Below are 56,909 nucleotides of genomic sequence, written 5' to 3'. Positions count from 1 at the left end.
GGACAGCCAGATCACCGACGCCTACCAGCGCCTGGCCACCACCCGGCGGGCGCAGGCGGGTGACGCCCTGTTCGTCCGGAACAGCATTCTCGGCCCGCTCAAGGACCGGCGGAAAGCGCTCATCGACCGGATCCAGCTGGAGATCAACCGGGCCGGCGGCAGGGCCGACGACACCCTGGACGAGCTGGCCGGATGCCAGGGCCGCCCCGCGGACCAGCAGCAGGACGGCGGCGGCCAGAACGGCGACGGCGGTCATAACGGCGACGGCCAGGACCAGGACGACAACGGCAACGGTGTCGCCGGTCCGGTCGCCGACGACTTCATCGACATCAACGACGTCCGGCCGAACTCCCGCGACAGCCGCAACGGCCTGGCCGCCGACGGCGACGGCGGTTCCACCGGCACCTTCACCACGGACTGCGGCGTCAACGAGAACAACCTGTTCAACAGCGACAACCTGATCGCCGCCCCGGGTGTCGACAACGGCGCGCACCACACGCACGACTACGTCGGCAACCAGGACAACGACGCCTTCTCCAGCGACGAGGACCTCGCCACCGCGGACACCTCGTGCCGGAACCAGGGCGACAGGTCCACGTACTACTGGCCGGTGCTGCGCCTGCAGGACGGTACGCGGGAGTTCGACGCGAACGACCAGGGCGGTGGCGCCGAGGGCAACATCGGCAGGATCCTCAAGCCGGCCCGGGCCGAGCTGAGGTTCGTCGGCAGCCGGCGGGGCGACGTGGTCGCGATGCCGAAGTTCCTGCGGGTCATCACCGGTGACGCCAAGTCCTTCACCAACGGCGACGCCAACGCCAACACCTCGTGGAGCTGCTCGGGCTTCGAGGACCGCCAGGTGACGGACAAGTACCCGCTGTGCCCCGAGGGCAGCCAGGTGCTGCGGACGACCAACTTCCAGAGCTGCTGGGACGGCCGGAACATCGACAGCGCCAACCACCGGGACCACATGGCGTTCGTCCAGGAGGACGGCGGCTGCCCGAACGGCTTCCAGGCCGTCCCCCAGCTCCAGGTCCGTCTCACGTACGACATCCCCACCCCGACCGTCGAGAACGGCCAGGTGCGGAACCCGTACGCCGTGGACAGCTTCCCGGAGCAGTTGCACAAGCCGATCACCGATCACAACGACTTCGTCAACGTCATGGACGAGGACCTGATGAACGAGGTGGTCGACTGCGTCAACCGCGGCGAGGACTGCCAGTAGCGGTGCCGGCCCGGCAACCGGGCAGAGGGCCGGTGGCGGACTTCCGCCACCGGCCCGCTGCGCGCGTGGGCGCCCGGTCAGCCGCCGTGCCCGGCGTGCTCGCCGTGCCCGGTCGCGTGCCCGCCGCCGCTGCCCCCGTGCCGGACACCCTGTTCCAGGGTGCCGCCGAGCCGGGCGCGCAGGTCCGCCACCACGTCCTCGTGGCCGACGGCGACCCACTTGCGGCCCACGAGGTAGTAACCGCCGTAGTCCTTGGCGGTGTTGATCCACTCGCGCTGGCCGCGGTCGGTGGAGAAGGTGACGAGGACGTACTTCCCCTCGCCCTTCCCGCAGAGGGCCTGGCGGATGGTGTCGGCGTCGGTCTGCAGGTCCGGGGTGCACTCGGCCTCGGCGGCCAGGTGTTCCAGGCTGCCGGTCGCCGTCGCGGGGACGGCGGCCCCGCCGTCCCCGTCGGCGCCGCAGCCGGTCAGCGCCAGGGCCGCCGCCAGGGCGGCCGGCGCGAGCATCGGTCGGGTCGGCCTCATGTGTTCCTCCGGTCCGCTGTGGCGACATGCCGCACGGAGCCCCCGGGGGGCTCTCGCCATCGGTACGGGCGCGGGGCGCGAAGTACTCAGAGGCACGGGTGCCGTGGTGCGCACGGCGTGCGAGAGTGGCTCCGTGGACCAGGACTGGGAAGAGCGCGTGAGGGCCGCCTGGGCGGCGTTCGACGAGTACGCCGAGGAGGATGCCGCCGACTTCCGGGCGGTCGTCGACGCCCTCGCCGACGAGTTGCCCCCCGACAGCCCCCTCGGCCTGTTCGAGCGGGCCTGCGCCTGGGACTCGACGGGCCACTCCGACCGGGCCGTGCCGCTGTACCGCGAGGCACTGGAGCGCGGTCTCGGCGAGGCCAGTCCGTACAAGGGGCGCCGGGCGAAGATCCAGCTCTCCAGCTCGCTGCGCAACACCGGGCACCCGGAGGAGGGCGTGAAGCTGCTCTCACAGGAACTGGTCGCCCCGTCGGACGAGTTGGACGACGCGGTGCGGGCCACGCTCGCGCTCTGCCTGTCCAGCATGGGCCGCGACCGCGAGGGCCTGGCCCTGGTGCTCGGCGCGCTCGCGCCCCATCTGCCGCGCTACCAGCGCTCGATGGCCAACTACGCGCGGCTGCTGGTGGAACCGGAGGCGTAGCGCGCCTCCTGCCAAACCGGCCCCACGGTGACCATCGTCCGGTTCGCTCGTTCTGCTGAACGTGCAGCCACAGGATGTCGCCCCGAGCCCCGCACCGTCCTCCGCCTCCTCGGCCGACCCGGTCGTCGACGTCGAGCAGGCCGAGGCCGCGCTCGTCGAGCACTATCCGCGCCTGGCCCGGCTGGCCTACCTGGTGCTGCCGCCGGGGCTGGGCCGGGGCCGCCGCGTCCTGACCGCGCACGCCCTCGCCCAGCGCGCCCTGCCCCGCAACCGGACGACGACCCCGGTGGTCCCGGCCCAGGCGACCGGCCGCGAGGTCGACCCCGGGTACGCGCTGGTCCGGCTGCGGGTGGTGCGTACGGCGCTGGAGGCGGGGCTCCCGCTGCGGCGGCCGGCGTGGCCCCGCCGGTCCCAGCTGCCGCCGCTGCTGCCGCACGTGCGGGGCCTCAAGCTCTTCCCGCGTTCGGGCGGCGCGGACGAACTCGCCCTGGACCAGCGGCTGTCCGCGCTCTCCGGCCCGGGCCGGGCGGCCTACGTGCTGCGCGGTCTGGAGCGGCTCCCCGACGACGGGGTGCGGCAGGTGCTGCGTGCCGCCGGGGTCGCCGACGTGGACGCCGCGCTGCGGGAGGCCGACGGGGTGCCGGGGCAGTACGGGCTGCTCGGCTCCCCCGAGTTCGACCCCTGCTCCTTGCAGGCCCGGCCGACCGATCTGCTGCGCCGGCGGCAGCACATGAAGGCCGCGCTGGTCGCCGGGGCGGCGCTGGTGGTGTGCGGGGCCCTCCTCGGGCTGCCCGGGGACGGCTGGGGCCCGGACGGCGCCGCCGCCCCGCCGTACGCGCGCAACCCGGCGGCCGAGGCGGCGCTCGACCCGGGCCGGCTGACCAAGGCCGCGCCCGCCGCGTGGGAGACCTCCGCGCGCACGGACTTCTCGGTGTGGCCGGCGCGCGGCGACCTCACCGGCGACGCGGAACTGCTGCGCCGCGCCCTGGCCGTGTGGGCCCGGCCCGGCGAGAGCGTGGGGGTGTCCGCGACACCGGGGACCCAGACCGGCGGTCCGGCCGGTCCGCCGCAGCTGCTGTACGCCGGGGACGTCGACAACGCGCGGGTGGTGATCCTGCACGACGGTCTGCGCCTGGTCCGGTACGCCGAGCCGAAGGACGGTTCCGCCGGTGCCGCGCTGGACTTCGCGCGGACCGACGGGGCCGACCGGGCGGCGGCGACCGCGGTGGTGCTGGGCCGTGCCGACGGCAACGTCCGCTATCTGACGGCGCCCTGGGTGACGAAGGCGGCCGGCCGCGATCTCGTCGCCCCGGATTCCGGTGCCAGGGAGCTGACGCTCACCGACGGCGTGACCTCGCCGCTGGCCACCCCGGTGCAGCAGCAGTCCGGGGCGTGTACGTCGTGGAAGGTGCTGGAGCTGTCCGACGGCTCGGACACCCGGGTGGTGACCGACCTGGGCGAGCTGGTCCCGGCCCGGCTCACCACCGGGCGGCCCGGTTTGGCGAAGGACGCCTCGGGTGCGAAGGCGCTGGGCGCCTGGGCGCCGTACGCGTGCTCGCTGGGCGCGGTGCGCGGGCAGGGGGTGCGGTCGGTGAACGCCTGGCAGTTCGCGACGCAGCCGCTGCCCGACGGGACGGGGGCGGGCGCGTGGGTGTGCACCCGCGCCGAGACCTGGCGCGGCGACGGGGCCCGGGTGCTGGCGCAGTTCCGGACGCCGGGCGGGGTGCAGGGCGCGGTGGCGGCGAGGGCGCAGGACGTGCCGGCCTGCGGGGAGCGTGACCCGCAGGTGCTGGCCGGGGTGCTGTGGAAGTCGGAGGGCGGGCACTGGTACCTGCTCGCGGCGGGCGGCCCGGACACCGAGTCGATCGAGGCGACGGGCGGCATCAGCGGCGCCGCCGACGGCAATCTGCTGACGGCCAGGGCCGAGCAGGGCGCACGGGCCGAGCTGAGGGGCACGCTGGGCGGCGGGCGGACGATCGGGGGCCTGCGCTAGCCGGCGGCGGCGCGGGGCCGGGGGCCGGGGGCCCGGCTAGTTGACACTGGCGTCAACAAGTTCCGACCGGAGGGTTCCACCGGACCGTACTCGTCAGTACATTGACGCCATGTCCGACAAGCCTGTCCCCCTCATGGCACGGCTGCGGAGGCCGACGACCCTGCTCCTCGCGGCCGGTACCGCGCTCGTCGTCCGCCGGGCGCTGCGGCGCCGAGTCCAGGGCCCGTCGAAGCGGCCGCTGCCCGCGTCCGCCCCCGCGGACTCCGGGCGGCCCCGCTCCCGCGCGCTGACGCTGCTGGTGACCGCGCACGAGCGGGTGGCCGACGGGGTGGTGCGGCTGCGCCTGGAGGGGACCGACCTGCCGCGCTGGGAGCCGGGCGCGCACCTGGACCTGGTGCTGCCCTCGGGTCTGGTCCGGCAGTACTCGCTGTGCGGCGACCCGGAGGACACCTCGTCCTACACCGTGGCCGCGCGGCTGGTCGAGGACGGGCGGGGCGGCTCGCGCGAGGTGCACGAGCAGGTGCAGGAGGGCATGGAGCTGGAGGTGCGCGGACCGCGCAACCGCTTCCCGCTGGTCGAGGCGCCCGCCTACGCGTTCGTCGCCGGGGGCATCGGCATCACGCCCGTGCTGCCGATGCTGCGGGCGCTGCCGGAGGGCACCGGGTGGCGGCTGCTGTACGGCGGGCGGACGCGGGCGTCGATGCCGTTCCTGGAGGAGATCGGGAAGCTTGACCCGGAGGGCGGGCTGGTCACCGTCGTCGCCGAGGACGAGGACGGGCGGCCCGATGTCGACGCCTTCCTGGCGGACCTCCCCGAGGGCGCGGCCGTGTACTGCTGCGGCCCGGAGGGCCTGATGGCGGCCGTCGCCGAACGCCTCCCGGCGGGCGTCGCACCGCACCTGGAGCGGTTCGCGCCGGGTACGGCGGCCGACGGGGGCGCGGAGTTCGAGGTGGAGCTGCGCCGCAGCGGGCGCACGCTGACCGTGCCCGGCGACTCCTCGGTGCTGGCCGCGGTGCGCGCCGAGCTGCCGAACACTCCGTACTCCTGCGAACAGGGCTGGTGCGGGACCTGCCAGCAGAAGGTGCTGGAGGGGGAGATCGATCACCGGGACGAGTTGCTGACCGACTCGGAGCGGGGTGACTCGATGCTCATCTGTGTGTCCCGGTGCCGCGGTGCACGGCTGGTGCTCGACATGTGAACACAGATGCCCGGTCCGGCCCGTTCGGGGCCGGATTCGATCGGTAAGGTGTTCGTATGACTACCGGGGTGCGCCGCAGAATGGGCGTCGAGGAACGGCGGCAGCAGTTGATCGGCGTCGCGCTCGATCTGTTCAGCCGCCGCTCGCCCGACGAGGTCTCCATCGACGAGATAGCCTCGGCGGCGGGCATCTCGCGCCCGCTGGTCTACCACTACTTCCCCGGCAAACTCAGCCTGTACGAGGCCGCGTTGCAGCGCGCCTCGGACGAGCTGGCGGGCCGGTTCGCGGAACCGCGCCAGGGCCCGCTGGGTGCGCGGCTGCTGCGGGTGATGGGCCGCTACTTCGACTTCGTCGACGAGCACGGCCCCGGTTTCTCGGCCCTGATGCGCGGCGGCCCGGCCGTCGGCTCCTCCACCACCAACGCGCTGGTGGACTCCGTACGCCAGGCCGCGTATGTCCAGATCCTTTCGCACCTGGACGTCACCGAGCCGGCCGCGCGGCTGGAACTCGTCGTGCGCTCCTGGATCTCGCTCGCCGAGTCGACGGCGCTGCTCTGGCTGGACGGGCGGCGCATCCCGCGCGCCGAGCTGGAGGCGCAGCTGGTGCACGACTTCGCCGCGCTGCTGGCGGTGAGCGCCGCCTACGACGAGGAGATGGGCGCCCTGCTGCGCCGCGTCATCGCCGACGAGCCGGCCGACGGGCCCTTCGGGGACCTGGTCGGCCGGCTGATCGCACTGGCCGGTTAGCTCTCGAACTTCCGGTACGACGGGTCCAGGTCGCGGACCTCGGCGGAGGCGTGCAGGGCGAGGCCGTCGCCCGGCTTGGCGTACTGCCGCAGCAGTTCCAGGACGGCCTCGGTCAGCCGCACCTTGGTCTCCTCGGTGCGGCCGGCGAGCAGCCCGAGCGTGACGTGCACGACGGCGTGCCCCTCGGTGTCGGGGCCGACCACGGTGTCCTCGGTGCGGCGGAACTGCGTCTTGCACGCCGGCGGCTTCGCGGCCGCGATCTCGACGACGGCCTCGTGCAGGGCCCGTGCGAAGGCGGGCCGGTCGAAGTCGCCGGCGAGCCGGTCGGAGTAGTCGACGGTGATCTGCGGCATGAGCCCTCCCGTTGCGTGAACAGCAGGGCTCACCCTAACCGCAGACCCCCTGCCGTCAGCCGGCCCGCTGGAAGACGGCGACCGTGCGGGCCGGCACGGTGAAGGTGCCGGTCTTCGCCGCGTACGCCGACTCCTTCACCACCGTGTCCGCGCCCGCCGCCTGCACCGGGTGCAGCCGGTAGCCGGTCCCGGCCGCCGCGTCGAGGCGCTGCTCCTGCCGCTCGGGCGTGGCGTTGAGGACGACGACGAGGTCACCGAGGCGCATGGTGATCACGCCGGGCGTCTCGTCCTCGCCGGAGAGCGGGAAGGAGAGCCGGGACTGGACCTGCCCGGCCGTGGCGAGGGAGAAGTCCTTCTCGCCGCTGCGGATCCTCAGCAGGTCCCGGTACGCCGCCGAGGCGCCGGTGATCTGCGGGCAGCCGACCCGCACCGAGCCCAGCAGGGGCTTGGCGTAGGGCCACTTGTCCTGGTTGTCGGCGGCCGGTGGCAGGCCCCGGCCGAAGCCGTTGCCGTCGGCGCAGTTCCAGTGCAGGGCGTTGAACCAGTCGCCGCTGTCGTAGGAGTTGCGGTCCAGCGACTTGGAGCGCAGCAGGTCGGCGCCCGCCTGGGAGAGCGCCGGGCCCTGCGAGAGGGTGGCGGTGGCCAGGGCGAGGACCTGCATGCGGGCCCGGTCGTCGGCGGAGGTGTCCTCGGGCAGCTTGAAGGCGAGCGCGTCGAAGAGGGACTCGTTGTCGTGGGCGTCGGCGTAGGCGAGGGCGTCGCCGGGTGCCGCCGCGTAACCGGCGGGGGCGCCGTTGTAGTCGACCTCGGAGCCCTTGACCTGCTTGCCGGTGGTGTCGGTGAAGGTGTAGTCGGCGAGGTTGCCGGTCAGCCCGACCTTGATCAGGTCCTGGTAGTGCAGCAGGCGGGCCCTCTGCTCGGCCTCGGTGCCGTTGGCCTTCGAGGAGTTCGGGTCGGTGTAGAGACCGGAGGCGAAGCCCTGGACGCGGGGGTCCTCGTCGAAGGGGCCGCCGCCGCGCACGGCGTCGCGGGCCCGGTCGGAGAAGGTGGCGATGCCGGTGCCGGCCATGTTCTTCTGGGTGGCCTGCACGAAGCGGGCGTCGTCGGCGACCTCGCCGAAGTTCCAGCCCTCGCCGTACAGGATGACCTTCTTGCCGTCGACGCCGTCCTTCTCCACCGTGAGCGCGTCCAGCGCCTTCCTGACCGCGAGGATGTTGGCCTTGGGGTGGTGGCCCATGAGGTCGAAGCGGAAGCCGTCGACCTTGTACTCCTTGGCCCAGGTGACGACCGAGTCGACGACGAGCTTGCCCATCATGGCGTTCTCGGTGGCGGTGTTCGAGCAGCAGGTGCTGTTGGCCACCGAGCCGTCGGCGAGCAGGCGCTGGTAGTAGCCGGGCACGATCCGGTCGAGGACACTGGTCCTGGCCTGGCCGCTCGCGGCCGTGTGGTTGTAGACGACGTCCATGACGACGCGCAGGCCGTCGTCGTTGAGGGCCTTGACCATCCTCCGGAACTCGACGGTGCGCCCGGTGCCGTCCGGGTCGGTGGCGTAGGAGCCCTCGGGGACCGTGTAGTGGTACGGGTCGTAGCCCCAGTTGAAGGCGTCCTTGGCGGCGGCCTTCGTCACGCACTCCTGCTGCCGGTCGGAGTCGGCCGGGTAGGAGGCGAGGTCGCAGTCGGGCGCCGTCTGCTCGGACTTCCTCTCGGGGATGGTGGCGATGTCGAAGGCGGGCAGCAGGTGCACGTAGGACGTGCCGGCCCCGGCCAGCTCGCGCAGGTGCTTCGAGCCGTCGCTCCTGTGGTCGGTGAAGGCCAGGTAGGTGCCCCGGTGGTCCGCGTCCGCCGTCGGGTCGGCGACGGAGAAGTCGCGGATGTGCAGCTCCTGGATCTGGGCGTCCCTGAGCGGCACCGCCTTCGGCTTGTCGTAGTCGTTCCAGCCGCGCGGGGCGAGGGAGCGGTCGTCCAGGTCGACGACGAGGCTGCGCTCGGAGTCGGTGGTCAGGGCCAGGGAGTACGGGTCGGTGACCTTGTTGGTGACGACCTCGCCCGCGGTGGGCGCCCAGACCTTGACTGCGTACCGGTACTCCTTGCCCTTCCAGGACTTCGGGCCGGTGACGGACCAGACGCCGGTGGCGTCGTCGCGGCGCATCCGCACGGTGCGGTCGCCGATCTCCAGCTGCACGTCCTGCGCGGTCGGCGCCCATACGGAGAGGGTGGGCCGCCCGTGCCGGAAGACCGGGCCGAGGTCGGCGCCGGTCGCCCGGTCCGCGTACAGGTCGTCCAGGACGCCCGCGGTCTGTACGCCCGTCGCGGCGAGCAGGGCGCCGGTGGCGGTGCGCTGGGCGGCGACGACCTGGCCGCGCAGGGCCTCGCGGACCCGGTCGCGGTCGCGCGGGTCGACCGACCAGGCGGCGTACTCCCTCAGGTGCGGGAACCTTGCCTTCTGGGCGTCGGTGAGGGCGCTCTTCGTGAGGCGCAGCCACCGCTGGTCGTCGCCGGTGAGCCGGCCGTCCGCAGCGGTGATGGAGCCGGTGCGGGAGGCGAGCAGCTGGGTGGAGGCGGCGCCCTCGGAGCCGTTCCAGGCGACGGTGTTCCGGTCGATCCAGACGGCCTTGGAGGTGGTGAGGTCGACGGCCGCCGCGGAGCCCGCGGGCTGCGGCAGCAGGTGGTCCTTCTGGCCGCTCAGCAGCCACACCTCGTGGCCGTCGGCCTTGAGGTCCAGGTCCTGGTCGGTGGGCAGGTCCTTCTCGTCGCCCTTGTGCACGATGTAGCTGAGGCTGCTCGCGCCCCCGGTCAGGGGCACCTCGAAGACCGCGCCGTAGGGGTCGGTCCCGACCGGCTGGAGCGGCTTGGCCCAGTCGGTGGGGGTCGCGGCGTCGCCCCAGACGTGCAGGCCCCAGCCGTCGTAGTCCCCGTCGGCGCGGTGGTAGTGCAGGACGGCCTTGGTGGTGTCCTGGGCGGGGTACTCGGGCCGCTCGGTGGCGACCTGCTCCTCGCCCTGCTCGATCCACACCTCGCCGGTTTCGGTGACGTCGATGGTGCGGTCGGCGGCGACGTCCTTGGTGCCGTCCTTGTCGATGACGAGGAAGCCGACGTTGGACGCGCCCGGCTTGAGCTTGACGTAGGCGAAGGCGCCGTAGGCGTCCCGGCCGGTGAAGGGGTGGGTCTCGGGCCAGGTGGTCGTCTCGCCGTCGGCGAGGTCGCCCCAGGCGTACAGGCCCCAGTCGTCGTAGTTGCCGTCCGCGCGCCGGTAGTGCACGACCGCGTAGTCGCGGGAGGCGGCGGTGGGGACCTCCTCGGCGGGCGGGGTGCCGGTGGTGGAGGCCGCGGTGGCGCTCGCGGTGCGGCCCGCCGAGTCCACGACGACCGCCTTGTAGCGCAGGGCGGTTCCGGCCGGGGTGTCCCGGTCGACGGTGTGGGTGACCTTGTAGGGCGCGTGGTCGGCGGTGCCGAGGGTGCGCCAGGTGCCGTCGCCGGTCTGGGCGGCGAAGACGACGCGGTTGAGCTGCCCGCCCGCGACGTCGGCGCTCAGCTCGACGGTGCCGGTGGCGCCGGGGTCCGGGGCGTGCAGGGTGATCGTCGGCTCGGCGGCGGGCTGGGCGAGCCGGCCCGCGGCCTTGAGGACGACGGCCGATCCGGCCGGGACGGTGACCGTGACCTTCCTGTCGGCGCCCGACTTCACGGTGGCGTCGGTGCCGTACAGACCGCGGAAGGTCATGTGCGCCGAGCCGGTGGCGAAGGTGGCGCTCTTGGCGGTGTCGGCGTTGTTGAAGGCGACGACGTACTCGGTGCCGGTCTTCGCGTCGGTGCGGGAGACGGCGTAGATCCCGGGGCCGTCGGCGGCGTACCGCTCGCTCTGGACGCCGTCGGCGAGGGCCGGGTTGGCCTTGCGCAGTTCGGCGAGGGCGCTGATCTGCCGGTAGAGCGGGGCGTCCGTGTCGTAGGCGGCCTCGGCGTGCGTGCGGTCGGTGCCGAGCTGGTCGTCGTCGAGGTAGTCGGCGGTGCGGGAGGCGAACATCGGCTGGCGGGCGTCCTTGTCGCCGCCGGCGCCGGTGAAGCCCTGCTCGTCGCCGTAGTAGACGACCGGGTTGCCGCGGCTGAGGAACATCAGCTCGTTGGCGAGCCGGTCCTTCCTCAGCAGCTCGGCGTCGGTGGCCTTCGGATTGTCCTGCTTGAGGAAGGTCCCGACGCGGCCCATGTCGTGGTTGCCGAGGAAGGTGACCTGCTCGTAGGCGTTGGCCTTGTCGGTCGTGTACTTGTAGTCGTCGCCGAAGACCGAGGCGAGCCCGAGGGCGCTGCCGCCCTGGGAGGCGTAGGCGCGGGCCGCGTCCTGGAAGGGGAAGTCCAGGGTGGAGTCCAGTCGGCCCTCGGTGACGTAGGGGGCGGTGACGGAGGTGTCGGCGGAGTAGACCTCGCCGAACATGAAGAAGTCGTCCCGGCCCCTCTTGGCGGCGTAGGCGTCCAGCGCGGTCGCCCACTGGGTCCAGAACTCCGTGTTGACGTGCTTCACGGTGTCGATCCGGAAGCCGTCGACGGCGAAGTCCTTGACCCACCGCTGGTAGATCTTCTCCATGCCCTCGACGACCTCGGGCCGTTCGGTCCACAGGTCGTCGAGGCCGTTGAAGTCGCCGTAGGTGGCCGACTCGCCGGCCCAGGTGGAGTCGCCCCGGTTGTGGTACATCGCCGGGTCGTTGAGCCAGGACGGCACCTTGAGGTTCTTCTTGGCGGCCGGGACGACGGGGGTGCGCGGGAAGGAGCCGGCGTCCACGCGGGGGAAGCGGCGCCCGCCGTCCGCGTAGTCGGCGTCGTCGAAGGGCTGCCCGTCCTTGGTCAGGTACGGGAAGGCGCCCTTGGAGAGGTAGTCGTAGGACTTCTCCTCGTGGTCGACGACGTCGGCGGTGTGGTTGGTGATGACGTCGAAAAAGACCTTCATGCCCTTGGCGTGGGCCTTGGAGATGAGGTTCTTGAGGTCCTGGTTGGTGCCGAAGTGCGGGTCGACCTGGGTGAAGTCGGTGATCCAGTAGCCGTGGTAGCCAGCCGAGGCGTCCTTGCCGGTGCCCTGGACGGGCTGGTTCTTGAAGAGGGGCGCCATCCAGAGGGAGGTGGTGCCCAGGCCCTTGATGTAGTCGAGCCTCTCGGTCAGGCCCTTGAGGTCGCCGCCCTGGTAGAAGCCCTTGTCGGTGGGGTCGTAGCCGGTGGTGAGCCGGGTGCCGGTCAGGCCGCCGCGGTCGTTGTCGGCGTCCCCGTTGGCGAAACGGTCCGGCAGGACGAAGTAGAACTGTTCACGCGTCAGGTCGTGGCGTGCGGCGGTCTTCGCCAGCTTCGCGTCGGACGGGGGCGCGGGCGGGGCGTCGGCACGCGCCGCCAGCGGGGGGAGCAGGGCGGCGGCGAGCGCGGTCACGGTGACGGCCGCGACCCGTCTCACTCGTGCGGTGCGGCGCGTGGCGGGCACCGGCCATCTCGGTATCACAGGCGTGAGCTCCTTGCGAGTACGGCTCGTTCGGGTCCGACCCCGGCGAGACCGTAACGCTGTCGCAAGTCTTGCGGCAAGACTTGCGAAAGTAACGGAAAGGATTTTCACAGGACTTGCCCGGGTCACCGGGACAGGCCGGGCGGACGCGCGAGGGCCCGCTGCTCCCCCGGGGAAGCAGCGGGCCCTTCAACGGTCCGCAGGGAGCGTCAGGCGCGGGTCCACCACACCGTGGTGTCCGCCGGTACCTTCGCCTCGCCGGCCGCCTCGGTGATCTCCCCGCTGGCCAGCAGGACGCGCCCGTGTGCGGGCACCGCGACCGACTCGCCGGTGGTGTTGGCGACGCACACGAAGTCGCCGCGCCGGAAGGCGAGGACGCCCTCGGGGGCGCGCAGCCACTCGACCGCGTCGCCCGCGCCGAGGTCGGCGGTGGAGCGGCGGACGGCCAGGGCCTCGCGGTACAGCTCCAGGGTCGAACCGGGCTCGCCGGTCTGCGCCTCGACGCTCAGCTCGCCCCAGCCCGCTGGCTGCGGCAGCCAGCTGCCGCCGTCGCCGAAGCCGTACGAGGAGCCCTCGCGGGTCCACGGGATCGGCACCCGGCAGCCGTCGCGGAAGCCGTCCTGGCCCGCGCCGCGGAAGTACGCCGGGTCCTGGCGCACCTCGTCGGGCAGGTCGACGACGTCCGGGAGGCCCAGTTCCTCGCCCTGGTAGACGTAGGCGGAGCCGGGCAGGGCCAGCATCAGCAGGGTCGCGGCGCGGGCCCTGCGCAGGCCCAGCTCGCGGTCGCCGGCCAGGCGGATCTGGGTGCCGAGGCCCGCCGGGTTGGCGAAGCGGGTGGCGTGCCGGGTGACGTCGTGGTTGGACAGGACCCAGGTGGCGGGGGCGCCGACGGGACGCATGGCGTCCAGCGTCCGGTCGATGACCGTGCGCAGCTCCTCGGCGTCCCAGTGGGTGCCCAGGTACTGGAAGTTGAACGCCTGGTGCAGCTCGTCGGGGCGGACGTAGTGGGCGGTGCGCTCGACGGTCGGGGTCCATGCCTCGGCGACGAAAATGCGCTCGCCGGAGTACTCGTCGAGGATGCGGCGCCACTGCCGGTAGATGACGTGCACGCCGTCCTGGTCGAAGAACGGCATGACATCGTTGCCCAGCAGCTTCAGCTGCTCGTGGGATCCAAGGTCGGGCAGCCCCTCGGCCTTCACCATGCCGTGGGCGACATCGATACGGAAGCCGTCCACGCCCATGTCCAGCCAGAACCGCAGGATGGAGCGGAACTCGTCGCCGACGGCCGGGTGCTCCCAGTTGAAGTCGGGCTGCTCGGGGGCGAACAGGTGCAGGTACCACTCCCCCGGGGTGCCGTCGGGCTCGGTGACCCGGGTCCAGGCGGGGCCGCCGAAGATGGACTCCCAGTCGTTGGGCGGCAGTTCGCCGTTCTTCCCCTTGCCGGGGCGGAAGTGGTAGCGCTCCCGCAGCGGGGAGCCGGGGCCCTCGGCGAGGGCGCGCTTGAACCACTCGTACTGGTCGGAGGAGTGGTTCGGCACCAGGTCGACGATGATGCGCAGGCCCAGCGCGTGGGCGTCGCGGATCAGCGCGTCGGCGTCCAGGAGGGTGCCGAACATGGGGTCGACGGCCCGGTAGTCGGCGACGTCGTAACCGGCGTCGGCCTGCGGGGAGGCGTAGAAAGGGCTGAGCCACACGGCGTCCACGCCCAGATCGCGCAGGTACGGCAGGCGGGTGCGGACACCCTCCAGGTCGCCCATGCCGTCGCCGTTGCTGTCGGCGAAGCTGCGCGGGTACACCTGGTAGATGACCGCGTCCCGCCACCAGTCGTGGCGCTCGGAGACGGTGGCGACGGCGGAGGTGGGGGCCGGTGCGGCGGAAGGCTGCTGGCTCATGTCGTCCTTGGTACGTAGCGAAACGAAGCTGAACGGAGTGGAGTGGAAGCGTCGGTGGCGGAAGGGCGGCCGGCCGCGGTGCAGCGGGGTCGGATGGGCACCGCGGCCGGACGTTTCCGGGCGGGGCGGCGATCAGCCCTTCGTGCCGCCCGCGGTGAGGCCGGTCACCAGGTTCTTCTGCACGAGGTAGAAGAACGCGGAGACGGGTATCGCGACGAGCACGGCGGTGGCCGCCATCAGGTTGCGCTGCGCGTCGTGCTCGCTGATGAAGCTCTGCAGTCCGACGGCGAAGGTGTACTTCGTGTCGCTCAGCATGAACGTCGAGGCGAAGGCGACCTCGCCGAACGCGGTGATGAAGCTGTAGAAGCCGGCGACCGCGAGGCCCGGCCGCGCCAGCGGCAGGATCAGCCGGAAGAAGGTGCCGAACGGCGTCAGCCCGTCCACCCGCCCGGCCTCGTCGATCTCGAACGGGATGGTGTCGAAGTAGCCCTTGAGCAGCCAGGCGCAGTACGGCACCGCGGTGGAGCAGTAGACGAGGATCAGGCCGAAGTAGTTGTCGATGAGCTGGAGCTTCGACAGGATCTGGTACATCGGCACGATCAGGACCGCGATGGGGAACATCTGGGTGACCAGCAGGACCCACATGAGCTTCTTGTAGCCCGGGAAGCGCATCCGCGAGACCGCGTAGCCGGTCGTCGCGGCGACCAGTACGCCGATGACGGTGGTGCCCAGCGAGACGATCAGCGAGCTCTTCAGCCAGTCGAAGAAGTTGGTGTCCTGGAGCACGAACGCGTAGTTGTCGAAGGTCATCTTCGACCAGATGCGTCCGGGGTGCAGGTAGTCGTTCTTGTCCGGGCCGAGGGACAGGTAGACCAGCCAGGCGACCGGGAAGAGCGCGACGAGGCTCGCCAGGGTCAGCACGCCGTGGGAGGCGAGGGACGCGGCGCGGCTGCGCTCGCCGCGGCCGCGGACCTTGCGCGGCGGCGCGGTGGACGCGGCGATCTGCTCGGCGGGGGCCTTGGTGGGCGCGGTGCTTGTACTCATGGCGGCTCCTGCCTCAGTTCGCGAGCTGCTGCTCATTGCGGTTCAGCCAGCGGCGGTAGAAGGAGGTGAAGACGATCAGGATGGCCAGCAGCAGGATGCCGTAGGCCGCGGACTGCGCGAAGTCGCGCGGCTGCTGCCCGAAGCCGAGCTGGTACGCCCAGGTGACGAGGATCTGCGCGTCGGGGGCGGTGTTGCCGAACAGCAGGAAGATCACGGCGAACTGGTTGAAGGTCCAGATGATGCCGAGCAGGACGACGGTGGAGCTGACCGAGCGCAGACCGGGCAGGGTGACGTAGCGGAAGCGCTGCCAGGCGTTGGCGCCGTCCATCTCGGACGCCTCGTAGAGGCTGTTGTCGATCGACTGGAGGCCGCCGAGGAGCGAGACCATCATGAACGGCACACCGCACCAGGTGTTGACCATGATCGCGGAGAAGCGCTGCCAGAAGGTGTCTTCCAGCCACGCCGGCGTCGGCAGGTGCAGCCAGTCCAGGGCGGAGTTGATGATGCCCTGGTCGGCGAGCATGAAGCGCCAGCCGAAGACGGTGACGAAGGTGGGTACGGCCCAGGGCAGGACCAGGATCAGCCGGTAGAAGGTGCGGCCGCGCAGCTTCTGGTTGAGCAGCAGCGCCAGCCCGAGGCCGATGAAGAAGTGCAGGCCGACGCAGACCGCCGTCCACACGACGGTCCAGATGAAGTGCGACCAGAAGCGGTCGTAGGCCGTCGGGCCCCACAGGATGTCGGCGTAGTTGTCCAGGCCGACGAACTTGTAGGTGGCCTCGATCTCGTTGACGCCGATGGTGCGCGCGCTGTTGAGGCTGTTGGCGTCGGTGAGGGTGAGGTAGAGGCCGTAGCCCAGCGGGTACAGCACGAGGACGCCGATCACGACGGCCACCGGCGCGATCATGGCGTAGGCGTACCAGTGCTTCTGGTAGCCGTCTTTCAGACGCCGGCCGAGGCCGGGCCGCGGGCTGCGGTCACCGCGGCGTTTGCCGGTCGCGCGGTCGATGGCGACTGTCATGGTTCGACACCTTCGGGAGCATCGGGAAGGTCAGGGTGGAGCGGTCGGGGTGCGGCGCACGGCCGGTGACCGCCGGGCCCCTCCCCCCGTGGGGGCCCGGCGGTCGGGTGCTGCTACTTGCTGAAGTCCGGCACCAGCTTGGCGATCGCGGTCTCGGCGTCGCCCAGCCCCTCGTCCAGGGACTTCTTGCCGCCGGCGATCTGGGGCAGCTCGTCGTCCAGCGGCGTCCACAGGGAGCTGTACTCGGGCAGCGCCGGGCGCGGCTGGGCGGCGGGCAGGACCGTCTGGAAGCCGGCGATGCCCGGGTCGGCCTTGACCTTCGCGGTGTAGGCGTCGTCGCGGGTCGGCAGCGTGGAGTTCTTCAGGGCCACGGTCTCCTGGGACTTCGCCGAGGTCATGAAGTTCACGAACTTCAGCGCCGCCTCCTGGTGGGCCTTGTCCGAACCGGCGTAGACCGACAGGTTGTGGCCGCCGGTCGGGGCGCCCGCCTTGCCGGTGGAGCCGGCCGGGACGGTGGCGATGCCGAGGTTGTTCTTGTCCTTGAAGGCCGAGCCCTTGTAGAAGTTGGTGATCTCCCACGGGCCCTGGATGATCGAGGCGACCTTGCCGCTGACGAACGCCTCCTGGATGTGGGCGTAGGCGTCCGCGGTGGTGTCGGCCTTGTGCAGGCCCTTGCCGTTGAAGAGGCTCAGCCAGGTGCCGTAGGCCTTCTTCGCCGCGGCGGAGTCGACGGTGACCTTCTTGGCGTCGGCGTCGACCGTGTCGGTGCCCTCGCCATACAGGAACGGCTGCGCGTAGTAGCCGGCCGTGGAGGCCCAGTAGCCGTCGGTGCCGGTCTTGTCCTTGATGGTGGCGGCGGCCTTCTTCAGGTCCTCCCAGGTCTTGGGAGCCTCGACGCCGGCCTTCTCGAACAGTTCCTTGTTGTAGACGAAGGCGAGGGTGTCGGTGACCAGCGGCACGCCGTAGGTCTTGCCCTCGTACTTGGCCTGCTCGATCAGGTTGGGCTGGAACTTGTCCTGCTCGGCGAGGGCCTCGGTGCCGTCCAGGGGCAGGAAGAAGCCCTTCTTGGCGAAGGCGGGCGTCCAGCCGACCTCGGAGCGCAGCACGTCCGGGGCGCCCTTGGAGCCGGCGGCGGTGTCGAACTTGTTCTGCGCCTGGTCGAACGGCACGTTGACGAAGTTGACCTTGACGCCCTTGTTGGCGGCCTCGAACTCCTTGACCAGGGCCTTGTAGGTCGGCGCCTCGTTGGTCGCGTTGGAGGTGTCCCAGTAAGTGATGGTGACCGGTCCGCCCGACTCGCTGTCGCCGCCGTCGTCTCCGCCGCACGCCGTCGCCGCCAGGGCGAGGGACGCCACCAGCGCGGTGGCCGCTATGCCACGCCGCATGAGTTCTCCTTGAGGGTGAAAGCCCGTGTGGTGCAGGGTGCGGGCCCGTCCGCCGCTCCTGCCGACCGCCGACCGCTCCGTTGCTGCCGTCGGGCGACGTGAACGTAACAGCGTTGAAAGCTCGGCGAAAGGTCTTGCTGCAAAAATGTGCAAGAGATCTCCGAAGTTATCCGGGCGTGACCTCTCAGCGACCGTCATGAGACGCTTGTTTACGGGGCCCGAGCGGTATCGGGCGGGTTGTGCAAGACTCTGCAAGCTCTTGCCGCCACTTTCTCGAGGGAGCGCGATGACGCAGCAGCCCGCGCCGGGCCGTCCGACGGGCCGTCCAACAGGCCGCCCACGGCGCCCGATCGGTGTGCAAGGGAGCGGCCGACAGGTACAGTCCACCCCTGTGACCACACGGCTTGCCGACATCGCCGCCCAGGCGGGGGTGAGCGAAGCGACCGTCAGCCGCGTCCTCAACGGCAAGCCTGGCGTCGCCGCCACCACCCGCCAGTCCGTGCTCGCCGCCCTCGACGTGCTGGGCTACGAGCGCCCCGTGCGGCTGCGGCAGCGCAGCGAGGGCCTGGTGGGCCTGATCACCCCGGAGCTGGAGAACCCGATATTCCCGGCGCTGGCCCAGGTCATCGGGCAGGCGCTGACCCGCCAGGGCTACACACCGGTCCTCGCCACCCAGACGCCCGGCGGCTCCACGGAGGACGAGCTGACCGAGATGCTGGTGGACCGCGGGGTCGCCGGCATCATCTACGTCTCGGGACTGCACGCCGACACCACCGCCGACATGCAGCGCTACGAGCGACTGCGCGCCCAGGGCGTGCCCTTCGTCCTGGTCGACGGCTTCTCCTCGCAGGTGCAGGCGCCGTTCATCTCTCCCGACGACCGGGCCGCGATGAGCCTCGCGGTCACGCACCTCGTCTCGCTCGGCCACACCCGGATCGGACTGGCCCTCGGGCCGAAGCGGTTCGTGCCGGTGCAGCGCAAGATCGAGGGCTTCGTGCGCACCGTCCAGGAGCAGTTGGGCCTGAGCGCCGAGACGGTGGAGAAGGAGCTGGTCCAGCACTCGCTCTACACCCTGGAGGGCGGCCAGGCGGCGGCCACCGCGCTCATCGGACGGGACTGCACGGCGGTGGTCTGCGCCAGCGACATGATGGCGCTGGGTGCGATACGCGCGGCCCGGCAGCTGGGTCTGGACGTGCCCAAGGACGTCTCGGTCGTCGGCTTCGACGACTCGCCGCTGATCGCCTTCACCGACCCGCCGCTGACCACGGTCCGCAAGCCGGTGCCCGCGATGGGTCAGGCGGCGGTGCGCACGCTGCTTGAGGAGATCGGCGGGACGCCCGCGCCGCACAGCGAGTTCGTGTTCATGCCGGAGCTGGTGGTGCGCGGCTCGACGGCGTCGGCGCCGGGCGAGCGCGGCCGTCCCTGACCCTCGCGCGGGGCGCGGCTCCGGGGCGGATGCGGGTCGGATCCACCTGGGGGATGATCGGTGGAAGAAGGCTTTTCTGGCAGACTTCATGCCTATGGGTGACGCGACCGTGAGGACTCGGGAACGCCTTGAGGACGGCGTTCCGCACCCCGTCACTGAGACGACGGGGAGAGGGCTCCTGCGCCGGCTGCGCACCCCGCGCCGGCCCCGCCTGTGGTTCGAGATCCTGCTGATCGCGCTCAGTTACTGGACGTACTCCGTCGTCCGCAACGCGGTGCCGGAGCAGCGTACGGCGGCCCTGGGCAACGCCGACTGGATCTGGCGGGTCGAGCAGCAACTGGGCATCGCCGTCGAGGAGTCCGTGAACCACGCCGTCAACTCGGTGACTTGGCTGGTCGTGGGCATGAACTACTACTACGCCACGCTGCACTTCGTGGTCACTCTGGGTGTCCTGGTGTGGCTCTTCCGCAGTCACCCCGGCCGCTACGCGGCGACCCGGCTGGTGCTCTTCGCGACCACGGGCGTCGCCCTGGTCGGCTACTACCTGTACCCGCTCGCCCCGCCCCGTCTGATGGACGGCGGGCACTTCATCGACACGGTGATGGTCCACCAGACGTGGGGTTCCATGGCGTCGGGCGACCTGAAGAACATGTCCAACCAGTACGCCGCGATGCCGTCGATGCACATCGGGTGGTCGGTGTGGTGCGGGCTGACGATCTTCGCGCTGGCGTCGGTGCCGTGGGTGCGGGTGCTGGGGCTGGTGTATCCGGCGCTCACGCTGGTGGTGATCGTGGCCACGGCGAACCACTTCTGGCTGGACGCGGTGGGGGGCGTGCTGTGCCTGGCGTTCGGGTACGGGGTCGCTGCCGCCTGGTACGGGAGGCTGCCCTACGCGTTGCCCCGGCTGGTGCCGGACGCTGCGCGGCGGCGGAGGGTGTGGTTGCCGGGGCGGGCTTGAGGGGTGCCCGGCGCGAGAGTGGCCGCGAGTGGGTGCGCAACCCGGCGTGGCGGGGTGCCGCGCTGCGCCCACCCGTGCCGCCTGGGGTACCTCCCAGGCCGTTCAGGCACTGGGGGAGGCACGACTGCCCGCAGTTGGGTCAGGCATAGAACAGCTCCTCCACCACCGTCCGCGCCCGGCGGGCCGTGCGGCGGTAGGCGTCGAGCATGTCGCCCGCGTGGCCGGAGCCGTGGCCCAGGTAGCGGCCCACCGCTGCCAGCTCGCGCGGGTCGGTCGGGAAGGTGTCCCCGGCGCGCCCGCGGACCAGCATGACCGCGTTGCGCACCCGTGTCGCCAGGACCCACGCCTCGTCGAGCGTGGCGGTGTGCTCCGCCGAGACGAGCCCGGCGTCCCGGGCGGCGGCCAGCGCCGCGCGCGTCCCGGTGGTCCGCAGCCCGGCGATCTCGTGCCCGTGCCGCAGCTGGAACAGCTGCACGGTCCACTCCACGTCGGACAGGCCGCCCGGCCCCAGTTTGGCGTGCAGCTTGGGGTCGGCCCCGCGCGGCAGCCGCTCGGACTCCATGCGGGCCTTGAGCCGCCGGATCTCCCGTACGGCGTCCTCCCCGAGCCCGCCCGCCGGATACCGCAGGGGGTCGATCAGCTCGATGAAGCGCCGACCCAGCTCCTCGTCCCCGGCGACGAAGGCGGCCCGCAGCAGCGCGTGCGACTCCCATCCGAGCGACCAGCGCCGGTAGTACGCCTCGTACGACTTCAGGGTCCGCACCAGCGGCCCCGACCTGCCCTCGGGGCGCAGGTCGGCGTCGATCAGCAGCGGCGGGTCGGCGCTCGGCACCTGGAGCAGCCGGCGCATCTCGGAGACGACCTTGTTCGCGGCGTCGCCCGCCTCCCGCTCGTCCACCCCGTCGCGGGGCTCGTGCACGAACAGCACGTCCGCGTCGGAGCCGTAGCCCAGCTCGCGTCCGCCGAAGCGCCCCATGCCGATGACCGCGAACCGGGTCGGCAGGACGTCGCCCCACTTCTCCCGCACCACCGCCCGCAGGGTCCCCGCGAGCGTCGCCGCCGTCAGGTCGGACACCGCGCCGCCGACCAGGTCCACCAGGGCGCCCTGGTCGGCCTCGACGGGCTGGGCCTCGGTGCCGTAGGAGCCGACGATGTCCGCGGCGGCCGTGCGGAACAGCTCCCGGCGCCGTACGCCGCGCACCGCGGTGACGGCCTGGACGGCGTCGTCGGCACGCCGGACCGCGGCGAGGGTCTCCTGCTCCAGCTGGGTCCGGCCGCGCGGCCGCAGGCCCCCGGCGACGCCGTCGCCGAGCAGGGCGACGGCCTCGGGGGCCCGCATCAGCAGGTCGGGGGCGAGCCGCCCGGCGGAGAGCACCCGGGCGACGTTCTCGGCGGCGGCGCCCTCGTCGCGCAGCAGCCTGAGATACCAGGGGGTGGTGCCGAGCGCGTCGGAGACCTTGCGGAAGTTGAGCAGTCCGGTGTCCGGGTCGGCGGAGTCGGCGAACCAGCCGAGCAGCACGGGCAGCAGGGTGCGCTGGATGGCCGCCTTGCGGGTGACGCCGGAGGCCAGCGCCTCCAGGTGCCGCAGGGCGGCGGCCGGGTCGGCGTAGCCGAGGGCGACCAGGCGCTCCCGGGCGGCCTCGGGGCTCAGCCGGGCCTCGCCGGGGGCGAGCTGGGCGACGGCGTCGAGCAGTGGCCGGTAGAACAGCTTCTCGTGCAGCCGGCGCACGACGGAGGCGTGCCGCTTCCACGCGCGCAGCAGCCCGGCCACCGGATCGGTGCGCAGGCCGAGCGAGCGGCCGAGGCGGCGCAGGTCGGCCTCGTCCTCGGGCACGAGGTGGGTGCGGCGCAGCCGGTGCAGCTGGATGCGGTGCTCCATGGAGCGCAGGAAGCGGTACGCCTCGTCGAGCTGGGCGGCGTCCGTGCGGCCGACGTAGCCGCCCGCGGCGAGGGCCTCCAGCGCGTCCAGGGTCGTGCCGCTGTGCAGGGAGGTGTCCGCCCGCCCGTGGACCAGCTGGAGCAGCTGCACCGCGAACTCGACGTCCCTGAGGCCGCCCGGTCCGAGCTTGAGCTGCCGGTCGACCTCGGCGGCGGGGATGTTCTCCACCACCCGGCGGCGCATCTTCTGCACGTCGGGGACGAAGTTCTCGCGGTCGGCTGCCTGCCACACCAGGGGCTGGAGGGCGGCGACGTACTCGGCGCCGAGCCCGGGGTCGCCGGCCACCGGGCGGGCCTTGAGCAGCGCCTGGAACTCCCAGGTCTTGGCCCAGCGCTGGTAGTAGGCGACATGGCTGCTGAGGGTGCGCACCAGGGGGCCGTTGCGGCCCTCGGGGCGGAGGTTGGCGTCGACGGGCCAGATGGAGCCCTCGACGGTGGTCTCGGAGCAGATCCGCATCATGTGCGAGGCGAGCGAGGTCGCGGCGCGCAGCGCCTTGGTCTCGTCGACGTCCGGGCCTGCGGCCGTGCTGTCCGCCGCCTCGCCCACGAAGATCACGTCGACGTCGGAGACGTAGTTCAGCTCGTGGCCGCCGCACTTGCCCATCGCGATCACCGCCAGCCGGCACCGCGCGGCGTCCTCGGGTGCGGCGGCCTCGGCGAGGGCCAGGGCGGCGCGCAGCGTGGCGGTGGCGAGGTCGGCCAGCTCGGCGGCGGTCTCGGCGAGGTCGATGGTGCCGCACACGTCGCGGGCGGCGATGGACAGCAGGCAGCGCCGGTAGGCGACGCGCAGGGACACCGGGTCGGTGGCCTCGGCGAGCCCCTGCTCGAACTCCTCCACCCCGCGGTGCAGGTCGCGCGGCTCGTACGTCACGAGGGCCTGCCAGTCCCCCGCGTGCCGGGCGAGGTGGTCGGCGAGGGCCTCGGAGGCGCCGAGTACACCGAGGAGACGGTCGCGCAGGGGCTTGGCCGCTATCAGGGTGTCCAGCAGCTCCTGGCGGGCGGTGGGGTCGGGCTGGGCCTCCAGGAGCCGTACCAGCCCGTGCAGGGCGAGGTCCGGGTCGGCGGTGGCGCCCAGCGCCTCCAGCAGCACGGGGTCGGCGCGCAGCTCGGCCAGCTCGGCCCCCTCCAGCAGCCGCTCGGCGGCCGAGGGGTCGGTGAAGCCGTGCCGCAGCAGCCGCGTGAAGGTACTGCTTCTGCGCCCCGGCGCCGCCATCTCGGCCTCCTGTCGCCCTGCGGGTCGCGTGGGCCCGGTCGGATCAAGGTCGTACGGGCTGAGCGTAACCGGGGAACGGCGTGCGGGCGCCGGGGCGTACCGCTCTCGCTCTTCCGGTGGCCCGCCCGGGACTCGTACGATATCTTGTACAAGCCGAGGAAGGGAGGCACTGGTATGTCCATCACCGCCAGCGAAGCCCGTCAGAATCTGTTCCCGCTGATAGAGCAGGTCAACGAGGACCACGCGCCGGTCCACATCACCTCCCGCAAGGGGAACGCCGTGCTCATGTCCGAGGAGGACTTCACGGCCTGGACGGAGACGGTGCACCTCCTGCGCTCGCCCAGGAACGCCCGCCGCCTGCTCGACTCCATCGCCGAGGCCGAGGCGGGCGACGCCCGGCCGCGTGAGTTGATCGACCCGGACGCGGAGCGGGCGTGAGGATCACTTTCACGTCCCACGGCTGGGAGGACTACGTCCACTGGGCCGAGAGCGACCGGAAGGTGACCAAGCGGATCAACAGACTGATCGCCGACATCGCCCGTGACCCGTTCAAGGGCATCGGCAAGCCGGAGCCCCTCAAGGGCGACCTGTCGGGCTACTGGTCACGGCGCATCGACGACACGCACCGCCTTGTCTACAAGCCCACCGACGACCTGCTGGTCATCGTCCAGGCGCGCTACCACTACTGACCGCACCACCCCTCTACGGACACCGCGACCGACGAAGGCTCAAGGAGTCATGCCATGGACTTCACGCTCGAAGTCATCCCGCTCCCCGTCACCGACATCGACCGCGCCCGGGACTTCTACCGCGACAAGGTCGGTTTCCACGTCGACATCGACCAGGAGGTCATGCCGGGCATGCGGATCGTCCAGCTGACGCCCCCGGGCTCCGGCTGTTCGGTCGCCCTCGGCGACGCCATCTGGGACATGGCGCAGGGGCAGACCCGGCCGGAACCGGGCTCCTACCAGGGCCTCCAGCTCTGCGTCGCCGACATCGAGGCGGCCCACGCGGAGCTGACCGCGCGGGGCCTCGAGGTCTCGGAGCCGGTGCGGTACGCCCCGGACGACGGCGCCACCTTCCTGTACTTCAAGGACCCGGACGGCAACGGCTGGGCGGTCCAGGAGTACCGGCGCCGGGCGGCTCAGCCGCTGCACAAGGTGCTGGCGGACCTCAAGTCCGAGGGCTGACCGGCCCCGCCGCCCCGGCCGGTCGGCTCAGCCGCTCTCCCGCCAGCGGTTGGTGACCGGCAGGCGGCGGTCCTTGCCGAAGCCCTTGGACGAGATCTTGGTGCCCGGCGGGTACTGCCGCCGCTTGTACTCCGCGGTGTCCACCATGCGCAGCGTCCGGGTCACCAGCTCCCGTTCGTACCCGGCGGCGACGATCTCGTCCGCGCCCCGGTCCCGGTCGACGTACAGGGCGAGGATCGCGTCCAGCACCGGGTAGTCCGGGAGCGAGTCGGTGTCCACCTGGCCCGGGCGCAGCTCGGCGCTCGGCGGCTTGGTGATCGAGTTCTCGGGGATCGGCGGGGTCCGGCCCAGGGCGGCGGCCGCGCGGTTGCGCCACTCGGCGAGACGGAAGACCGAGGTCTTGTACACGTCCTTGACGGGCCCGTACGCGCCCACCGAGTCGCCGTACAGCGTCGAGTAGCCGACGGCCAGCTCCGACTTGTTGCCGGGGGCCAGGACCAGGTGGCCCTCCTGGTTGGAGAGCGCCATCAGCAGCGTCCCGCGCAGCCGGGACTGGAGGTTCTCCTCCGCCAGCCCGGTCAGCTCCAGCGCGCCCGTGTAGGCGTCGAACATCGGCTCGATGGACACGGTGCGGTAGTGGAGGCCGGTGCGCCGGGCCAGCTCGGCCGCGTCGTCCCGGGAGTGCCCGGAGGAGTACTTGGACGGCATCGAGACGCCGTACACGCACTCCGCGCCGAGCGCGTCGCAGGCGATCGACGCGACCAGCGCGGAGTCGATGCCACCGGACAGTCCGATCAGCACCGAGCCGAAGCCGTTCTTCGTGACGTAGGCGCGCAGGCCGGCGACGAGCGCCGAGTAGACCTCCTCGTCGTCGTCCAGCGGCTCGGCGCGACCGCCGGACAGCCAGGCCCCGTCGGCGGGTTCGGGCGCGGGCTGCTCGGAGAGCACCACCCGGTCGATGCGCAGTCCGTCGTCCACGACGCCCGTGGGCGGCTCCGGCTCGGCGGCGGGCAGGTCGAGGTCCAGCACCACGCAGTCCTCGGTGAACCGCGGCGCCCGGGCCAGGACCGTCCCGTCCCGGTCGACGACGATCGAGTCGCCGTCGAAGACCAGCTCGTCCTGTCCGCCGGCCATGGCGAGGTAGGCGGTGGTGCACCCGGCCTCCTGGGCGCGCTTGGCCACCAGCTCCAGCCGGGTGTCGTCCTTGTCGCGCTCGTACGGGGAGGCGTTGACGGAGAGCAGCAGCCCGGCGCGCGCCGAGCGGGCGGCCGGGACCCGGCCGCCGTCCTGCCACAGGTCCTCGCAGATGGCCAGCGCCACGTCCACGCCGCGCACCCGCACCACGGGCAGGGTGTCGCCGGGCACGAAGTAGCGGAACTCGTCGAAGACCCCGTAGTTCGGCAGGTGGTGCTTGGCGAAGCTCAGCGCCACCTCGCCGCCGTGCAGCACGGCTGCCGCGTTCTGCGGGGCGCCGGCGGGCTGGCCGTACCGGGGCTGCGCGGTCGCCGAGCGGTCGAGGTAGCCGACGACCACGGGGACGTGGCCGAGTCCTTCGTCGGCCAGCCGGACCGCGAGGGAGCGCAGGGCGGCGCGGGATGCCTCGACGAAGGACGACCTGAGCGCCAGGTCCTCCACCGGGTACCCGGTCAGCATCATCTCCGGGAACGCCACCAGGTGCGCTCCCCGCTCGGCCGCGTGCCGGGTTTGGCGCAGGACGGACTCGGCGTTGGCGTCGATGTCGCCGACGGTGGAGTCGATCTGGTTCAGGGCGAGTCGTAGTCGAGGCACGCGTCCACTGTAATCGTCAGAACGACGCGATGGGGCGACGGGTGTGTTACCGCGTGATGTCCGGGACCTCACGCGCCCCGTCCCACGGCCTCACGTCCGCGGTGTCGCGCCCCGCTCGGCCAGCAGGTCGGCCATCAGCCGGATCTCCGACTCCTGCGACTCCACCATCCCGTCGGCCAGCCGCTTCTCCACCCCGACGGTGCACCGCTGGACGCACCCCTTCGCCATGTGGACGCCGCCCTTGTGGTGCTCGGTCATCAGCTGGAGGTAGTAGACCTCGGCCTGCTTCCCCTCCAGCGTCCCGAGCTTCTTCATCTGGGCGTCGGTGGCCATTCCCGGCATCAGCGAACCCTCCCCGGCGGAGGGCGCGTCGCCCATGCCCATCCAGGTCATCGGCGGGTCCGAGGACACCTTGGGCAGCGCCCACAGGTCGAGCCAGCCGATCAGCATGCCGCGCTGGTTGGCCTGGGTCTGCGCGATGTCGTAGGCGAGCCGCCGCACCTCCTCGTCGTCGGTGCGGTCGCGCACGATGTACGACATCTCCACGGCCTGCTGGTGGTGGACCGCCATGTCCCGCGCGAACCCGGCGTCCGCGGAGTCCGCGGCCGGGACCCGGGTGCCGCCGTCGTCCCCGGCGACCGCGAAGGTGATCCCGCCGGCCGCGACGAGCACCGCGGCCGCGGCCCCCGCGATCCAGCCGGCCCGTTTCGAGGTCACTGGGACAGCCCGTTGGTGCACGCGGCCCCCGGCTCGGGGGTCTGCCGGCCCTGGACGAACGTCTCGAAGAACTTGTCCACGTTCGGGTCGTCGGCACCGGTCACCGTGCGCTGGTGCCCCCACGCGGACAGCACGATCGGGTCCTTCTGCTTCTCGTCGGGGCTCATCAGCGAGTACGGCGTCTTCTTGACCTTGGCGGCGAGCTTGTCGACGTCGGCCTTGGGGGCGGCGTCGGTGTACGTCACCCAGACGGCGCCGTGCTCCAGCGAGTGCACGGCGTTCTCGTTGTTCAGCGGCTTGGCGTAGACGTCGCCGTCGCAGTTCATCCAGACCGGGTTGTGGTCGCCGCCGACGGGGGGCTCGACGGGGTAGGAGACCTTCTTGGTGACGTGGTTGCGCCCCAGGTCGCCCTTCCAGGTCAGCACGCCGTCCTCGCCGGTGACGAACTTGCCGGAGGTCTTGGCGTCGGAGGCCGTGTCGCCGGAAGAGTCGTCGGACTGCGACCGGACGAGGAAGACGCCGCCGACGACGAGACCGGCGACGACCACGGTGCTGAGCGTGATCGTGAGGATCCGGTTCCGGCGGTCGCGGGCCTCCTCGGCCCGCCGCATCTCGGCTATGCGCGCCTGTCGCGCCGTGTTGCTGCTCTTCTTGGCGGAACCCATGGGGTGCTGCCCTTCTGGGAAGGAATCGGGGGACGGACGAGCGTGAGGTCCGCTGATCGTAATCGCGCGGGGCCCGTCCTTCGTAGGGCGGGCACCGGATCCGTCCCGGCCGGAGCCCCGGAATGGCCCGATCGAACAGGTGGCCTCTACGCTGCGGTCACGGGGTGGGCCCGTCTACGGAGGTCCGCAACGCACACGTAACGGCGCTGTGGTGTGATGCTCAGGTGCCCGACCGCCTCCCGCCGTACCGGAGACAGGCGGCCTGACCAGCAAGGATGGGGAAGCGGAAGATGGACAAGCAGCAGGAGTTCGTGATCCGGACGCTGGAGGAGCGCGACATCCGGTTCGTACGCCTGTGGTTCACGGACGTTCTGGGCTTCCTCAAGTCCGTCGCCGTGGCCCCGGCCGAGCTGGAGCAGGCCTTCGACGAGGGCATCGGTTTCGACGGCTCGGCGATCGAGGGATTCGCCCGGGTGTACGAGTCCGACATGATCGCCAAGCCGGACCCGTCGACCTTCCAGGTCCTGCCGTGGCGCGCGGAGGCCCCCGGCACGGCCCGCATGTTCTGCGACATCCTCATGCCGGACGGCTCGCCGTCCTTCGCGGACCCGAGGTACGTCCTCAAGCGCGCCCTGGCCCGCACCTCGGACCTGGGCTTCACCTTCTACACCCACCCCGAGATCGAGTTCTTCCTGCTGAAGGACAAGCCGGTCGACGGCTCGGTCCCGACCCCCGCCGACAACTCCGGCTACTTCGACCACACCCCGCAGAACATCGGCATGGACTTCCGCCGCCAGGCGATCACCATGCTGGAGTCGATGGGCATCTCGGTGGAGTTCTCCCACCACGAGGGCGCCCCCGGCCAGCAGGAGATCGACCTGCGCTACGCGGACGCGCTCTCCACGGCCGACAACATCATGACGTTCCGCCTGGTCATGAAGCAGGTGGCGCTGGAGCAGGGCCTCCAGGCCACCTTCATGCCGAAGCCGTTCTCGGAGTACCCGGGCTCGGGCATGCACTCGCACCTCTCGCTCTTCGAGGGCGACCGCAACGCGTTCTACGAGTCCGGCGCCGAGTACCAGCTCTCCAAGGTCGGCCGCTCCTTCATCGCGGGTCTGCTGCGGCACGCGGCGGAGATCTCTGCGGTCACCAACCAGTGGGTGAACTCCTACAAGCGCATCTGGGGCGGCACCGAGCGCACGGCGGGCGCCGGCGGCGAGGCCCCGTCCTACATCTGCTGGGGCCACAACAACCGCTCGGCCCTGGTCCGGGTCCCGATGTACAAGCCCGGCAAGACCGGCTCGGCCCGCGTCGAGGTCCGCTCCATCGACTCCGGCGCCAACCCGTACCTGACCTACGCGGTCCTGCTGGCCGCCGGCCTCAAGGGCATCGAGGAGGGCTACGAGCTCCCGCCGGGCGCCGAGGACGACGTCTGGGCCCTCTCGGACGCGGAACGCCGCGCCCTGGGCATCGAGCCCCTCCCCCAGAACCTGGGCGAGGCCCTCGCCCTGATGGAACGCAGCGACCTGGTCGCCGAGACCCTGGGCGAGCACGTCTTCGACTTCTTCCTGCGCAACAAGCGCCAGGAGTGGGAGGAGTACCGCTCCCAGGTCACGGCGTTCGAGCTCAGGAAGTCGCTGCCGGTGCTGTAGTCCCGGTGCCGGCGCTCTCCGGGACCTTCCACAGGCGTACGCCGCTGATGTCGGCCGCGTCGGTCCCGGAGGCGCTGGCGGGGGCGGCGGTCTCCATGAGGGTGCGCCCCGCGGTGGTGGTGCCCGCGAGGAACCGGCCGTCCGGGCTGAAGGCCAGTTCGCGGATGTCGGCGCCGAAGCCGGTCTCGTCGTCGGCGAGGATGGCGCTGGGCTTGCGGTCGGCCAGGTTCCACAGGAGCACCCGCCGGTCGGCGGTGACGGCGAGGGTCCTGCCGTCGGGGCTGAACGCCAGGTCCCGGGCGTCGGTGACGAGGGGGGAGTCGAGGCTTGCCCCGAGACGGCCGGTGGCCCCGTCCCACAGCCGCACGCCGCCGCCCTGGCCGCCGGTCGCGAGCATCTTGCCGTCGGGGCTGAAGGCGACGGCGTAGGTGATGTCCTCCAGGGCGAGGTCGTGGCGCGGATCACCCTGGCCGTAGGGCTCCGGGTCGAGGTGGGCGACGTCCCACAGCTTGCCCGGCTCGTTGTTGGGGCTGTAGCGCTTGTCGGAGTAGTCGCCGACGGAGGCGAGGGTCCTGCCGTCCGGGCTGAACGCCACGTCCTTCACCCGCACGTTGTGGTCCAGGTAGGCGCGGGGGCCGTCACCGCGGTCCGCGACGTCCCGCAGGAGCACACCCGACGAGATGCCGAGCGCGATCCGCTTGCCGTCCGGGCTGAACGCCAGGCTTTCGGGCGACTCCCGGATGCCGTAGGTCTGCCGTCGCCCGGCCACGTCCCACATGCCCACCCAGCTGTAGTCGCTCCGGGTAGCCAGCGTCTTCCCGTCAGGGCTGAACGTCAGACCGACGACGTCGACGGTGTTCCCGGCCGAGTCGTGCTGGGTGAACGTGGCACCGGCCTTGCGCGTGGCGAGGTTCCACAGCCGCACCTTCCCGTCCTCGCCCCCGGTCGCGAGCGTCCTGCCGTCCGGGCTGAACGCCACGCCGCTGGTCCCCTTGGCGAAGATCGCGGTCGCCGCGACCACGGGATAGGGCTGCTTCTTCTTCGGCGCGCCGCCCGAGGACGGCAGCAGCACCGCGACCAGTACGGCGAACAGGGCGAGGACACCGACGCCACCGAGCAGGGCGGCGTACGGCGGTGCGGGCGGGGTCTCGGGGGCGGCGTCCGGTGCCGGGGTGCGCGCCGGGGCGGTGGCGGTGGGGGCGTCCGGGCCGGTCGCCGGGGGCGCGGACACGACGGTGGGCGTGCGGCCGTCGTCGAACTCCCCGTTCGCGGCCCGGCCGCAGAGCCGGACGACCTCGGTGGGCGTCGGCCGCAGCGCCGGGTCCTTCTCCAGGCAGCGGGCCACGACGCCGCGCACGGACGCGGGGCAGCCGTCGAGGTCGGGCTCCGCTTCGATGATCCGGTAGGCCACCGCGTGGTCGCTGCCGCCGCCGAAGGCAGGCCGTCCGGTGGCGGCGAAGTGGGCGACGAGGCCGAGCGCGAAGACGTCACCGGCCTCGGTGACCTCCTGCCCCCGGATGTACTCGGGGGCCATGTAGGCGGGCGTCCCGGCGCGCATGCCCGTGGCGGTCACGGCGGTGACGTCCGCGGCGCGGGCGATGCCGAAGTCGATGACCTTGGGCCCGTCGGCGGTGAGGACGATGTTGGCGGGCTTCAGGTCGCGGTGGATCACTCCGGCCGCGTGGATGGTCTCCAGCGCCTCGGCGACCCCGGCCGTCAGCGCCAGCACCTCGCCGGCGGGCAGCGGCCCCCGTTCACCGACGGCGTGCTGGAGGGAGGGCCCGGGGGCGTAGGCCGTGGCGAGCCAGGGCTCCTCGGCCTCCAGGTCCGCCGCGACGACGGGCACGGTGTAGAGCCCCTGGACGCGCCGGGCCGCCGCCACCTCCAGCGCGAAGCGCCTGCGGAACTCCGGGTCGGCGGCGTAGGCACGGTGGATGACCTTGACGGCCACGGCACTCCCGGCGGGTGTGCGTCCGAGGTAGACGCGCCCCATCCCGCCCTCGCCCAGCAGCCGTTCCAGCCGGTAGGGACCGATCCCGGCCGGTATGCCACTGGCGGGGCGGGACACGCGGTCCGTCATTCCGCGAGCGCCCCGGCCACGAACGCCGTCCACGTCACCGAGTCGACGGCGAGGCGGGGGCCGTCCGGACGCTTGGAGTCCCGGACGTGGACGGTGGCCGGCGTTGTCGCCACCTCGACGCAGTCGCTGGGCTCGCTGGTGTCGCTGTAACTGCTCTTGAACCAGGCCAGGTCGGCGAGGTGCACGGGTTTGTCCTTACCGGTCATGTCTCCCCCAGCAGTTGTTGGATGAAGGCCACCGACTCCCTGACGGGCAGCGCCTCGGCCCGGATACTGCCATAACGCAGTTCGAGGATGCGCAGCTGCCGGGGATCCGTGACCGGCCGACCGCCGAACACGTCGTCGGCCCGGCCGACCGCGGTGCCGTCGTCGAACTTGAGCACCTGCAACCGCCCGCCTCCCGGATGGTCGCCGCGGGACGTCGGCATCACCTGGATCTCCACGTGCCGCAACTGCTCCACTTCCAGCAGGTGTTCGAGCTGGCGCCGCAGAACCATCATGCCTCCCACCGGACGCCTGAGGGTCGCCTCCTCCTGGACGAAACTGAGTTCCGGAGCCGGGTCCCGTTCGAGCATCGCCTTGCGCCCCATCCGTGCGGCGACGGCGCTCTCCACCTCGGCATCGGTGAGGGCCGGTCGCCGCCTGCCGAGCAGCGCCCGCGCGTACTCCTCGGTCTGGAGGAGCCCGTGCAGGCTGTAACTGCCGTACGACAGCGACTCGACGGCCCGCGCCTCCAGCTTCGCCAGGTCCCGCACCTGCTTGGGGTACCGGACCTTCTTCACGTCCTCCCAGGCCGCGGCGATGAGACCGTCCGCCCGCAGCACCTGGTCGGCCTTCTCCAGGTACTCCCGCCGGGGGATCCGCTTCCCGCCCTCCACCTTGTAGACGAGATCCTCCCCGTAGCCGACCGCCACCCCGAAGTCGCCCGCCCGCATGCCCACCGCCTCGCGGCGCAGCTTCAACTGCCGCCCCACGGTGGTGAGGACGGCCACGCCCCACTCGTCGTCCGGGTCGACCGCCCAACCCGGTTCCTCCGTCTCGCCGTTCACCGACATCCGCACCCCTCCGTCGTACGCGCCGTATCGCGCCCGCGACACGATAGAGGGGGCGTCTACGCTGCGTGACGGGAAACGGTCACTCCGTCACTCCGGCGTGGGACGCGGTCCTGCCGGTCTCCGGCACGTGTGCCGCGACCACGCGCCTGCGCCCGGGGGCCGGGACGAGGGCCGCGCGCCGTCGGTCCACCGCCCACGCCGCCCCCGCGACCGCGAGGCCGAGGACCGCCAGGGCCGCGCCCGCCGTCGCCGGGGAGGTGACCCCGAACCCGGCGGCCAGGGCGAGGCCGCCGATCCAGGCGCCGCCCGCGTTGGCGAGGTTGAAGGCGGCCTGGTTGGCGGAGGAGGCCAGCGAGGGTGCCGCGGCGGCCTTCTCCATGACCATGAGCTGCAGGGGCGAGCCGGTGACGAAGGCGGCCATGCCGAGCAGGGCCACCGAAGCCGCCGCCGTGACCGGCGTACGCATCAGCAGGGGGACCAGCGCCAGTACGACGACCAGGGAGGCGAGGCCGCCGAAGAGGGTGCCGCGCAGGGAGTGGTCGGCCAGGCGTCCGCCCAGCAGGTTGCCCGCGGTGGCGCCGACGCCGAACAGGGCCAGCAGCAGCGTCACGCTGGTCTCGGCGAACCCGGCGGCGTCGGTGAGCATCGGCGTGATGTAGCTGTACGCCGCGAAGAGCGCGCCGAAGCCCGCGACCGTCGTGCCCAGCGCCAGCCAGACGGGCAGGGACCGCAGGGCGGCCAGTTCGCCGCGCAGGCCCGCGGTGGGGGCGGGAGCGCTGTCGCGCGGGATCAGGAGGGCCAGCGCCGCTATCGCCGCCACGCCGATCGCGCTCACGCCGAGGAAGGTGGCCCGCCAGCCGAGCTGCTGGCCCATGGCGGTGGCGGCCGGGACGCCGACGATGTTGGCGACGGTGAGGCCGAGGAACATCAGGGAGACGGAGCGGGCCTTGCGTTCCGGCGCCACCATGCCGGTGGCGACGACCGCGCCGACGCCGAAGAAGGCACCGTGCGGCAGGCCGCTGACGAAGCGGGCGGCGAGCAGGGAGATCTCGCCGGGAGCGGCGGCCGACAGCGCGTTGCCCACCACGAACAGCGCCATGAGGGCGATCAGGACGGCGCGGCGGGACATCCGGGTCGTCGCCGCGGCAAGCAGCGGGGCGCCGACGACGACGCCGAGCGCGTAGGCGGAGACGAGGTGGCCGGCGGTGGGGATCGAGATGTCCAGGTCGTCCGCGACGTCGGGCAGCAGGCCCATCATCACGAACTCGGTGGTACCGATGCCGAAGGCGCCCACGGCTAGGGCGAGCAGGGCCAGGGGCATGAGGGATCTCGCCTTTCGAGAGCGGGGTCGCGTACGGGAGGCCGGGGGGCCGGTCGGGGACGACTGTATGTTCCCGTACGGAACAAAGACTCTCAGGGCGGGTATTCCGCAGGCGAATTCTAGGAAGCCGTTGTGTCGACCTTCACACGCGCGGCGATCGGCAGATGGTCGCTGCCGGTCGCCGGGAGGGTCCAGCTGGTCGTGGGTTCCACGCCGGTGACCAGGATCTGGTCGATGCGGGCCATCGGGAAGGACGCCGGCCAGCTGAAGCCGAAACCGTCGCCCACGGCGCCCTGCGGGGAGCGCAGCTGGGAGGTGATCGCGGTGAGCGAGCGGTCGTTCACGGTGCCGTTGAGATCGCCCAGCAGGATCTTGCGGGGCAGCTTCTCGTCGGAGATGGCCTCGCCGAGGGCGTCGGCGCTCTTGTCCCGCTGCCGGGCGGTGAATCCGGCCTCCAGCTTCACCCGTACGGAGGGCAGGTGGGCGACGAACACGGCGACCGGTCCGGACGGGGTGGCGACGGTGGCGCGCATCGCGCGCTTCCAGCCCAGCTTGATGTCGACCGGCCGCACGTCGCCGACCGGGTACTTGCTCCACAGCCCGACGGTGCCCACGACCGCGTGGTGCGGGTACTTCGCCGCCAGCGCCTTCTCGTACGTCGGGACGGCGGACGCCTTCAGCTCCTCCAGGGCCATCACGTCCGCGCCGGCGGCGGCCACCGCGCGGGCGGTGCCCGCCGGGTCGGGGTTGTCGGCGTTGACGTTGTGCGTGGCCACCGTGAGGTCGCCGCCGGAGCCGGTCTTGTCGAAGAGCAGGCCGCCGAAGGTGCTGAGCCACACGCTCACCGGCACCACCAGCGCGATCAGCGCCGTCGCCGACTTGCGGACCAGGGCGATCAGCAGCAGGACCGGGATCAGCAGGCCGAACCACGGCAGGAAGGTCTCGGTGAGGCTGCCGAGGTTGCCGATGGCGTTCGGGATGTGCGAGTGGGCCGCCATGACCGCCGCCAGGAGCAGCGCGACCAGGGCCGTGATCAGGCCCCGGCGCCAGATCCGCCGGTCGCCGCGCCAGCCGCCGACCGCACGGGCGAACAGGCGCCGAATCCGGTTCTCGCGGCCCTCGGGATCCGAGCCGCCCTCGTCCGTCTCCGTCATGTACGCCTGCTGCGCCATACCGTCGCCTCACTGCCTGCCGTGCACACCGTCGCCCCCTGTGACTCAGCACCATAGGGGATGATCGGTTCCGATCCCGCCGTCCCTCGACGGCCGTACGGGCACGAGGACGTACGGGCCGTCCCGCGGAGTTCCGCACCGGGCCGGGACGGACGACTCTGTGACAGAACGGGCACATGTGCCCCGGAGTGGTGCACCGCCCCCTGCCGGGGACCGTGCCGGGCGTGCCGGGGCCGGTGCCGGGGACCGTGACGGGGGTCCCCTAGCCGTCGGGCCGCCACAGGTGCCACCATGGAGGGGATCCGGGGACGCCGTCAGGGCGCCTCGAGATGACATGAAGGAGCCGTTGCCATGACGCAGCTTTCGGCTGCCCAGACGCCGCAGCGCACCCCCGCCGACGGGAGCAGGGCGCTGTACGGGGGCAAGATCAACCGCCGTATCACCGTCCGGGACATCACCGCCGCCAAGGAGCGCGGCGAGAAGTGGCCCATGCTCACCGCGTACGACGCGATGACCGCGTCCGTCTTCGACGAGTCCGGCATCCCGGTGATGCTCGTCGGCGACTCCGCGGGCAACTGCCACCTCGGCTACGAGACCACCGTGCCCGTCACCCTGGACGAGATGACGATGCTCTCGGCCGCGGTCGTCCGGGGCACCGGCCGCGCCCTGATCGTGGGCGACCTGCCCTTCGGCTCCTACCAGGAGGGGCCGGTGCAGGCGCTGCGCTCGGCGACCCGGCTGGTCAAGGAGGCCGGGGTCGGGGCGGTCAAGCTGGAGGGCGGCGAGCGCTCGCACCGGCAGATCGAGCTGCTGGTGGAGTCCGGCATCCCGGTGATGGCGCACATCGGCCTCACCCCGCAGTCCGTCAACTCCATGGGCTACCGGGTGCAGGGCCGCGGCGAGGAGGCGGCCCAGCAGCTGCTGCGCGACGCCAAGGCGGTGCAGGACGCGGGCGCCTTCGCGGTCGTCCTGGAGTTGGTGCCGGCCGAGCTGGCCGCCGAGGTGACGCGGACCCTGCACATCCCGACGGTCGGGATCGGGGCGGGCCCGGACACGGACGCCCAGGTGCTGGTGTGGACCGACATGCTCGGGCTGACCGGCGGCCGGGTGCCGAAGTTCGTCAAGCAGTACGCCGACCTGCGCAAGGTCATGGGCGACGCGGCGAAGGCGTACGCCGAGGACGTCGTCGGCGGAACGTTCCCGCAGGACGAGCACTCCGTCCACTAGCAGACCACCGCGGTACGACCGCCGGCCCCGCCGATCTTCCCCCGTCGGCGGGGCCGCGTGGTTTCCCGGGCGGGATGCCGGCGGAGTGTCGGCGGGCTGTCGGCGGGGCCGGGCGGCTGTCGGTGGGATGTCGGCGGTTTGTCGGTGGGGCCTGCCATCGTCTGGGACATGAAGCGAATCGACGACATCCCCCGGACCGCGGACAGCGCGGTCGCCGTGCGGGGGCTGGTCAAGCACTACGGCGAGACCAAGGCGCTGGACGGCGTCGACCTGGACGTGCGCGAGGGCACCGTGATGGGCGTGCTCGGGCCGAACGGCGCCGGCAAGACCACCCTCGTACGCATCCTGTCCACCCTCATCACCCCCGACTCCGGCCAGGCGCGCGTCGCCGGGTACGACGTCGTGCGGCAGCCGCGGCAGCTGCGCCGGGTCATCGGGCTGACCGGGCAGTACGCGTCCGTGGACGAGAAGCTCCCCGGCTGGGAGAACCTCTACATGATCGGCCGGCTGCTCGACCTGTCCCGCCGGGACGCCCGCACCCGCGCCGACGAACTGCTGGAGCGGTTCTCGCTGACCGAGGCGGGCAGGCGGCCCGCGTCCACCTACTCCGGTGGCATGCGGCGCCGCCTCGACCTGGCCGCCTCCATGATCGGGCACCCGGCCGTGCTGTTCCTGGACGAGCCCACCACCGGCCTCGACCCGCGCACCCGCAACGAGGTGTGGGACGAGGTCAGGCGCATGGTCGGGGACGGCGTCACCGTGCTGCTCACCACGCAGTACATGGAGGAGGCCGAGCAGCTCGCCTCCGAGCTGACCGTCGTGGACCGCGGCAAGGTCATCGCGAAGGGCGGCATCGAGGAGCTGAAGGCCAAGGTCGGCGGCCGCACCCTGCGGGTCCGCCCGGCCGACCCCTTGCAGCTGCGTCCGCTCGCCGCCCACCTGGACGAGCTGGGCATCACCGGGCTCGCCAGCTCCACCGTGGACACCGAGCGCGGTGCCGTACTGGTGCCGATCCTCAGTGACGAGCAGCTGACGGCCGTGGTCGGCGCGGTCACCGCGCGCGGCATCACCGTCTCCGACGTCACCACCGAACTCCCCAGCCTGGACGAGGTCTTCCTGTCCCTCACCGGCCACCGCGCCAGTGCCCCGCAGGACCCCGCCCCCGCCCCCGACGACACCCGCCAGGAGGTCGCCGTATGAGCGCCACCACCGCCCCCGCTCCTGCCGCCCTCGCCCCCGACGCGCGCATCTCGCTGCGCGCGCACGTGCGGCACACCGGCGCCCTGGTGCGCCGCAACCTGCTGTGGATCCGGCAGGACCCGGAGTCGATGTTCGACGCCCTGCTGATGCCGATCGTCTTCACCCTGCTGTTCGTGTACGTCTTCGGCGGGTCGATCGGCCAGGCCCTGGGCGGCGGGCAGGACGGCTACGTGCAGTACGTGATCCCCGGCATGATCGCCATGATGAGCATGACGCTGTCCCAGGGCGTCGGCACCGGCTTCAGCCAGGACTTCAACTCCGGTGTCATGGACCGCTTCCGGTCGCTGCCCATCGGCCGCGGCTCGGTGCTCTTCGCGAAGATCGCGGTCGAGATGACCCGGATGCTGTTCGCCACCACGGTGCTGATGATCGTCGCCGTGCTGGTCGGCTTCGACATCGACCACTGGGCCGGGCTGTTCGCGGCGGTGGGGCTGTCCGCGGTCTTCGCCTCGTCGATCATGTGGGTGTTCCTCACCCTGGGCGTGGTCCTGAAGAACGCGCAGTCCGTGCAGGCGATGGGCTTCATGGTGCTGTTCCCGCTCCAGTTCGGCTCCTCGATCTTCGCGCCGACGCAGTCGATGCCGGGCTGGCTCCAGTCCTTCACCGACTACAACCCGCTGTCCACGCTCGCCGACGCGGCGCGCGGGCTGATGGTGGGCGGCCCGGTCGCGCACGACCTGTGGATCACGCTCGGCTGGTCGGCGGCGATCACCGCGGTGATGGCACCGGTGGCCATCCACAAGTTCCGCACGAAGAGCTGAACCGCGTACGCACTACACGAGGGCGACGGCCTCCTGAGGGGAGAGCCGGCCGCCCTCGGCGTACGCCGTGTCGTAGGCCTCGGTGCCGAGCGCCTCGCGGACCCGCTCGACGGCCCGCCCGCGCGCGTCCCGCTCCATGCCCGTCGACACGTGCCCCGGCGGCAGCATCGCCTCGGCGGCGCCGAGGCACCGGGCGCCGTCCGCGGCCCGGTGCCCGCCGTCCAGACGGGCCAGGGCCATCGCGGCGATGGTCAGGTACGCGGAGCGCATGTGCGGGGCGATGGCCGCGGACAGCGGGTCCTCGGCCTTCTCCAGCGACTCGCGGATCCGGCTCAGACACTCCTCGTGCCGGTCCTCCAGCGTGGCCAGCCACGCCTCGGCGGCGAGGATGAAGGCGTCGAAGACCACGAAGTGGGCGATGGAGAACTCCTCGCGCAGCAGCCGCAGCTGCTCGCCGGCCTCCGCCCTGCGGCCGGTCATGCCCAGGTGCCCGGCAAGGAACAGCCGGGCGGCGGGCATCGCGCCGTTGTGGCCCGTGCCCGCCGTACGGTCGAGCACCTCGCGCAGCACGCGCTCGCCCCGCTCCGTGTCGCCCGCCTCCAGCAGCACGCTGCCGAGGCGGGCGTCGAGGATGTCCACCTGGGCGCGGGCGCCGAGCCGCTCGGCGTGCTGCGCGGCGGCCCGGTAGTCGGCGGCGGCGAGCCCGTACTCGCCGATGCGCTCGCGGGCCTCGGCCCGCCCGGAGAGTGCCTCGGCCATGCCCCAGGCGTCGCCGAGGCGGCTGTAGATCTCCAACGACTCGTCGGCGTCGCGGGCCGCGTCGCCCGCCCAGGCGGTGCGGTTGGCGAGCATGTTGGCGCGCATCTGCAGTCCGCCGGCCAGCTCCCACTCGTAGCCCGGGGTCTCGCGGCAGGTGCGCACGGTGGCGTCCATGATCTCGCGCAGCCGGTCCATGTCACCGGTGAGCATCACGGCGTAGAACCAGAGCAGGCCGGGGCTGGAACAGGTCTGCGGCATGCCCGGCTCGTACGCCTGCGCGATGACGCGCAGCTTGCGCTGGGCCGCCGGGTTCTGCCACGCGTCCAGCTCGGTGTCCATGCAGGCCAGATGGGCCAGGTGCACCCCGCGCCGGGCCTCGGCGAGGACCTCGCCGGTCATCGGGGGCGGGGCGGAGGTGCACCGCTCCCACACCGGCCGGACGGGGCTGACCGGTTCGGCGAAGGGGTCGGGGCCGAGCGCCATCACCTCGGCGAACCAGTTCCGGGCCTCGACCCGCAGGTCGCGCATCTGCCAGTACCAGACCAGCGACAGCGACAGGCACAGGGCCTCCTGCTCGTCGCGCTCGGCTATGGCGTGGCGCAGGGCGGTGCGCAGGTTCTCGTACTCGCGCTCCAGCCGCTCGACGGCGGCGAGCTGCCGCGCGCCGCGGAGCAACGGGTCCGTGGTGCGGGCGAGTTCGCGGTAGTACGTCAGGTGGGCGCGGGCCGCGGCGGCGCGTCCGCCGGACTCGTCGAGGCGCTCGCCGGCGTATTCGGCGACGGTCTCCAGGAGCCGGTAGCGCATCCCGTCGCCGGACAGGCGGTCCGTCACGGGCGCGGCCACGACGAGGGACTTGTCGACGAGGGAGCCGAGGGCGTCCAGCGCGGCGGGCCCGCACACGGCCTCGGCGGCGGCCAGGTCGCAGCCGCCCGCGAAGACCGACAGCCGCCCCAGCACCTCGCGTTCGTCGGCGTCGAGCAGGTCCCAGGACCAGTCGACGACCGCGCGCAGCGTCTGCTGGCGGGGCAGGACGGTGCGGCTGCCCGAGGTGAGCAGGCGGAAGCGGTCGTCGAGCCGGTCGGCGATCTGGCGCGGGGTGAGCATCCGGAGCCGGGCGGCCGCCAGTTCGATGGCCAGCGGCAGGCCGTCGAGGCGGCGGCAGATCTCGGCGCAGGCGGCGGCGGTCTCCTCGTCGGCGTCGACGCGGAAACCTGGCCGGGCGGCGGCGCCCCGGTCGGCGAGCAGCCGCAGCGCGGCGGGTTCGGGCAGCGGCTCCACGGGGCGCAGCGACTCCCCCGGTACGCCGAGGGGTTCGCGGCTGGTGGCGAGGACCGTCAGGTGGGGGCAGCGGGCGAGGAGTTCCTCGGTGAGGCGGGCGGCGGCGTCGACGACGTGCTCGCAGTTGTCGAGGACGATCAGCATGCGGCGCCGGCCGCAGTGCTCGACGAGCCGCTCGACGGCGCCGGCCTGCCCGTCGGCACCGGTGGCGGCCCGCATCTCCTCGGCTCCGGCACGGTAGAGCACGGTCTCGCGGGCGCCGACGGCGGTCAGGACGGCCTCCGGTACGTCGGCGGGGTCGTCGACGGGGGCCAGCTCGGCCAGCCACACCCCGTCCCGCGCCGTGTCCCCGACCCCCTCGGCGGCCTCCTGCGACAGCCGGGTCTTCCCGGCGCCGCCGGGCCCGAGGAGGGTGACGAGGCGGGTGGTCGCCAGGTCGGCGCGGAGTGTCTCCACGTCACCGTCCCGGCCGACGAAGGAGGTGAGCCGGGCGCGCAGGTTGCCGCGGGGACGGAATCCCTCCGGAGCGCCCGGCGGCGTCGCGGACCCGGGCGCGGTGCCGTACGCGGGAGCGGATCCCTCTGGGGCGGACGCGGACGTCGCCGCTGCGGCGTCCGACGGCGCGGCATGGGGGCCCGGCGACACGGCGTGGGCGCCCGGCGGCGTCGCGGACCCGGGCGCGGTGCCGTACGCGGGAGGGGTGCCGTACGGGGGAGGGGTGGCCGGTTGGGGTCCGGCGGGGGTGGGCGTAGGGCCGGGAGCAGCGGGCCATGCCTGTGAGGCCGACCCCGTACCCGACTCGGAGCCCGTGCCGGGGGTGGACGCCTCGGGAGCGGTGACCGGCTGCGAGCCGGGGGCGGACTGCGGGCCGGAGGCGGGCTGCGAACCGGGGGCGGGTGCGGGGGCGTGCGTGGTGCCCGGGGCGGGTGCCCCCGGGCCCGGGGCAGGTGCCGTGCCGAGGGGCGGCGCGGCGGGGGTCCCCGGCGCCGGACCGGAGACGGGCCATCCCCCTGAAGCAGGTCCCGTACCGGAACCGGGCGGGGCCGCGGGTCCCGAGGACGGACCGGGTGCGGCCCCCTCCCCGAGCGCAGGGCCGGGCCCGGACGTCCAGCCCTGGGTCCGGCTCCGGGTCGGGCCGGGGCCGAGCAGCTCCGCGTGCAGGGCCCGCAGTTCCGGGCCCGGGTCGGTGCCGAGCCGGTCGGCGAGGAGGCGGCGTACGGCCTCGTAGGCGGCCAGTGCCTCGGCGGTGCGGCCGGTGTCGCGCAGGGCGCGCAGCCGCAGCGCCTGGAGGGGCTCGTCCAGGGGGTGGCCGTCGCACAGGGCGGTCAGCTCGGGCAGGGCCTGCTCGGCCTGCCCGAGGTCCAGGGCTGCGGTGTGGCGGGCGCGCAGGGCGTCGAAGTGCCGGGTCTCCCAGCGGGCCGCCTCGGCGGTGCGGTCGGGCAGGTCGGCGAGGACGGGCCCGCGCCACAGGGCGAGCGCGTCGTCGAGCACGACGGCCGCCTTGGCGGGGTCGCCGTCGGCGAGGGCGCGGGTGCCCTCACCGGCGAGCCGGTCGAAGCGGTGCAGGTCGACGTCGTCGGGGGCGGCGGCAAGACGGTAACCGCCGTCGGCCGAGGCGACCGAGTCCGCGCCCAGTGCCCGGCGCAGCCGCCCCACCAGCGCTTGCAGGGCGCCCGTGGCGTCGGCGGGCGGGGCCCCGTCCCAGACCTCCTCCACCAGCAGTCCCGCGGGGACGGCGCGGCCGGTGCGGAGGGCGAGCACGGTCAGCAGGGCACGCAGCCGCGCCCCGCCGAGCGGGACGGCCGTGCCGTCGGGGCGGAGTGCCTGTGTGGTGCCGAGGATGCGATAGCGCACGGGCCCATTGTCCCCGCTGCCGTCGGAGCCGGTCACGGGGTTTTGGCCGTGCGGCGTGGCCTGCCCCGCCACTGCCCGTGTCCCCGTCCCGGAACCGACCGCCCCGCACGAGACGTTCTCCGGGTGCGCCCGGTACGGTCGGGCAGTCCCGCACCCCGCGGGTGCCCGGCACGCGTGCCCGACAGTCAGGGAGTTCCATGTCCACCGCCACCGCCCGTCCCAGCGACCGGAGGATCAGTCCCGTCTTCCTCGGGATCGTCGCCGTCGCCGCGGTCACGGGCTGGGCCACCTGGACCGGCTTCGCCGAGCAGCCGGGTCTCGCCGTGTTCCTGTTCGTCACCGCCGCGTGGGTCGTCTCGCTGTGCCTGCACGAGTACGCGCACGCCCGCACCGCGCTGCACAGCGGCGACATCTCGGTCGGCGCCAAGGGCTACCTCACGCTGAACCCGGTGAAGTACACGCACGCCCTGCTCAGCATCGTCCTCCCCGTCCTCTTCGTGATCATGGGCGGGATCGGGCTGCCCGGCGGCGCCGTCTTCATCGAGCGCGGGCGGATCCGGGGGCGCTGGCGGCACAGCCTGATCTCGGCGGCGGGCCCGCTGACCAACGTGCTGTTCGCCGTCGTGTGCACGGCGCCGTTCTGGCTGGACGCGCTGGACGGCGTGCCGCTCGACTTCCGGCTCGCGCTGGCCTTCCTCGCGCTGCTCCAGGTGACGGCCGCGATCCTGAACTTCCTGCCGGTGCCCGGCCTGGACGGCTACGGCGTGATCGAGCCCTGGCTGTCGTACAACGTGCGGCGGCAGGTGGAGCCGCTCGCGCCGTTCGGGCTGCTGATCGTGTTCGCGCTGCTGTGGATCCCGGCGGTCAACGGCGTGTTCTTCGACGCGATCGACGCGCTGCTGCGCGGCCTGGGGATCAGCGAGGTCGACACGTACTGCGGTTACGAGCTGTACCGCTTCTGGCAGACCGCCCCGCAGTGCACGCCCGGCGGATGAGACCGCTCAGCCGGTGACGGACGTGGAGGACGCGGAGGACGCGGCGCGGCGGGCGTCCCGGCCGCGCTTGGCGTAGTACCAGCACATGTTCGACGACAGGCCCGACAGCAGCACCCACACCACACCGATCACGACGCTGCCCCGTACGAAGGAGACGACGGCGGCGGCCACGGCGAGTACGCAGACGGCCAGGGCGTAGAGGGCGAGGCGGGGCATGGGAACGGCTCCTGTCGGGGGGACACTGGTACCGACCAGTGTCCCCCATCGCCTCATACGTCCGTGACGCGGAGCCCGGCGTGCGCCTTGTAGCGGCGGTTGACGGAGATCAGGTTGGCGACCAGCGACTCGACCTGGTGGGCGTTGCGCAGCCGTCCGGCGAAGACGCCGCGCATCCCGGGGATGCGCCCGGCCAGGGCCTGCACGATCTCCACGTCGGCGCGCTCCTCGCCGAGCACCATCACGTCGGTGTCGATCTCGTCGATCTCCGGGTCCTGGAGCAGGACCGCCGAGAGGTGGTGGAAGGCGGCGGCGACCCGGCTGTCCGGCAGCAGGGCGGCGGCCTGCTCCGCGGCGCTGCCCTCCTCGGGCTTGAGCGCGTAGGCGCCCTTCTTGTCGAAGCCGAGCGGGTTGACGCAGTCGACGACGAGCTTGCCGGAGAGCTCCTCGCGCAGGGCTTCGAGGGTCTTGCCGTGTCCGTCCCACGGTACGGCGACGATCACGACGTCGCTGCGGCGGGCGGTCTCGGCGTTGTCGGCGCCCTCGACGCCGTGCCCGATCTCCTCGGCGGCGGACGCGGCGCGCTCGGCGGCGCGGGAGCCGACGATCACCTTCTGGCCGGCCTTGGCGAGGCGGTACGCGAGGCCCTTGCCCTGGGGCCCGGTGCCGCCGAGCACGCCGACGACCAGCCCGGAGACGTCGGGCAGGTCCCAGGGGTCCTTGGCCGGAGCCTTGGCGGGAGCCTTCTGTGCAGCACTGTCGGTAGAGGTCATGGGGCGACCTTACGTCCGCGAGGACCGGCCCCGGGTGCGGGCAGGGGTAGGGATCACGGGTGCGGGTCCCGCCCGGCGGAGGCGGTCCCCGGGCCGGGTGAATCCGGGGCGAACGCCGGACCGTGGACACCGGGTTGCGGCAGGATGCGGCCGCATGGACGCCGTACGGGTCGCGCTGCTGCGGGAAGTGCTCGCCGGGACCGAGTGGCTGGGGGCCACCCGGAGGTTCGCGGGGGCGCTGCGGGGGTCGGTGGTCCCGCACGGGGGCGGCCTGCTGCTGGTGGGCACCCCCGGGTTCGAGCCCTGGCACCTGGCGGCGCACCTGGTGGACGAGGCCGCCTGGTCGGGGACGCCGGAGCTGGCGCCGACGCTGGTCCGGCACGGCGCGCGTCCGTCGGACCCGGCGCATCTCGCGGTCGGCCTCGGGCGGCTGGCGGCGGCCCGGCGCGGGGAGACGCTGCTCGTGGTCACGCCCGACGACCCCGGCGCCGGGCTCCTGGAGCGGGTGCACGACGCCCGCCGGGCCGGTGCGACGGTGCTGGCGCTGGGCACCGACCGCGCACCGGGCGAGCGGGAGCTGACGGCGATGGCGCACGAGACGCTGACCGTCCCGGACGGCGCCGAGCTGGACCTGGACACGGTGCAGCACCTGGTCAGCGCGTCCGCCGGGGAGAACGCGGTGCCGCCGCCCCGGGGCCGCCGCCGCTTCCGGGACCGCCTGTCCCGCCTCGCCGACCACCTGACGGCCCCACCACCGTCCGCCTGGTGAGACCCGGGACCCGACCGCCGCGTGCTGGTCGGCGGTGAGCCGCCCTCCGCGAGCTTCTGAGAGGGCTTCACGCGGCCCGACGGCGACGCGACCACGGTCGCGCTCACCGCCCGAGGCCCCACCACGGCCACCGCCCGGCCCGCCCCGGCGCGACGACCATCACGCCCCCGCCCCTCACCGCCACGCCCCGGCCCACCCCGGCTACGCCCGCCCGACGACCACTGCTCCCCGCCCCTCACCGCCACGCCCCGCCCATGACCACCGCGGCCCAGCACGCGACCGCCGCGCCTGGCCCCTCACCACCGCCCCCGCCGCCCGACGCCCGCGTCCCGGTCGCCGGTCGCCGGGCGGCGTGGGGAAAACCGGTTGCCCGGGTTCGTCGGGGCGTCGGACGATGACCCCTCGTGACCGACATCTCCCCCGCCGACGCCCCCGCCCAGAAGGCGGCCGAGGCGTCCGCCGGACTGCGCGCCCTGCTGCCCGACCTCGCCCCCTGGCGCGCCTCGCGGGACTTCCGTCGGCTCTGGGTCTCGGGGCTCATCACGAACTTCGGGAGCTTCCTGACCTTCGTCGCACTGCCGGTGCAGATCAAGGAGCTGACCGGTTCGGCGGCGGCGGTGGGCGCGATCGGTGCCGTGGAGCTGGTGCCGCTGGTGGTGTTCGGGCTGTACGGCGGTGCGCTGGCCGACGCCTGGGACAAGCGGAAGCTGATCCTGTGGACGGAGGCCGGTCAGGGCGTGCTGTGCGCGGCGCTGCTGGTCAACGCGCTGATGCCGGGCCCCGCCGTCTGGCCGCTGTTCGTGATCGCCGCGTTCACCTCGGCGCTCGGCGCGGTCCAGCGCCCGGCCCTGGACTCGCTGATCCCGCGGATCGTGGCCCACGAGCACCTGCCGGCCGCCGCCTCGCTGAACGCGCTGCGCTGGCAGGTCGGCGGGATCGCCGGACCGGCGCTGGCGGGCGTGGTGGTGGCGTACGCGGGTCTCGGCTGGGCGTACGCGGTCGACCTGGTCACCTTCGCCGTCTCGGTGGCCCTGGTGGTGGGGCTCGCCTCCTCGCCCGCCTCGCACGAGGCGCGCAGGCCGTCCTGGGCGGCGATCGCCGAGGGCGCCCGGTACGCGTGGAGCCGCAAGGAACTGCTGGGCACGTACGCCGTGGACGTCGCGGCGATGCTGCTGGCGATGCCGCTCGCCGTGCTGCCGTTCCTGGCCGACGAGTTGGACGCCGAGTGGTCGCTGGGGCTGATGTACGCGGCGATCCCGGCGGGCTCGCTGCTGGTGAGCGTGAGCAGCGGCTGGACCTCTCGGGTGCACCGGCACGGGCGGATGGTGGTGCTGGCGGCGGCCGGCTGGGGCGTGGCGATCGCCGCGGCGGGGTTCGTGGGGAACGTGTGGCTGGTGCTGCTCTGCTTCGTCCTCGCCGGGGCCTGCGACATGGTCAGCGGCGTCTTCCGCAGCGCGATGTGGAACCAGACCATCCCGGACGAGCTGCGCGGCCGGCTCGCCGGGATCGAGCTGCTGTCGTACTCGGTGGGGCCGCAGCTCGGCCAGGTCCGGGCGGGCGGTACGGCCGCGCTCGCCGGGGTGCGGGCGTCGGTGTGGTCGGGCGGGCTGCTGTGCGCGGGCGCGGTGGGGCTGCTGGCGCTGTGCCTGCCGACGATGATGACGTACGACGCGCGGACGAACGAGCACGCGGTGCGGCTGCGCGAGAAGCGCGCAGCCGGCGCCGCGAGCGGCTGATCAGTCCTCCCGGTCGCCGTCCGCACTCCCCGCCGAGGAGGCGTCGTGCCACCTGGGGTCGTTCTCCCACTCCAGGTTCCGCTCGCGGGCGGTCTGCATCGCGTGCTCGGCCTCGGTGCGGGAGGCGTACGGTCCGAAGCGGTCCTTGCCCGGGCAGTCCGGGCCCTCCTCGACCTTCTGGTGCTCCAGGCAGTAGTACCACTCGCCCGGTTTGCCGACCGTGCGCTTCTTGAACAGGGCCATGGGCAGCTCCTCTCGCCACCGACATGTTCCCCCATGCCCGCTGGTTAGACTCGCCGCATGTCTGGCCAGTCGCTGCTCGTCCCAGGGGAGCTGTCCCCCACCCGTTCCGTGCCCGGAAACATCCGCCGGCCCGAGTACGTCGGCAAACCCGCGCCGACGCCGTACACCGGACCGGAGGTGCAGACGCCCGAGACGATCGAGGCGATGCGCGTGGCCGGGCGGATCGCGGCGCGGGCGATGGAGGAGGCCGCGAAGCACATCGCGCCCGGCGTGACGACGGACGAGCTGGACCGGGTGGCGCACGCGTACATGTGCGACCACGGCGCCTACCCGTCGACGCTCGGCTACCGCGGCTTCCCGAAGTCCCTGTGCAGCTCGGTCAACGAGGTCATCTGCCACGGCATCCCCGACTCCACGGTGCTGCGCGACGGCGACATCGTGAACCTCGACGTGACGGCGTACATCGGCGGGGTGCACGGCGACAACAACGCGACCTACCTGGTCGGCGAGGTGGACGAGGAGAGCCGGCTGCTGGTCGAGCGGACCCGGGAGTCGCTGACCCGCGCGATCAAGGCGGTCAGGCCGGGACGGCAGATCAACATCATCGGCCGGGTCATCGAGTCGTACGCCAAGCGGTTCGGCTACGGCGTGGTGCGGGACTTCACCGGCCACGGCATCAACTCCTCGTTCCACTCGGGGCTGATCGTCCCGCACTACGACAGCCCGCACGCGACGACCGTCATCCAGCCCGGGATGACCTTCACCATCGAGCCGATGCTGACGCTCGGGACCCACGAGTACGACATGTGGGACGACGGCTGGACGGTCGTGACCAAGGACCGCAAGCGGACGGCGCAGTTCGAACACACGCTGGTGGTGACGGACACGGGTGCGGAGATCCTCACCCTTCCCTGACCTCGCACGCCACCTGACGGCCCGCTCTCCTCGGAGGGCGGGCCGTTTGGCGTTCCGGTGGGTACGCTTTTACCGACAGGCCGTCGGCAACCTATTGACTTAGGTAAGCCTAACCACAGAAAATCGCGCCCATGGACTCCTTCTCGACCCTCATCCGCACGGCGTCCCACGAGCAGCACGTGGAGGCGGAAACCTCCACCTTCATGAGCGACCTGCTCGGGGGCCGGCTCGGCGTGGACGCGTACGCGCGCTACACCGAGCAGCTGTGGTTCGTCTACGAAGCCCTGGAGGCCGCCGCCGGACGGCTCGCGGCGGACCCGGTGGCCGGGCCGTTCATCCGGCCGACGCTGTTCCGGCTGGCCTCCCTGGAGCGGGACCTGGCGCACCTGCGCGGCGCCGACTGGCGCGCGGGCGTGACGGCCCTGCCCGCGACCGAGGCGTACGCGGCCCGGGTGCGCGAGTGCGCCGAGGACTGGCCGGCGGGATACGTCGCCCACCACTACACGCGCTACCTCGGCGACCTGTCCGGCGGGCAGATCATCCGCGACAAGGCCGAGCGGACGTGGGGCTTCGCCCGGAAGGGCGACGGGGTCCGCTTCTACGTCTTCGAGGAGATCCCCAACCCGGCCGCCTTCAAGCGGGAGTACCGCGAACTGCTGGACGGCATCCGCGCGGACGACCTGGAGAAGCAGCGGGTGGTCGCCGAGTGCAAGCGCGCCTTCGCCCTGAACACGGCGGTCTTCCGGGCGCTGGGCGAGGAGTTCCCGCTGTCGGCCTGAGTCACCGCTCCAGGCGTACCCGCCCGCCGATCTCGACCCAGCCCCCGGGCTGCGGTGCGGTGAGGATCTGGGAGCCGACGCCCTGGGTGATGTTGAGGGCGCGGCCCAGGCGTCCGGTCAGCAGCAGCGCCGCCGCCCCGGTCGCCTCGTCCTCGTCGATGCCGTCGTCACGGCCGGGGAAGGCGCGGGCCCGCACCCGCCCCGCCGCCTCGTCCTGCCACGCCCAGGCATAAACCCACTCCCCTTTCGGGGGCACCGCGAGGTCGTCGACCTCGGCGGCGGTGGCGTACTGGCGCAGGGTGCGCGGCGGGGCCCACTCGGGGCGGGCCTCGATCCAGCTGAACTCCCCGTCCAGCCGGGCGCCCACCACCCCGGCCGGCGTGACGAGTTCGGGTACGTCGAGCAGCCAGGCGGTGCCGACGCAGGGGTGGCCGGCGAAGGGCAGGCGCAGGGTGGGCGTGTAGATGTCGACGACACCGCGCTCGGGGTCGTCGACGAACACGGTCTCGCTGAAGCCGAGTTTGGCGGCCAGCTCCTGCCGCCGCTCGGGCTCCGGCAGTACGGATCCGTCCCGGACGACGCCCAGTTCGTTGCCGTATCCGCCGTTCGGCGCGCAGAAGACCCGCAGTACGTCGTAGTCGGTCACCGGAGCATTCAAGCATCGTCCGCGGGCGGCCGGAGCGTGGTGGGGGCCGGCAGACCCGGTCGCCGCCCGGCCCGTCCTTGACGCGCCCTTGACTATCCCATGAGCACTTCATTGAGCCACCGTGACCGGCCCGTGCTCATACACCGTCCATGAGATTCGGATCACCGTATGGACTGGTTTGGCTTAGGAAAACCTTAGGTATGTTAGGCCAGCCTCACCTTCCTGTGGGGCCCGTCACGCGCACTTTCGGCCATCCTTTGGAGCCCCGCATGCGAGCCGCCAGACTCTCCGTCGTCACCGCCGTCGCCACCGCCGCGGCCCTGGCCGCCGTCACGGGATGCACGGAGAAGAGCGGCGCCGAGGACGGCGAGCACGTCATCACGGTGACGGCGACGGACGACGCCTGCGAGGTGTCGAAGTCCCAGTTCCCGGCCGGTCACGTCGAACTCGCCGTCGAGAACAAGGGCTCCAAGGTCACCGAGGTGTACCTCCTCTTCCCCGACGACCGGGTGGTCACCGAGCGGGAGAACATCGGCCCCGGCACCAAGCAGCGGGTCACCGCCGAGGTGAAGGCGGGCGACTACCGCATCGCCTGCAAGCCCGGTATGAAGGGCAAGGGCATCCGCCAGGACGTGAAGGCCACCGGCGGCAAGGCCGCCGCCCGCGACCCGCGCCTCGACAAGGCCGTGGCCGCCTACCGCCAGTACGTCCAGCAGCAGGCCGACGAGACCCTGCCGAAGGCGGAGGCGTTCGCGAAGGCCGTCGAGGCCGGCGACCTGGAGGCCGCCAAGAAGGCGTACGCGCCCTCCCGCATCGGCTGGGAGCGCACCGAACCGGTCGCGGAGTCCTTCGGCGACATCGACCCGAAGGTCGACGTCCGCGAGGACGGTCTGGAGCAGGGCCAGGACCCGGCGACCGACTGGACCGGCTGGCACCGCCTGGAGAAGGCGCTCTGGCAGGACGGCGGGATCGGCGACCGGGAGAAGGAGCTCGCCGCCACCCTGGTCACCGACCTGAAGGACTGGCAGAACCGGGTCGGCACGGCCGACATCACCCCCACCTCCATGGCCAACGGCGCCAAGGAGCTGCTCGACGAGGTCGCCACCGGCAAGGTCACCGGTGAGGAGGAGCGCTACTCGCACACCGACCTGGTCGACTTCAAGGCCAACGTGGAGGGCGCGCAGCAGTCGTACGCGCTGCTGAAGCCGGTGGCGAAGGAGAACGACCCCGCGCTGACCGCGGAGCTGGACCGCCAGTTCGGGGCCCTGGACAAGCTGCTCGACCAGTACCGCCCGAGCACCTCCTCCTACGAGTTCACCTCCTACGACAAGGTCGGCAAGGCGGACCGCAAGGAGCTGTCGGACGCGGTCAACGCGCTCGCTGAGCCGCTGTCCAAGCTCGCCGCGGCCGTGGTCGCCAAGTAGGCGCGGGAAGACGACGATGACGGACACCGACTCCCCCGCCCCCTCCCCCTCCCGGCGGTCGCTGATCGGCTGGGGCGGCGCGGGCCTCGCGCTCGGCGCCGCCGCGGCGGCCGGCGGCGCGGTGGCGATGGACCGCACCGGCGACGACGCGGACCCCGCCGCCGCCGACGCGGGCTCCGCGGTCCCCTTCCACGGGGCGCACCAGGCGGGCATCGCCACTCCGGTGCAGGACCGGCTGCACTTCGCGGCGTTCGACGTGACGACCGAGGACCGCGCCGCCTTCGTGGCGCTGCTCAAGGAGTGGACGGCGGCGGCCCGCCGGCTGACCGCCGGTCACGCGGTGGGCGAGGGGGCCTACGGCGGACTGCCCGAGGCCCCGCCGGACGACACCGGTGAGGCCCTGGGCCTCAAGCCCTCCCGGCTGACCCTCACCATCGGCTTCGGACCGTCCCTCTTCGCGAGGTTCGGCCTCGCCGACCGGCGCCCCGAGGCGCTGGCCGACCTGCCGAAATTCCCCGGGGACAACCTGGACAGGGCCCGCAGCGGCGGCGACCTGTGCGTCCAGGCCTGCGCCGACGACCCCCAGGTCGCCGTGCACGCGATCCGCAACCTCGCCCGCATCGGCTTCGGCAAGGTCGTCGTGCGCTGGTCGCAGCTCGGCTTCGGCAAGACCTCCTCCACGACGCCCGACGAACAGACCCCGCGCAACCTGCTCGGCTTCAAGGACGGCACCCGCAACATCGCGGGCACGGAGAAGGACCGCCTGGACAGGTTCGTCTGGGCCTCCGCGAAGGACGGGACGCCGTGGATGGCGGGCGGCTCCTACCTCGTCGCCCGGCGCATCCGCATGCACATCGAGACCTGGGACCGCGCGTCCCTCCAGGAGCAGGAGGACGTGTTCGGCCGCGACAAGGGCGAGGGCGCCCCGGTCGGCAAGGCCAAGGAGCGGGACGAGCCGTTCCTGAAGGCGATGAAGCCCGACGCGCACGTCCGGCTCGCGCACCCCGACTCCAACGGCGGGGCGACGCTGCTGCGCCGCGGCTACTCCTTCACCGACGGCACGGACGGCCTGGGCCGCCTGGACGCCGGCCTGTTCTTCCTGGCCTACCAGCGCGACATCCGCACGGGCTTCGTCCCCGTCCAGCGCAATCTGGCGACGGACGCGCTCAACGAGTACATCCAGCACGTGGGTTCGGCGGTCTTCGCCGTGCCGCCCGGCGTCCGCGACGCGGACGACTGGTGGGGCAGCACGCTGTTCGGCAAGGAGGCGTAACCGTGTTCTCCAACTACCTGATCGGACTGCGCGAGGGCCTGGAGGCCTCACTCGTCGTCTGCATCCTCATCGCCTATCTGGTCAAGACCGGCCGCAGGGACGCCCTGAAACCGATCTGGGCGGGCATCGGCGTCGCGCTCGCCATCGCGCTCGGCTTCGGCTGCGCGCTGGAGTTCGGCTCGCAGGAGCTGACGTTCAAGGCGCAGGAGGCGCTGGGCGGTTCGCTCTCCGTCCTGGCCGTGGTCCTGGTGACGTGGATGGTCTTCTGGATGCGGCGCACCGCCCGGCACCTGAAGGCGGAGCTGCACGGCAGGCTGGACGCGGCCCTCGCGATGGGCACCGGCGCGCTGGTGGCCACCGCGTTCCTGGCGGTCGGCCGGGAGGGCCTGGAGACGGCCCTGTTCGTGTGGGCGTCGGTGCACGCGGCGAGCGACGGCACCCCGCGCCCGCTGATCGGCGTCGCCCTCGGGCTGGCCACCGCGGTCCTGCTGGGCTGGCTGTTCTACCGGGGCGCGCTGCGCATCAACCTGGCCCGGTTCTTCACCTGGACCGGCGGCATGCTGGTCGTCGTGGCGGCGGGCGTCCTGGCGTACGGCGTGCACGACCTCCAGGAGGCCGACCTGGTCCCGGGCCTGACGAAGCTGGCCTTCGACATCAGCGACACGGTCGACCCCTCCAGCTGGTACGGCACCCTGCTCAAGGGCGTGTTCAACTTCCAGCCCGATCCGACGGTCCTCCAGGTCACGGTGTGGCTGCTGTACCTGGTCCCGACGCTCGGGCTGTTCCTCGCCCCGGTAGGGTTCGCCTCCGGGAAGGGGAAGGTGAAGGAACCTGATGAGCCAGGATCGCGGCCCTCGAAGGCCCCGCAGGCTTGAGAAGTGCGCGCTCATATCCGCCTCCGCGACCGCTTTGTCGTTGGCGGCGAGCGGATGCGTGGTGGTGCACGGTGAGCGCGAGGTGCTCCCCTCGGCCACCCGGGCCGAGGCCGCGAAGGCGCTGGAGCAGTTCACCACCGCGTACAACGCGGCCGACAAGGCGTACGACGCCTCCCTGGACGCCGACCACACCACCGGCGCCCTCGCCGCGATCGACTCGGCGCGGCTGAGGGCCGGTGCGGTCAACCACCCGGACGGCAATCCGGCGCACGAGCCGCTGGAGCTGACCGACGCGAAGTTCACGATCCCGAAGAAGGCGGGCTGGCCGCGCTGGTTCGTCGCGGACACCAAGGCCAACAAGGGCGGTACGGCACGCTGGTTGCTGGTGTTCACCCGGGACGGCCTGGCGGAGACCTGGGAGGCGGCGTACCTGACGCTGGTCGCCCCGGGCAAGGTGCCCGAGTTCAAGACCGACCGGGACGGCTGGGCCGAGGCCGTGCCCGCGAACTCCACCGACGTGAGCGTCCCGCCGGCCGACCTGAGCAAGGACTACACCACGTATCTGCGAGGCGGCGGCACGACCTTCGCGGACGGCGTGCACACCAGCTCCTGGCGCGCGCTGCGCGAGAAGCGGTCGACCCGCCCCGGCCTGGTCACCCAGTACATCGACGAGCCGCTGACGAACGGCGACTACGCCCCCTTGGCACTGCGCACGAAGGACGGCGGCGCGCTGGTGTTCTTCACCACGCGGCACTTCGAGAAGCAGACCGCCGCCCGGGGCGCGTCCGTGCCGACGCCGAACAAGGCCGTGCTGGCGCTGACGGACGGCGAGATCAAGCAGTCGCTGACGATGGAGTTCGTCTCCAACGAGGTCGCGCTCGACCCGGCGGAGGGACAGGTGTCGGTGCTGGGCCGGGTCCAGGGCCTGACGTCGGGGAAGGGCGAGTAGCGGTCGCCGCGCTCAGCGGCGCAGCGGCCAGGAGGCTCCCTCGTGGTCGCTGTCCTCACCGGCGTGCCGGGCGCAGGCGTCGGTGAGGGTCTCCAGCAGGGTCAGCGGGTCCGGCAGCGGATGCTCCGGGCCGCGCACCCAGTGCACGGTCCGGTCCTCGCCGGGCAGCCGGGCCGGCGGCACCAGCACATAGGAACCGCGGCAGTGCCAGCGCAGCCCGGGGTGCTCGTCCATGGTCTCGGGGTGGCAGTCCAGCTCGCAGGGCCACCACTCGTCCTCGTCCTCGGGGGTGCCGCGGGTGAGGGTGAACAGCAGCATGCGCCCGTCGTCGCTCTCGGCGACCGGCCCGACCTCGACACCGGCGGCCAGCAGCCGCTCCAGCGCCTCCCGACCGGCCTCCAGGGGCACGTCCAGGACGTCGTGCACCATGCCGGTCGCGGTGATGAAGTTGGCCTCGGGCTGGTGCCGGGCCCAGCGCTCGATCTGGGCGCGGTCGGTGGTGGACTGGGTCTGCCAGGCGAACGACACCGGGTGCCGGGCGGGGGTGGGACAGCCCACGCGGTCGCAGGAGCAACGGTATCCGGCGGGGTGCGCGGCGGGCGCCAGGGGCAGTCCGGCACCGGCGGCGGCGAGCAGCAGACCCTCCCGGCCACCGTCCGAGGCGGCCTCCTTGGGGCGGCGTCCGCGCAGCCACGAGGAGAGTTTGCCCTGCAGACCGCTCCGACCGCCGAACTCCGCGCTCATCTATCCCCTTGCCTCGCCGTCGTGCGCACCAGCATGCCCTATCGTCGCACCATTTCGCGCTTCGGGGTCGCGAAGGGACAAACTTCCCTGGTCGGGCTTGGCTGGTCACCGGGGTGCGAGCCCGTGCAGCGCGTAGTCGACGAGGGTGTCGGTGTAGGCGTAGGAGACCGGCGCCGTGTGCTGGAGCCAGCGCTGGGCGAGCGGCGAGACGAAGAGCTCCAGCGCGATGCGCGGGTCGATCTCCGGCCGCACCTGTCCGGCCGCCTGGGCGGCGCGCAGACGGTCGACGTGGAGCTGGAGCGAGGGTTCGAGCAGCTTGGCGACGAACTCCCGGCCGAGCTGCTCGTTGACGAGCCCTTCCGCGGCCAGGGCACGGGACGGCGCCTCGAACCTCGGGTCGTACAGCTGGTCGACGGTGGCGCGCAGGACGGCCTTGAGGTCGGCGGCGATGTCGCCGGTGTCCGGGATGGCGTAGGGCGCCTCCTGCCCCTGCGCGTGGACGGCCTGCTCCCCGAGGTCGAGGAAGGCCTCCAGCAGGACCTCCGCCTTCGAGGACCACCACCGGTAGATCGTCTGCTTGCCGACGCCGGCGCGGGCGGCGATGCCCTCGATGGTGGTCTTCGGATAGCCGACCTCGCCGACCAGGGCGAGGGCGGCGTCGTAGATGGCCTGGCGGGACCGCTGGCTGCGCCGGGTGGCGTCGGGGTGCGGCCGCTCGGCGGCGGGCGTGCTGCGGGCGGACTTCCGGGTGGTGGCCATACTCCGAAGCTACCAGGTCGACAAGACGCGACGTCTCGCCACGGATCGCCGCGCGACCGCTCAGTGGCGTGGCGCCCGCGCGTTCTCCAGATAGTGCAGAACGGCGGCCACCCGCCGGTCGACCTGGTCGGCCGGGGACAGGTCGAGCTTGGCGAAGATGCTGCGGATGTGCTTGTGGACGGCGCCGTCGGTGACCACGAGCCGTCCGGCGATGGCGCTGTTGCCCAGGCCCTCGGCCATCAGACCGAGCACCTCCCGCTCCCGCGGGCTCAGACGCTCCAGCCGGGTGTCCTGCCGGGTCCGGGTGAACAGCTGGGCGACGACCTCGGGGTCGATGGCGGTACCGCCGCCCGCGACCCGCCCGAGCGCGTCCATGAACTCCTCGACCCGCCCCACGCGCTCCTTGAGCAGATAGCCGAGGCCGCCCACTCCCCCGGTCAGCAGGTCGGTGGCGAAGGACTGCTCCACGTACGCGGACAGCACCAGAACGGCGAGCCCGGGGTGCCGCCGCCGCGCCTCGACGGCCGCGCGGACCCCCTCGTCCGTGTGCGTGGGCGGCATGCGCACGTCCAGGATGGCGACGTCGGGCTCGTGCTCGTCCATGGCGGCGAGCACCGACTCGGCGGTGTCCGCGGTGGCCACCACGTCCAGGCCCTCGGCCCGCAGCAGCAGGGCCAGCCCCTCGCGCAGCAGCGGATCGTCCTCGGCGATCACGATCCGCGGGGCGCGGTGCACGTCACGCTCCACGGGGAGCTTCCCCCACCGGCCAGGAGTCGCCCCAGGCCGCGTCGCGGGCCGCCTTGTAGAGGTCGCCGTGCCGCTTGGTGACGGTACGGCGCCGCAGCTGCTCGTCGGGTTCGCAGAGGTCGAGCAGCACCTGCCCCTTGCGGATCTGCGGACGCCGGACCACCCGGGAAGGGGCGGGCTCGGCGGGGATCCGGGTGGCGGCGACATAGCTGAACTTCTCGTCCTCGTAGGCGAGGGACCCGCTCTTGACCTGCCGGTGCAGGCTGGACCGGCTGACCCGGGCCGCGAAGTGGCACCAGTCCGTGCCGGGCACGATCGGGCAGGCGGCACTGTGCGGGCAGGGCGCGGCGACCCGGAACCCGGCGGCGATCAGCCGGTCGCGGGCCTCGATGACGCGGGCGTATCCGGCGGGGGTGCCGGCCTCGACGATCACGACCGCCTGCGCGGCGCCGGCGGCGGTGTCGACGAGGGCGGCGCGGTCGGAGGCGGTCAGCTCGTTGAGTACGTAGGAGACGGTGACGAGATCGGCGCTGTCGAGGGCGAGCGCCGCCCCGATCCGCGCGCGCTGCCAGCGGGCCTCGCGCAGGGCGGGCAGCGAGGCGGCGATCTCCCGGCCGAGGGCGAGCGCCGGTTCGGCCCAGTCGAGCACGGTCACCGGCCGCGTCCCGCCCCAGGTGTCGCCGACGGCCCAGGTCGCGGCGCCGGTCCCGCCGCCCACGTCCACGTGGCTGCCGGGCACCCATGACGGCACGGCCTGGGCGAACGCGCCCAGCGCCGAGCGTACGGCGGCGAAGGTGGCCGGCATGCGGTAGGCGGCGTAGGCGACGACGTCGGCGCGGTCGCGCAGGATGGGGGCGTCGGTCGGGGTGTCCCCGCGGTAGTTGGCGATCAGCCGCTCCACGGCCTGCGCGGCCTGGCGGGGCGGCAACCCGTCGACGAGGTCGGCGAGGGTGGCCCGCAGGGTGTCGGCGGGGGCGGCGGGGTGATTCACCCGGCGATTGTACGAGGCACTCCGTGGGGCGGGGGCCTTGGTCACCCGGGGTGGGTGTGACCGGGTCCGTGCGGACGGGGGTTTCCTGGTCACCCGGGGTGGGTGTGGGCGCGGTTCGGCGGACCGGGGGTTCCTGGTCACCCGGCGTGGGTGTGGGCCGGGGGGTGGGGACGCGGCCCGGCGGAGCGGGGTGCCGCTGCGCCCACCCGTGCCGCCTGGGGGTACCTCCCAGGCCGTTCAGGCACTGGGGGAGGCACGACTGCCCGCAGCTGGG

At 72.7% G+C, this 56,909-nt stretch carries 48 protein-coding genes (1 of these 48 running past the window's edge); 23 read left to right on the top strand and 25 right to left on the bottom strand.

Annotation, left to right across the window (positions count from 1 at the left end):
* On the top strand, positions 1 to 1,222 hold the 3' portion of the coding sequence (locus IE94_RS0126855; RefSeq protein WP_030189170.1) for a DUF1996 domain-containing protein. 257 nt of this gene lie to the left of the window's left edge; the window shows 1,222 of its 1,479 coding nt (coding positions 258-1,479); its start codon lies off the left edge, out of view; it ends in the stop codon at positions 1,220 to 1,222.
* A gap of 77 nt (positions 1,223 to 1,299) precedes the next feature.
* On the opposite strand, the gene IE94_RS0126850 is transcribed toward IE94_RS0126855, so the two are convergent.
* Positions 1,300 to 1,746, bottom strand: coding sequence for a hypothetical protein (locus IE94_RS0126850; RefSeq protein ID WP_030189168.1), 447 nt, complete (start codon positions 1,744 to 1,746; stop codon positions 1,300 to 1,302).
* 133 nt (positions 1,747 to 1,879) lie between these two features.
* Between IE94_RS0126850 and IE94_RS0126845 the strand changes: the two genes are divergently transcribed.
* The 4 genes from IE94_RS0126845 (at position 1,880) to IE94_RS0126830 (ending at position 6,326) form a co-directional block, all read left to right on the top strand.
* The gene (locus IE94_RS0126845; protein ID WP_030189165.1) at positions 1,880 to 2,389 is read left to right on the top strand and encodes a tetratricopeptide repeat protein; all 510 of its coding nucleotides are present in this window, start codon (positions 1,880 to 1,882) and stop codon (positions 2,387 to 2,389) included.
* Between the two features lie 61 nt (positions 2,390 to 2,450).
* On the top strand, positions 2,451 to 4,382 hold the full coding sequence (locus IE94_RS0126840) for a hypothetical protein (RefSeq protein ID WP_030189163.1): 1,932 nt from the start codon (positions 2,451 to 2,453) through the stop codon (positions 4,380 to 4,382).
* Positions 4,383 to 4,515: 133 nt separating this feature from the next.
* Positions 4,516 to 5,580 carry a PDR/VanB family oxidoreductase gene (locus IE94_RS0126835; RefSeq protein ID WP_106978032.1) on the top strand — a complete coding sequence of 355 codons (1,065 nt, stop codon included), beginning with the start codon at positions 4,516 to 4,518 and terminating at the stop codon, positions 5,578 to 5,580.
* 56 nt (positions 5,581 to 5,636) lie between these two features.
* A complete protein-coding gene (locus IE94_RS0126830; RefSeq protein WP_106978029.1) occupies positions 5,637 to 6,326 on the top strand; it encodes a TetR/AcrR family transcriptional regulator in 690 nt (229 codons plus the stop codon).
* Here IE94_RS0126830 and IE94_RS0126825 read toward each other — a convergent pair.
* The 6 genes from IE94_RS0126825 to IE94_RS0126800 form a co-directional block, all read right to left on the bottom strand.
* Positions 6,323 to 6,679 carry a 5-carboxymethyl-2-hydroxymuconate Delta-isomerase gene (locus IE94_RS0126825; protein WP_030189159.1) on the bottom strand — a complete coding sequence of 119 codons (357 nt, stop codon included), beginning with the start codon at positions 6,677 to 6,679 and terminating at the stop codon, positions 6,323 to 6,325. The genes IE94_RS0126830 and IE94_RS0126825 overlap by 4 nt on opposite strands.
* 55 nt (positions 6,680 to 6,734) lie before the next feature.
* Positions 6,735 to 12,149: a pullulanase-type alpha-1,6-glucosidase gene (gene pulA, locus IE94_RS0126820; protein WP_030189158.1), complete on the bottom strand. Its 5,415-nt coding sequence runs from the start codon at positions 12,147 to 12,149 to the stop codon at positions 6,735 to 6,737.
* Between the two features lie 209 nt (positions 12,150 to 12,358).
* On the bottom strand, positions 12,359 to 14,041 hold the full coding sequence (locus IE94_RS0126815; protein ID WP_030189156.1) for a glycoside hydrolase family 13 protein: 1,683 nt from the start codon (positions 14,039 to 14,041) through the stop codon (positions 12,359 to 12,361).
* Positions 14,042 to 14,173: 132 nt separating this feature from the next.
* Entirely contained in the window at positions 14,174 to 15,085 is a 912-nt protein-coding gene (locus IE94_RS0126810) for a sugar ABC transporter permease (protein ID WP_030189154.1), read from the bottom strand.
* 13 nt (positions 15,086 to 15,098) lie between these two features.
* Positions 15,099 to 16,103, bottom strand: coding sequence for a carbohydrate ABC transporter permease (locus tag IE94_RS0126805; RefSeq protein ID WP_030189152.1), 1,005 nt, complete (start codon positions 16,101 to 16,103; stop codon positions 15,099 to 15,101).
* 113 nt (positions 16,104 to 16,216) lie between these two features.
* Complete coding sequence (locus tag IE94_RS0126800; RefSeq protein WP_030189149.1) at positions 16,217 to 17,488, bottom strand: extracellular solute-binding protein; 1,272 nt, start codon at positions 17,486 to 17,488, stop codon at positions 16,217 to 16,219.
* 391 nt (positions 17,489 to 17,879) lie between these two features.
* Between IE94_RS0126800 and IE94_RS0126795 the strand changes: the two genes are divergently transcribed.
* Entirely contained in the window at positions 17,880 to 18,914 is a 1,035-nt protein-coding gene (locus tag IE94_RS0126795; RefSeq protein WP_030189147.1) for a LacI family DNA-binding transcriptional regulator, read from the top strand.
* Between the two features lie 94 nt (positions 18,915 to 19,008).
* Positions 19,009 to 19,872, top strand: coding sequence for a phosphatase PAP2 family protein (locus IE94_RS0126790; RefSeq protein WP_037923634.1), 864 nt, complete (start codon positions 19,009 to 19,011; stop codon positions 19,870 to 19,872).
* Between the two features lie 139 nt (positions 19,873 to 20,011).
* Here the strand turns inward: IE94_RS0126790 and IE94_RS0126785 are convergent, their stop codons facing one another.
* Entirely contained in the window at positions 20,012 to 23,023 is a 3,012-nt protein-coding gene (locus IE94_RS0126785) for a bifunctional [glutamine synthetase] adenylyltransferase/[glutamine synthetase]-adenylyl-L-tyrosine phosphorylase (protein ID WP_030189142.1), read from the bottom strand.
* Positions 23,024 to 23,197: 174 nt separating this feature from the next.
* On the opposite strand from IE94_RS0126785, the gene IE94_RS0126780 reads away from it, so the two are divergent.
* From IE94_RS0126780 to IE94_RS0126770, 3 genes are read left to right on the top strand one after another with little or no spacing between them, the layout of a single operon-like run.
* Complete coding sequence (locus tag IE94_RS0126780; RefSeq protein ID WP_030189140.1) at positions 23,198 to 23,461, top strand: type II toxin-antitoxin system Phd/YefM family antitoxin; 264 nt, start codon at positions 23,198 to 23,200, stop codon at positions 23,459 to 23,461.
* Positions 23,458 to 23,712: a Txe/YoeB family addiction module toxin gene (locus tag IE94_RS0126775; protein ID WP_030189135.1), complete on the top strand. Its 255-nt coding sequence runs from the start codon at positions 23,458 to 23,460 to the stop codon at positions 23,710 to 23,712. The genes IE94_RS0126780 and IE94_RS0126775 overlap by 4 nt, the downstream gene beginning before the upstream one ends.
* A 54-nt stretch (positions 23,713 to 23,766) precedes the next feature.
* On the top strand, positions 23,767 to 24,213 hold the full coding sequence (locus IE94_RS0126770) for a VOC family protein (protein WP_030189132.1): 447 nt from the start codon (positions 23,767 to 23,769) through the stop codon (positions 24,211 to 24,213).
* Positions 24,214 to 24,240: 27 nt separating this feature from the next.
* Here IE94_RS0126770 and IE94_RS0126765 read toward each other — a convergent pair whose 3' ends face one another.
* From IE94_RS0126765 to IE94_RS0126755, 3 genes are all read right to left on the bottom strand, one after another.
* Complete coding sequence (locus tag IE94_RS0126765) at positions 24,241 to 26,001, bottom strand: NAD+ synthase (RefSeq protein WP_030189130.1); 1,761 nt, start codon at positions 25,999 to 26,001, stop codon at positions 24,241 to 24,243.
* A 90-nt stretch (positions 26,002 to 26,091) separates the two neighbouring features.
* Entirely contained in the window at positions 26,092 to 26,718 is a 627-nt protein-coding gene (locus tag IE94_RS0126760; protein WP_030189128.1) for a DUF305 domain-containing protein, read from the bottom strand.
* Positions 26,715 to 27,383, bottom strand: a complete 669-nt coding sequence (locus IE94_RS0126755; protein ID WP_030189126.1) for a thioredoxin-like domain-containing protein — start codon at positions 27,381 to 27,383, stop codon at positions 26,715 to 26,717. Before IE94_RS0126755 ends, IE94_RS0126760 begins: the two co-directional genes overlap by 4 nt.
* A 290-nt stretch (positions 27,384 to 27,673) precedes the next feature.
* Here IE94_RS0126755 and glnA point away from each other — a divergent pair, with 290 nt between their 5' ends.
* A complete protein-coding gene (gene glnA / locus IE94_RS0126750) occupies positions 27,674 to 29,035 on the top strand; it encodes a type I glutamate--ammonia ligase (RefSeq protein WP_030189124.1) in 1,362 nt (453 codons plus the stop codon).
* On the opposite strand, the gene IE94_RS0126745 is transcribed toward glnA, so the two are convergent.
* The 5 genes from IE94_RS0126745 to IE94_RS0126725 all read right to left on the bottom strand — a co-directional run bounded on the left by IE94_RS0126745 (position 29,010) and on the right by IE94_RS0126725 (position 34,662).
* Positions 29,010 to 31,103, bottom strand: a complete 2,094-nt coding sequence (locus IE94_RS0126745) for a WD40 repeat domain-containing serine/threonine protein kinase (RefSeq protein ID WP_106978031.1) — start codon at positions 31,101 to 31,103, stop codon at positions 29,010 to 29,012. The genes glnA and IE94_RS0126745 overlap by 26 nt on opposite strands.
* Before the next feature lie 8 nt (positions 31,104 to 31,111).
* A complete protein-coding gene (locus IE94_RS0126740) occupies positions 31,112 to 31,321 on the bottom strand; it encodes a DUF397 domain-containing protein (RefSeq protein WP_030189120.1) in 210 nt (69 codons plus the stop codon).
* On the bottom strand, positions 31,318 to 32,169 hold the full coding sequence (locus IE94_RS0126735) for a helix-turn-helix domain-containing protein (RefSeq protein WP_030189118.1): 852 nt from the start codon (positions 32,167 to 32,169) through the stop codon (positions 31,318 to 31,320). The genes IE94_RS0126740 and IE94_RS0126735 overlap by 4 nt, the downstream gene beginning before the upstream one ends.
* A gap of 79 nt (positions 32,170 to 32,248) precedes the next feature.
* Positions 32,249 to 33,490: an MFS transporter gene (locus IE94_RS0126730; RefSeq protein ID WP_030189116.1), complete on the bottom strand. Its 1,242-nt coding sequence runs from the start codon at positions 33,488 to 33,490 to the stop codon at positions 32,249 to 32,251.
* Between the two features lie 119 nt (positions 33,491 to 33,609).
* Complete coding sequence (locus IE94_RS0126725; protein ID WP_030189114.1) at positions 33,610 to 34,662, bottom strand: endonuclease/exonuclease/phosphatase family protein; 1,053 nt, start codon at positions 34,660 to 34,662, stop codon at positions 33,610 to 33,612.
* Between the two features lie 351 nt (positions 34,663 to 35,013).
* On the opposite strand from IE94_RS0126725, the gene panB reads away from it, so the two are divergent.
* The 3 genes from panB (at position 35,014) to IE94_RS0126710 (ending at position 37,910) form a co-directional block, all read left to right on the top strand.
* The gene (gene panB, locus IE94_RS0126720) at positions 35,014 to 35,889 is read left to right on the top strand and encodes a 3-methyl-2-oxobutanoate hydroxymethyltransferase (RefSeq protein ID WP_030189112.1); all 876 of its coding nucleotides are present in this window, start codon (positions 35,014 to 35,016) and stop codon (positions 35,887 to 35,889) included.
* A 168-nt stretch (positions 35,890 to 36,057) separates the two neighbouring features.
* A complete protein-coding gene (locus IE94_RS0126715) occupies positions 36,058 to 37,089 on the top strand; it encodes an ATP-binding cassette domain-containing protein (protein ID WP_030189110.1) in 1,032 nt (343 codons plus the stop codon).
* Complete coding sequence (locus tag IE94_RS0126710) at positions 37,086 to 37,910, top strand: ABC transporter permease (protein WP_030189108.1); 825 nt, start codon at positions 37,086 to 37,088, stop codon at positions 37,908 to 37,910. The genes IE94_RS0126715 and IE94_RS0126710 overlap by 4 nt, the downstream gene beginning before the upstream one ends.
* Positions 37,911 to 37,922: 12 nt before the next feature.
* Here IE94_RS0126710 and IE94_RS0126705 read toward each other — a convergent pair whose 3' ends face one another.
* Positions 37,923 to 41,801 (bottom strand): AfsR/SARP family transcriptional regulator, encoded by a 3,879-nt coding sequence (locus IE94_RS0126705; protein ID WP_030189106.1) that lies wholly within the window; start codon positions 41,799 to 41,801, stop codon positions 37,923 to 37,925.
* Between the two features lie 197 nt (positions 41,802 to 41,998).
* Here IE94_RS0126705 and IE94_RS0126700 point away from each other — a divergent pair, with 197 nt between their 5' ends.
* Positions 41,999 to 42,796 (top strand): site-2 protease family protein, encoded by a 798-nt coding sequence (locus IE94_RS0126700; protein WP_030189103.1) that lies wholly within the window; start codon positions 41,999 to 42,001, stop codon positions 42,794 to 42,796.
* Positions 42,797 to 42,802: 6 nt separating this feature from the next.
* Here the strand turns inward: IE94_RS0126700 and IE94_RS0126695 are convergent, their stop codons facing one another.
* Positions 42,803 to 43,012: a hypothetical protein gene (locus IE94_RS0126695; protein ID WP_030189101.1), complete on the bottom strand. Its 210-nt coding sequence runs from the start codon at positions 43,010 to 43,012 to the stop codon at positions 42,803 to 42,805.
* A 53-nt stretch (positions 43,013 to 43,065) separates the two neighbouring features.
* Positions 43,066 to 43,785, bottom strand: coding sequence for an NADPH-dependent F420 reductase (gene npdG, locus IE94_RS0126690; RefSeq protein WP_030189098.1), 720 nt, complete (start codon positions 43,783 to 43,785; stop codon positions 43,066 to 43,068).
* Between the two features lie 154 nt (positions 43,786 to 43,939).
* On the opposite strand from npdG, the gene IE94_RS0126685 reads away from it, so the two are divergent.
* Together IE94_RS0126685 and IE94_RS0126680 are read left to right on the top strand one after the other, a co-directional pair.
* Positions 43,940 to 44,554: a hypothetical protein gene (locus tag IE94_RS0126685; RefSeq protein WP_030189096.1), complete on the top strand. Its 615-nt coding sequence runs from the start codon at positions 43,940 to 43,942 to the stop codon at positions 44,552 to 44,554.
* Positions 44,555 to 44,958: 404 nt separating this feature from the next.
* Entirely contained in the window at positions 44,959 to 46,290 is a 1,332-nt protein-coding gene (locus tag IE94_RS0126680; protein ID WP_051777693.1) for an MFS transporter, read from the top strand.
* Here IE94_RS0126680 and IE94_RS0126675 read toward each other — a convergent pair whose 3' ends face one another.
* A complete protein-coding gene (locus IE94_RS0126675) occupies positions 46,291 to 46,533 on the bottom strand; it encodes a hypothetical protein (RefSeq protein WP_030189092.1) in 243 nt (80 codons plus the stop codon). It abuts the gene before it with no gap.
* Between the two features lie 57 nt (positions 46,534 to 46,590).
* On the opposite strand from IE94_RS0126675, the gene map reads away from it, so the two are divergent.
* Both map and IE94_RS0126665 read left to right on the top strand, forming a co-directional pair.
* Positions 46,591 to 47,448: a type I methionyl aminopeptidase gene (gene map / locus IE94_RS0126670; protein ID WP_030189091.1), complete on the top strand. Its 858-nt coding sequence runs from the start codon at positions 46,591 to 46,593 to the stop codon at positions 47,446 to 47,448.
* 131 nt (positions 47,449 to 47,579) lie between these two features.
* Positions 47,580 to 48,227 (top strand): biliverdin-producing heme oxygenase, encoded by a 648-nt coding sequence (locus IE94_RS0126665; protein WP_030189089.1) that lies wholly within the window; start codon positions 47,580 to 47,582, stop codon positions 48,225 to 48,227.
* Position 48,228: 1 nt separating this feature from the next.
* Here IE94_RS0126665 and IE94_RS0126660 read toward each other — a convergent pair whose 3' ends face one another.
* Positions 48,229 to 48,873, bottom strand: coding sequence for a PhzF family phenazine biosynthesis protein (locus IE94_RS0126660; RefSeq protein ID WP_030189087.1), 645 nt, complete (start codon positions 48,871 to 48,873; stop codon positions 48,229 to 48,231).
* Positions 48,874 to 49,142: 269 nt separating this feature from the next.
* On the opposite strand from IE94_RS0126660, the gene efeO reads away from it, so the two are divergent.
* From efeO to IE94_RS0126640, 4 genes are read left to right on the top strand one after another with little or no spacing between them, the layout of a single operon-like run.
* Positions 49,143 to 50,297, top strand: a complete 1,155-nt coding sequence (gene efeO / locus IE94_RS0126655; protein ID WP_030189085.1) for an iron uptake system protein EfeO — start codon at positions 49,143 to 49,145, stop codon at positions 50,295 to 50,297.
* A 16-nt stretch (positions 50,298 to 50,313) separates the two neighbouring features.
* Complete coding sequence (gene efeB, locus IE94_RS0126650; RefSeq protein ID WP_030189083.1) at positions 50,314 to 51,570, top strand: iron uptake transporter deferrochelatase/peroxidase subunit; 1,257 nt, start codon at positions 50,314 to 50,316, stop codon at positions 51,568 to 51,570.
* Positions 51,571 to 51,572: 2 nt separating this feature from the next.
* Entirely contained in the window at positions 51,573 to 52,445 is an 873-nt protein-coding gene (gene efeU, locus IE94_RS0126645) for an iron uptake transporter permease EfeU (RefSeq protein ID WP_030189080.1), read from the top strand.
* Positions 52,405 to 53,394, top strand: coding sequence for an SCO2278 family lipoprotein (locus tag IE94_RS0126640; protein WP_030189078.1), 990 nt, complete (start codon positions 52,405 to 52,407; stop codon positions 53,392 to 53,394). Before efeU ends, IE94_RS0126640 begins: the two co-directional genes overlap by 41 nt.
* Positions 53,395 to 53,406: 12 nt before the next feature.
* On the opposite strand, the gene IE94_RS0126635 is transcribed toward IE94_RS0126640, so the two are convergent.
* The 4 genes from IE94_RS0126635 to IE94_RS0126620 all read right to left on the bottom strand — a co-directional run bounded on the left by IE94_RS0126635 (position 53,407) and on the right by IE94_RS0126620 (position 56,635).
* On the bottom strand, positions 53,407 to 54,138 hold the full coding sequence (locus IE94_RS0126635) for a bifunctional DNA primase/polymerase (protein WP_030189076.1): 732 nt from the start codon (positions 54,136 to 54,138) through the stop codon (positions 53,407 to 53,409).
* 105 nt (positions 54,139 to 54,243) lie between these two features.
* Positions 54,244 to 54,897 (bottom strand): TetR/AcrR family transcriptional regulator, encoded by a 654-nt coding sequence (locus tag IE94_RS0126630; RefSeq protein ID WP_030189074.1) that lies wholly within the window; start codon positions 54,895 to 54,897, stop codon positions 54,244 to 54,246.
* A 60-nt stretch (positions 54,898 to 54,957) separates the two neighbouring features.
* On the bottom strand, positions 54,958 to 55,644 hold the full coding sequence (locus IE94_RS0126625; RefSeq protein ID WP_030189071.1) for a response regulator transcription factor: 687 nt from the start codon (positions 55,642 to 55,644) through the stop codon (positions 54,958 to 54,960).
* Positions 55,634 to 56,635, bottom strand: a complete 1,002-nt coding sequence (locus IE94_RS0126620; RefSeq protein WP_030189068.1) for a small ribosomal subunit Rsm22 family protein — start codon at positions 56,633 to 56,635, stop codon at positions 55,634 to 55,636. Before IE94_RS0126620 ends, IE94_RS0126625 begins: the two co-directional genes overlap by 11 nt.
* Between the last annotated feature and the right edge of the window lie 274 nt (positions 56,636 to 56,909).

The organism is Streptomyces violaceorubidus (assembly GCF_000717995.1).
GTDB classification, from domain to species: domain Bacteria; phylum Actinomycetota; class Actinomycetes; order Streptomycetales; family Streptomycetaceae; genus Streptomyces; species Streptomyces violaceorubidus.
Note: the sequence above shows the minus strand (reverse complement) of the source record. Positions and strands in the feature narration are given on the sequence as shown.

Coding starts and splice junctions, on each gene's coding strand:
- IE94_RS0126635 (WP_030189076.1), bottom strand. CDS start 54,138: ATGAGCGCGGAGTTCGGCGGTCGGAGCGGTCTGCAGGGCAAACTCTCC.
- IE94_RS0126665 (WP_030189089.1), top strand. CDS start 47,580: ATGGACTCCTTCTCGACCCTCATCCGCACGGCGTCCCACGAGCAGCAC.
- efeO (WP_030189085.1), top strand. CDS start 49,143: ATGCGAGCCGCCAGACTCTCCGTCGTCACCGCCGTCGCCACCGCCGCG.
- IE94_RS0126730 (WP_030189116.1), bottom strand. CDS start 33,490: ATGCCCCTGGCCCTGCTCGCCCTAGCCGTGGGCGCCTTCGGCATCGGT.
- IE94_RS0126735 (WP_030189118.1), bottom strand. CDS start 32,169: ATGTCGGTGAACGGCGAGACGGAGGAACCGGGTTGGGCGGTCGACCCG.
- IE94_RS0126790 (WP_037923634.1), top strand. CDS start 19,009: ATGGGTGACGCGACCGTGAGGACTCGGGAACGCCTTGAGGACGGCGTT.
- IE94_RS0126810 (WP_030189154.1), bottom strand. CDS start 15,085: ATGAGTACAAGCACCGCGCCCACCAAGGCCCCCGCCGAGCAGATCGCC.
- IE94_RS0126715 (WP_030189110.1), top strand. CDS start 36,058: ATGAAGCGAATCGACGACATCCCCCGGACCGCGGACAGCGCGGTCGCC.
- IE94_RS0126785 (WP_030189142.1), bottom strand. CDS start 23,023: ATGGCGGCGCCGGGGCGCAGAAGCAGTACCTTCACGCGGCTGCTGCGG.
- IE94_RS0126815 (WP_030189156.1), bottom strand. CDS start 14,041: ATGAGCCAGCAGCCTTCCGCCGCACCGGCCCCCACCTCCGCCGTCGCC.
- IE94_RS0126805 (WP_030189152.1), bottom strand. CDS start 16,103: ATGACAGTCGCCATCGACCGCGCGACCGGCAAACGCCGCGGTGACCGC.
- map (WP_030189091.1), top strand. CDS start 46,591: ATGTCTGGCCAGTCGCTGCTCGTCCCAGGGGAGCTGTCCCCCACCCGT.
- IE94_RS0126630 (WP_030189074.1), bottom strand. CDS start 54,897: ATGGCCACCACCCGGAAGTCCGCCCGCAGCACGCCCGCCGCCGAGCGG.
- IE94_RS0126850 (WP_030189168.1), bottom strand. CDS start 1,746: ATGAGGCCGACCCGACCGATGCTCGCGCCGGCCGCCCTGGCGGCGGCC.
- IE94_RS0126755 (WP_030189126.1), bottom strand. CDS start 27,383: ATGGGTTCCGCCAAGAAGAGCAGCAACACGGCGCGACAGGCGCGCATA.
- IE94_RS0126800 (WP_030189149.1), bottom strand. CDS start 17,488: ATGCGGCGTGGCATAGCGGCCACCGCGCTGGTGGCGTCCCTCGCCCTG.
- IE94_RS0126700 (WP_030189103.1), top strand. CDS start 41,999: ATGTCCACCGCCACCGCCCGTCCCAGCGACCGGAGGATCAGTCCCGTC.
- IE94_RS0126725 (WP_030189114.1), bottom strand. CDS start 34,662: ATGGCGCAGCAGGCGTACATGACGGAGACGGACGAGGGCGGCTCGGAT.
- glnA (WP_030189124.1), top strand. CDS start 27,674: ATGGACAAGCAGCAGGAGTTCGTGATCCGGACGCTGGAGGAGCGCGAC.
- IE94_RS0126675 (WP_030189092.1), bottom strand. CDS start 46,533: ATGGCCCTGTTCAAGAAGCGCACGGTCGGCAAACCGGGCGAGTGGTAC.
- IE94_RS0126770 (WP_030189132.1), top strand. CDS start 23,767: ATGGACTTCACGCTCGAAGTCATCCCGCTCCCCGTCACCGACATCGAC.
- IE94_RS0126640 (WP_030189078.1), top strand. CDS start 52,405: ATGAGCCAGGATCGCGGCCCTCGAAGGCCCCGCAGGCTTGAGAAGTGC.
- npdG (WP_030189098.1), bottom strand. CDS start 43,785: ATGACCTCTACCGACAGTGCTGCACAGAAGGCTCCCGCCAAGGCTCCG.
- efeB (WP_030189083.1), top strand. CDS start 50,314: ATGACGGACACCGACTCCCCCGCCCCCTCCCCCTCCCGGCGGTCGCTG.
- IE94_RS0126780 (WP_030189140.1), top strand. CDS start 23,198: ATGTCCATCACCGCCAGCGAAGCCCGTCAGAATCTGTTCCCGCTGATA.
- IE94_RS0126695 (WP_030189101.1), bottom strand. CDS start 43,012: ATGCCCCGCCTCGCCCTCTACGCCCTGGCCGTCTGCGTACTCGCCGTG.
- IE94_RS0126685 (WP_030189096.1), top strand. CDS start 43,940: ATGGACGCCGTACGGGTCGCGCTGCTGCGGGAAGTGCTCGCCGGGACC.
- IE94_RS0126740 (WP_030189120.1), bottom strand. CDS start 31,321: ATGACCGGTAAGGACAAACCCGTGCACCTCGCCGACCTGGCCTGGTTC.
- IE94_RS0126835 (WP_106978032.1), top strand. CDS start 4,516: ATGGCACGGCTGCGGAGGCCGACGACCCTGCTCCTCGCGGCCGGTACC.
- panB (WP_030189112.1), top strand. CDS start 35,014: ATGACGCAGCTTTCGGCTGCCCAGACGCCGCAGCGCACCCCCGCCGAC.
- IE94_RS0126830 (WP_106978029.1), top strand. CDS start 5,637: ATGACTACCGGGGTGCGCCGCAGAATGGGCGTCGAGGAACGGCGGCAG.
- IE94_RS0126825 (WP_030189159.1), bottom strand. CDS start 6,679: ATGCCGCAGATCACCGTCGACTACTCCGACCGGCTCGCCGGCGACTTC.
- IE94_RS0126710 (WP_030189108.1), top strand. CDS start 37,086: ATGAGCGCCACCACCGCCCCCGCTCCTGCCGCCCTCGCCCCCGACGCG.